Source organism: Mesorhizobium sp. AR02, assembly GCF_024746835.1.
GTDB lineage: Bacteria > Pseudomonadota > Alphaproteobacteria > Rhizobiales > Rhizobiaceae > Mesorhizobium.
Genome location: NZ_CP080533.1, coordinates 108,204 through 163,598, shown reverse-complemented (window position 1 = coordinate 163,598; position 55,395 = coordinate 108,204). Strand labels below are relative to the sequence as shown.

Below are 55,395 nucleotides of genomic sequence, written 5' to 3'. Positions count from 1 at the left end.
GATGGGAGGGAGAGTTCAACATCCCGCCCATTCACTCGGAGCGCGATCAAAGCATCCACTCCAGCCTCCGCAAAACTCGGGATGCCGGAAGATCGGTATGCTTCACTCGTTCGTGTCGGCGTCCTCTCCGAGGAGGCGCAGCGTGTGGAGAAGTGCCATGCGCTCGGCCGGGTTGAGGTGCTTCATTGTCAGCTCGGTGATCTCCAGCGCATGCGGCACCGTGCGCTCCAGCAATTGCAGGCCGGCCGCGGTGATGGAGACAATCACCTTGCGCGCATCTGCGGGATCCTTCGAAAACGCGATCAGGCCGCGATCCTTCAACCTGTCGACGATTCCGCGGATCGTGCCCTGGTCGACACTTGTTGCCTTCACGAGTTCGCTCTGCGACTGGGGTCCGCTCTCCTTCAACGCGCAGAGCGTTGAGAATTGAACTGCCGTTAGTTGCGGGTCGCCGGCATTCGCCTGGAAGATGGCGAGATGGCGCTGATAGGCGCGCCGGAGCAGGTAGCCGACCTGGTCCGAGAAGACATAGCGATCCGCGCCTTCCATGCGATCCTCTTCGTCCGACTGGCGCCCCGACATCTTGCGTCCCAACGCGGAACATTGACGCCCGAGGCATGCATAAAACGTTGGCATCGCGCAAGGCAAGATAGCGTCCCTGGCTTTCGGGCCTGCATTTCTGACGCCAGACCAGCGGCTGCGATTGATATCCCCAGAAGGCGGTCTGAGACCGGCCCTTTCTCGCCCTTGGCGGTGTGGCGCAACGCGCATTCGAACACATGAAGGGGTTCACCAAAAAGAGTGTATACTCTATAATATCTGTTTTCCATGCCATGTCAAAGCTTAGCTTGCCTCGCCCCGAAATTAGCCAATTTGTGCGAAATATGGCCAACTCGTGTACGCTAACTGGTGATTTGCCAGCATGGTTATGGCCATTGACATTTAGAGTGTGTACTCTATAAAAAGACCAACTGGCTGTCGAAACCCATCGGGAGGTCATCAGGTCCATGCCAATAAAGACGCAGATCGCGGTCATAGGTGCCGGGCTTGGAGGGGCTGCGGCGGCGGCACTTCTTCAGCAGGCCGGCCTTCGTGTCGACGTTTTCGAACAGGCGCCAGCCTTTGCGCGCATCGGTGCGGGCATCCACATGGGCCCGAACGTCATGAAGGTGTTCCGCCAACTCGGGATGGAAGACGCTGTCGTCGCCATGGGCTCCAAGCCCGATTTCTGGTTCAGCCGTGACGGGCGCTCTGGCGACTATCTTTCCCGGATCCGGCTCGGCGCGTTCGCCGAGAAGGAATATGGCGCTCCTTATGTGACCGTCCATCGCGGTGATCTGGCCGCGCTTCAAGTCTCGCTGCTGCGGCCGGAAAACCTGCACTTCGGCAAGCGGCTGGACGCGGTGACGGACAATGGCGCCGGCGTCGAGCTCAGCTTCGCCGACGGCACTCGAGTCACGGCCGACATCGTTATCGGCGCCGACGGCATCAATTCGAAGGTCCGTGAAGCTCTGCTCGGCGAGGAGAAGCCGAACTACAGCGGCTGGGTCGCCCACCGGGCGGTGATTTCGTCCGATAAGCTGAGCCGCTACGGCCTCGACTTCGAAGATTGCGTGAAATGGTGGTTCGAGGACCGCCACATGATGGTCTACCACACCACCGCGGACCGCAGCGAATACTACTACGTCACCGGCGTTCCCCATCCGGCCTGGGACTTCGATGGAGCGTTCGTGCCGTCCAGTCGCGAAGAAATGCGGCAAGCTTTCGCCGGCTGCCATCCGGTGGTGGACTCGCTGATCGACGCGAGCGACGAGGTTACCAAATGGCCGCTGCTAAACCGCAAACCACTGCCGGTCTGGAGCGAGGGGCGGATGGTGTTGCTCGGCGATGCCTGCCATCCGATGAAGCCGCATATGGCGCAGGGTGCGGCCATGGCGATCGAGGACGCGGCCATGCTGGCGCGATGTCTCGGCGAGACCGGGACCGGCAACTACGCATCGGCCTTCGCCCTCTACGAGGCAAACCGCAGGGATCGCGCCTCGCGCGTGCAGGCGGTTTCCAACGCCAACACCTGGCTGCGCAGCCAGGAAGACCCGGCCTGGGTGTTCGGCTACGACGTCTATGAGACGCCGCTGCAGAGCAGCGAGGCGGCGCAGTGAGCGCGGCAACGGTCACAGGCGCAAATGTCGCAGCCAACGGCATCCGCCAGCACTACCTGCATTATCTCGGCGCGGGAGCGCCGTTGGTGCTGGTGCCGGGCATCACCAGCCCGGCAGTGACCTGGGGCTTTGTCGCCGAAAGGGTTGCTCGTGAATTCGATGTTTACGTCCTCGATGTGCGCGGCCGCGGCTTGTCGCAATCCGGCCCGGACCTCGACTACCGCCTCGACAGCATGGCCGACGACCTCTCGGGCTTCATCGCAGCGCTTGGTCTTTCCGGCGTGACGGTGCTCGGCCATTCGATGGGCGCGCGCATCGCGGTCCGCGCGGCGACGCGCAACCCGGCCGGTATGGCACGGCTGCTGCTGGTCGACCCGCCCGTCTCGGGTCCGGGCCGGCGCCCCTACCCTTCGAAGCTTGCCTGGTATGTGGATTCGATACGACAGGCGGAAAGGGGCATGGACGCCGATGCGATGCGCACCTTCTGCCCGACCTGGAGCCGTGAGCAACTCGCGCTGCGGGCAGAATGGCTGCACACCTGCTTTGAGCCCGCCATCGTGACGGCCTTCGAAGGCTTTCATACCGACGACATCCATCGCGATCTGCCCGGCCTTCCGGTCCCCGCCGGCCTGATGGTGGCGACGCGCGGCGGCGTCATCGAACCTGCCGACGAGGCGGAAATCCATTCCCTCAACCCAGGCATCAGCATAGAGCGCGTGCCCGATGCCGGACACATGATCCCCTGGGACAATCTCGAAGGGTTTCTGGCCGCGGCTGACCGGCTGCTCGGAACCGCTCTGGCAGCGAGGAAAGCAGCATGACCACGAAACCGTTCCGGATCGGCCAGATCGTGCCGAGTTCCAATACGACCATGGAAACCGAGATTCCAGCGATGCTTTTGGCGCGCCAAGGCATACGGCCCGAGCGTTTCACCTTCCATTCGAGCCGCATGCGCATGAAGACGGTGAGCAAAGACGAGTTGGCTGCCATGGACGGTGAGTCGGACCGCTGCGCCGCCGAACTTTCGGATGCCCGCGTCGATGTGCTCGGCTACGCCTGTCTGGTCGCCATCATGGCGATGGGGCTCGGCTACCATCGCGAGTCGGAGGCGCGGCTGCGCGCCCGAACACAGGAGAATGGGACTGACATTCCCGTCGTCACCAGCGCCGGCGCCCTGATCGATGGGCTCAAGGTGCTGCAGGCCAAGCGCATTGCCGTCGTGGCGCCCTATATGCGGCCGCTGACTGAACTCGTGGTCAACTACATCCGCGAGGAGGGTTTCGAAGTCGTCGACTGGCGCGCGCTTGAGATCCCCGACAACCTCGACGTGGCGCGCCACGATCCGGAAAACCTGCCCTGCATCGTTGCCGGCATGAACCTCGAAGGCGTCGACGTGGTCGTACTGTCAGCCTGCGTGCAGATGCCGTCGCTGCCGGTCATCGCTAAGGTCGAAGCTCTTACCGGAAAACCCGTGCTGACGGCGGCGGTCGCAACCACCTACGGCCTGCTGAAGTCGCTCGGACTTGAGCCAATTGTCCCCGGCGCTGGCGCGCTGCTTTCCGGCGCGTACTGAGGGAGGCCGCCATGACGCAACCGGCAATTCCCATAGAGGCCGAAACGCAGGCGGCGGCCGACAACTACAGCGGCGTCTGGGGCCACCGCATCGGCTTCGGGCGCAGGCCGGCGCTGCTGGTGATCGACTTCATGAAGGCCTATACGACACCCGGCGCACCACTGTTCGCGCAGGGCGTGGTGGAGGCCGTCGCGCGCACGCCCGAGCTGCTGGCAGCGGCGCGCCAGGCCGGCGTGCCGGTGATCCATACCAACATCCTCTACCGGGCGCCGAACTGCGCCGATGGCGGGATCTGGGTGAAGAAGGCGCCGGTGATGGCCGCGTTGGTCCCCGGTAGTCCGCTGGCCGAATTCTGCGACGGCGTCGAACCGTTGCCTGGCGAACTGGTCATCACCAAGCAGTATGCCAGCGCCTTCTTCGGCACCAGCCTGGCGTCGATGCTGCACGCCGATGGCATCGACACGGTCATACTCGCCGGCTGCTCGACCAGCGGCTGCATCCGGGCAAGCGCCGTGGACGCGGTCCAGCACGGCTTCCGAACCATCGTGGTCAGGGATTGCGTTGGCGACCGGCACGCCGGGCCGCATGAAGCCAACCTATTCGACATCGATGCCAAATATGGCGACGTCGTCGGCCTGGAGGAGGCGCTGGAAGAAATCGGGCGCGCCGGCCGGCGAAGGGCGACCGAGCAGAATGCATGACCGAACCTCATAACCTGGGCCGCGACGCCGCCCGCATTGCAAAGGAGATCGCTGGATGGACCGCAACGTTCTGACTGAAATCTGCCTGCACCAGCTCACGCTCAGCGGCGTGCATGAAGGGGAAAAGGTCATCGTGCTGTCGCAAGGCAGCGAGCGCCTTGACTATGCTGACGCCTTTCTCGCGGCCGGCCAGCGCCTAGGTGCACGCATGTACCATATGCGCCTGCCCGCGCCGCTGCCGGGCAATGGCGCCTGGGCGGTCGGCGAGACCGGCCTGGCGGCCAATCCTGAGGCGGTCGAAGCGCTGAAGCAGGCCGACATGGTCGTCGACCTCATCTTCCTTTTGTTCAGCCCGGAGCAGATGGCGATCCAGGCGGCGGGCGCGCGCGTTTTGACGGCGGTCGAACCTGCGCCGCTGCTCGCCCGGCTGCTGCCGACCAAGGAATTGCGCGAGCGCGTGGAGGTCGGCGAGGCGCTTCTGTCGAAGGCGAAGACCATGCGCATCACCTCCCGCCATGGCACCGACGTGGTCTACAAGCTCGGCGTCTATCCGACGGTTGGCGAATACGGCTACACCGACCAGCCCGGGCGCTGGGACCACTGGCCAGCGGCCTTCGTCTTCACCGGCGGCGCCGACGACGGCGTCGACGGCAAGATCGTGCTCGCCCCTGGTGACGTGCTTTTGCCATTCAACACCTATGTCCGCGAGCCTGTCATCTACACGATCGAAAAGGGCTTCGTTCAGGACATCCGCGGCGGCCTCGAGGCGGAACTGATCAAATCCTACATGGGCGAGTTCAAGGACCCGCGCGGCATGGGCATGAGCCATGTCGGCTGGGGGCTAGACCACCGCGCGCAGTGGCACGGCCTGACGCAGTTTCCGGGCGGCATGGGTATGGAGCTGCGCTCCTTCTATGGCAACGTGATGTTCTCGACGGGCCCGAACAACGAACTCGGCGGTCCCAACGACACCGCCTGCCACCTCGACATTCCGATGCGTGGCTGCAGTCTTTTCCTGGATGACGAGCCGATCGTCGTAGATGGAGACATCGTCATCAAGGAAATGCAGCACCGCCAATAGAGGTGACTGCCGGCACCCGATCAGCCTCAAGGCCTGAGGCTGATCTATGTGCGATATGGAGCATGACTCGTGGTCTGACGGAAGCGGACCGGACGCTTCGAGCAAGGGCGTTCAAATGCGAACTCTCAGTTCGACGCGAGCTTCGTGGTGAGTGACAAATCCAGACTCCATCGCTGCTTCAGAACCGAGTAGAACGCTCTGCCGGCTGAGGCGACTTCAAGCCCTGGCAAGAGCATTCAGGGTTAGCTGGAAATCGTGCCACGGTCTCCAGCGCCACCCTCGAGGCGGTCATGGAGAGGCTCGGCAATACGTCCTCCTGCAGCAATTGCTGGCGATTGCGGTCCATATAGTCGTTGAAACCTGCCGTCACGAACGCAAGAGGCACAAAACACGCGCCGATCTCGCGCGACAGGGTCGCCTCAGGGGCGATCGAATGATTGAGCACATCCGCTCCCATGCTTCGAAACGCCAAGGCTTCGGCCGGAGTGGTCAGTCGCGGCCCGTAACAGTGGGCAGCCACCAACTGCTGTTCGATGCCATGCACGCGGAATTCGGCTGGCCAGTGACGGCGGGCCGTTTCGACCAGAACCGCCGCACATCTTGGACATACGATCTGCTTGCCCGAGCAGTCGAAGCTCTGGCGGCCGGGAAGCAGTGAAAACGGGGTCTGCGTCAGTTCGATGATATCGGCGTTCACCACCATGTCGCCGGGCTTGATCGCCTTGTTGACGGCGCCAATGGTCGAGCAGGAGAGGACTTGCCTTACACCCGCGTTCATCAAGACCCAGAACGCCCGGCGATGGCAGGAATGGTCGATATGGTCGCGCGGATTGCCGTGCGAATACATGCACAAGGCGCGTTTCGGTTTGCCTTCGGCGGTGATTGATGCATCGAACTCAAGCAGCTTCCAGTTGTCGCTGCGGCCGAAAGGCGTCTCAAAGCTCATGTCTCGCCGCAAGGTGCGCACGCCATCGACTTCGACATCCTCCGGAAAGGCGAGCCCCCAATTTGCGGACCCGGTAATGATCGCCAATCCCACCTGGGGTATGCCTGTTGAGTGATCCGCCAGATCGTCGGCTAGATGATGATTGATAGGCATGTTTTCCAGTCTCGATCAGGGTTTTTGGCGAAGGGTCACGATCAGGACAGCGGCCACGACGATGGCGGTCCACACGGTCGAGATCGCCGCAATGGTCGGATCGATCTGATCGCGCAGCGACAGGAACATGAGCTTCGGCAGGGTGCTGTTTTGGCCACTTGCGATGAAGATCGAAATGACAGACTCGTCGAGCGAAGTCAGGAAGGCCATCAATGTGGCCGTCAACAAACTGATCCAAAGTTGCGGAACGATTATGCCGCCAATGGCTCGCGCCCAGTTTGCACCGAGGCTACGCGCCGCCTGGACCTGGTTCCAGTCAAAGCGGGCGAGAGCGGGCAACAACACAATGCACGCCACCGGAATGGCCAGCACCACATGCCCGACCAGCACGCCGAACAGCGTTCCAACCAGACGTTGCGCCGCCAGAACAAAGAACAGACCGATCGCCAGCAGTATGCCCGGCACAATGGACGGGGTGAGCAGAACGCCCTGAATGGCTACGGCGGCCTTTCCGCCGAGCCTGTTCATCGAGATGCAGGCCAACAGCCCCAGGGGTACCGCGATCAGCGCTGTCAGTGTCCCGAGGATCAGGCTCACCCTGAGCGCGGCCATCCACGTCGCCGAACCAAAGAAATTCTCGTACCAGCGAAACGAGTATGCGCGCGGCGGAAACTCGAGAAGATTGGAGGCCGAAAACGAGAGTGGCACGACCACCAGCGTCGGCAGCATCAAGAACGCCAAGACGAGCGCGGAAAAGCTCCACAGGAGGATGCGGGCCAACCTGTTGTCCGGATAAGCTTCAAGCATGGGGTGTGCCGACCTTGTTGCGCATCAACAGTCGCCTTGCCGTCAGGAACATCACGCCGATCAGGCACATAAGAACGAGAAGCAGAATGCCCAGAACGCTCGCCGAGCCCCAATCCTGAAAGGTCGACAGCGTGCGCTCGATCCGGGTGGAAAGAGGATTTACCTTGCCGCCGCCAAGCACCGCCGGCGTGATGAAAAAACCTATGGTGTAGATGAAGACGATGAGCGAACCCGAGAAGATGCCGCCGGCCGAAAGGGGCAGAACCACAGTGCGGATCACCTGTCCGAGGGTGGCCCCCATGCTCGCCGAAGCACGAACGAGATTTGCGTCGATATCGCGCATGGCGGCATAAACAGGCAGCAAGAACAGCGGCAGCATATAGTGAGCCATGCCGATGAGCGTTCCGGTGAAATTGTAGACAAGCGGCAATGGCTCCGCCGTGAGGCCTGAACCCGTCAACGCCGCGTTGATCAAGCCATCGCGGCGCAGGAGCACCAGCCAGCCATACGTACGCACCAGGATAGAGGTCCACAATGGCAGCATGACGAAGGCCATCAGCACGTTGGCCACCCTTGGTGTGGCGCTGGCCAGAGCAAGCGCCAGGGGGATACCAAGAAGAATGCAGATCGCCAGTGTGCCAAACGAAAGCTCAAGGGTTGTGAGGAGTGCCGACCATGTCAGTCCACTCGAAAGCACCTTCTCGTAATTGCCGACGGTATACTCGCCCCCCGTGGTCAGGAAGGATTGGCGGATGATCCAGACGATGGGCAGTATCGCCGCCAGCCCAACGATGAACAGCGCCGGCAGCGAAAGCGAGAGGAAGAACCGGCGCTCACGCCGCGCGTCCGCCGCGAGCCCGGGATCCATGGTAACGGTCACGGTCACGCTCCCGCTCCCGGTAGCGCATGTACCTTCTCCGCTGGCGCATACGCGGTCACCCGCTGGCCGGTGACAAGTTCGGCGCAGCCGGCGGCCAGCGTTGCCGGAATACTGGCAAGAACCTCTTGACCACCGTCAAGCGCCAGAGTGAGAAGCCAGTTTTCGCCGCGAAATGCCTTGGCGCGCAACGTTCCCTCGAGCGCCACGCCGTCTTGCCCGACCAGCTTCGCATCCAGATGGAAGCTTTCCGCGCGGATCACCAGGGTCTCGCGTGACGCGTCAGCGCCGCCGATTTTGCGCACTGCACCCGGCGCCATGATGTTGGCCTCGCCCATGAATTCCGCGACGAAGCGCGTCGATGGACGATCGTAAATTCGCTGCGGCGGGTCGATTTGCTCGATGCGGCCGGAATTCATCACCGCGACCCGGTCGGACATGGTCAACGCTTCGCGCTGGTCGTGCGTTACATAAATCGTGGTGACCCCCAGATCATCGTGAAGCCGCCGGATCTCATGCTGCATGGTCTCGCGCAGATTCTTGTCGAGCGCCGACAGCGGCTCGTCCATCAACATCACGCGCGGTTCGAAGACAATGGCCCGCGCCAGCGCCACCCTCTGGCGCTGGCCACCGGACAGGGCGGCAATGTTGCGCTCAGACAGACCTTCCAGTTTCACGCGAGCCAAGGCGCCGAGGGCCCGCTGACGGGCTTCGGCTTTCGGTGTCTTGCGCAGCGCCAACGGATACTCGACATTGGCCAGGACGTTCATATGGGGAAACAGCGCATAGTTCTGGAACACTATGCCGATGTCGCGCTTGTTGGGGGCCAGGCGGGTGATGTCCCGATCCCCCAGCAGGAGTTTACCTCGATCGGGCCGGACAAAACCAGCCAGGGCCATGAGCATCGTGGTCTTGCCCGATCCGGAAGGCCCCAAAAGGGTGAGGAACTCGCCAGCGCGAATGTCGAGCGAGACATCGTCCAGCGCGACGAAGGACCCGTAGGCCTTGCGCACGCTGTCGATGGTGATCGGGAACGACTTCATCACAGACTCCAGCGAGACCGAATTCACTTTTCGGGATCATGCTCCAGGCTGACGAATCGGGCCTTAGCGGTTCATCATTTCATCGAAGGCCTTTTGAGCGACCTCGCCGTTCTTGAGCCACCAGTCGGCATTCGAGTACACCGACGTGCCAGCGTTTTCAGGCGCGGTCGCCAGGGTCTTCAGGCGGTCTTTCGGGATGAGGCCCCCCTCATACGCGGCGGGGTTGACCGGGCCGTATGCAATGAAATCGGTCAGCTTCGCCACGCGCGCGGGCTGAGTCATGGCGGCGATGAGCTTCATGGCCGCTTCCTTGTTCGGCGCTCCCTTCGGCACCCCAAGGCAGTCCGTGCCGACGACGGAACCCTTGAACGTGTAGTCGGCCGCGCCGCCATCTGCTTTCACCGTCTGCGCTCGTCCGTTCCATGTGACGACCAGATCAGCCTCGCCGTCCTTCAGCAATTGCGCGGATTGGGCTCCCGAGGTCCACCAGACCGAGACATTCGGCTTGATCGCTTCGAGCCGCTTGATGGCGCGCTCCAGGCCGTCCGGCGTGCTGAGCGTGGGATAGACGTCCGCCGGCGCCACGCCATCGGAGAGCAGCGCGATTTCGATCAAGTCCTGCGCATTGGCGCGCAGCGCTCGCCGGCCCGGGAATTTGGCGGCGTCCCAGAATTCCGCCCAGGTCTTCGGCGGGTTTTCGCCATAGGTCTTGGTGCTCCATGACATCACGGTGCCATAGGAGTCGAATGGATAGCAGTAGTCGGACTTTGCGCCGGCCGGCACGGATTTGGGATCGATGATCTTGTAGTCGAGCGGCTCCAGCAGCGACTGCGCGGCAGCCTGCGCGCCTTCCGGCGAGCCGAGGTGGATGATGTCCGTGGTGACCGCACCTGCGGTAACCTGCATCTTCAGAGCGGCCAGGCCGTCGCTCTGTGTCTCCTCGCGGACCTCATAACCCAGCTCTTTTGCAGCGGGTGCCCACATAGCCTCCTTAATGGCGTTGCCATAGTCCCCGCCTGCCGTCGTGATGGTGACTGTTTGGGCAGAGGCGGGCATTGCAGCCGAGACTGCGATTGCCGTCAGAAAAACGCGTGGTAGCCAGGACATGTGTTCTCCTCTCAGGGTCGTGCGATGTTATTTATGTCGATCTTTTTTGCAATCGTAACGTTACGATTGCCTCGAAAGAGTTAAGAGTCAAGTGGTATTCGAGCAGGTTTTGGTTTGCCGTGAGTCCGGATTTGACCGCTGGGTCGAATCCGGTAACGTTACGATGCCAAGCAAATCAGCCGGCGTTTTCGCAAACAAAGTCGGGCGACATGGCCAATCTGAAACAGATCGCGGCGGAACTTTCCCTTTCGGTGACCACCGTGTCGCGCGCACTGAAAGATGGCCCGGAAGTGCATCCCTTGACCATCGCGCGCGTCAAGGAGGTGGCGGCGCGGGTCGGCTATGTACCGGATCATCACGGCCGCGCGCTCAGAACCGGACGGACCCTGACGCTGACGGCAGTGCTCCCGATGGAGACAATCGAACACCTGTCCGATCTGGCAAAGCTTCCTCTGATCGAAGGCATGACGCTGGCGGCGCGGCAAGCGGGTTATAGTCTGTCGATCTATTCCACCACGCCCGACGACGATCCCGTCGCAAGTGTAGAGCAACTGCTCCAGGCGCGCAGTGCAGACGGCCTGATCATCACGCGCATGGTCTCGGGCGATCCTCGCGTCAAGCTGCTGCTCGATCGAGGCATACCGTTCGTCGCGTTTGGAAGAACCGATCTGGACATCGCCTATCCCTATGTCGACATCGACAATGAGCAGATCGCCTACGATGCCACCCGGCGGCTTCTAGACAAAGGATGCCGACGCGTTGCCCTGCAACTCCTCGTGCCGAAGGATCAGGCGAGCGCCATGCGCCTTTCAGGCTATGGAAAGGCCATGGCCGAAGCAGGCATTCCAGTCGACCAATCGCTGATCGGCCACGGCACATTCACGATGGAATCCAGCGCGGACTGGTTCGATCGCCTGCTGGGGTCGTCAGATCCGCCAACTGGCTTGGCGTGCGCCAACGAACTGGGCCTTCTCGGGGCATTGCACGTTCTTGGCAAAAGAGGTCTTGTGCCGGGGAGCGACGTCCACATTGTCAGTCGTGACAGCACGCGGCTGGCACGCTTTCTGCCGGCGAGAATTGACGTTCATTCCGTCGACATGACCGGGGTCGGACGTATGCTCGTCGAAGTGCTCGAGAGGCGGATCACAAATCCGGTCGGACCGGTGGAGAAAATCTTGTTCAAAGGTCAATTCGACCCTGGGGAATAGTCAGACCGGAAGAGGTCGAACTTGAGACAGGACGCGTCAAGGGCAAGGTCGCCATCAAGGTCAAATAGTAACCTCCAGCGTAGGGCTCGTGCTGACGTTCACAACAAGGGAGGGCACGCGCGCCAGAAATTCGATGCCTCTTCAAATTTTTCCTCAAACCGGATCCAATGTCCCTATTTGTCTCATAAGCAAACGCAATTCGGGCGGAGGCGCGACCCAGAAAGTTCGAAAAGCTTCCAGGAACCCCAGGCAAACTGGACGCCGCAGCGGACAATGAGGCTCACGGATATCCCAGCGAACATCCGCATTGGAGCGGTCAATATCGTCGGCAGAAGAGCGTCCGAGAAGGGCTGTCGGTGGCTCCGTCGTGGGAACGAAAAAAGAAGAGAAGCAGAACTTTCGTGTGCGATTTTTGCACACAACATCTCGTAACTAACTGATTATATTTAGGTATCTGCCCCATCCATCATAGGCGCCGCAGCAATTCTTCGCTCTATCTTATTCATTTCATTATCTTTTTTCAGCCTCAGTCCGTCCAATGCCCCGTTGGAAAGACTGAACAATTTGGAAAGAAGCGCGCAGCCGAACGCAACCGGATTTACGATTTTGCCGACGCAAACGGAAGGCTATTTAGCATATCACGCCGCTCACTGCACACATGGTGCACACGAAAGCTTCCGTCGTCGTCACTGACCAGATCATCGACCAGACGACCATCAGGAACTGCGCGCCCTCGCCCAACAAGGCTTCAATGTCCAGGTCGCCCGCCCGCCTGTGGGATATCGCCGAAACGTTAACCGGTGAGCAAAAAGCATGACGCAGTGGTTCGTTCATACAGTCCAAGCCTTGGCGGCTCTACCAGCTATAGCTAGGCAGCGACACCACCTAAATAGGCGCTGATGACCGCTTCATTGCTTGCAAGATCACTGCCTGGCCCCTCAAGGACAACGCGCCCGGCCTTGAGAACATAGCCGTAGTCGGCGAATTTCAAGGCGACTTTGCTGTTTTGCTCCACGAGCAGGATGGTCACGCCTTCGCGGTTGAGGCGCTGGACGATGTTCATGACTTCCTTGATCAGTTGCGGCGCCAGGCCCATTGACGGTTCATCGAGCAGGAGCACTTTGGGCGCGGCCATGAGGGCTCTGCCGATCGCGAGCATCTGCTGCTCTCCTCCAGAGAGGTTCCTTGCATCGCCATTCTTTCGGCGCGCCAGGATGGGAAAGAGTTCAAAAACGTGATCCAGCCGCCGCCGGCGCTCGGCGTCGTCGGCAAGCGTAAACGAGCCCAGGTCAAGGTTCTCCTTGATCGTCATGTCGCCGAAAATACGCCTACCCTCCGGAACGTGGACAAGCCCGCGATGCGGCAAGCGATGGGCCGGGACCTTGGTTACGTCCTCGCCCAGGAAGCGGACATTTCCAGAGGACGCCGCAATGAGGCCGGACAGCGTGCGCAGCACCGTGCTTTTGCCGGCGCCGTTCGCGCCAAGCAGGGCGACGATCTGGCCGCGTTTGACCGAAAGGCTGACGCCATGAAGCGCTTCGATGGCGCCATAGCGGGCAACGATACGGTCCGCGCTGAGAACGATCTCGGAGTCCATCAATCCTCCGTGCCGAGATAGGCTTCGATGACCCTGGGGTCCGCGCGGACGGCCTCCGGCGCACCATCGGCGATCTTCTGACCGTAGTCGAACACGACGATCTTTTCCGACACTTGCATGACCAGCCCCATATCGTGTTCGATCAGCAGGACGGTGACGCCGGTTTCATCGCGAATGCGGCGGATCAGGTGGACAAGGTCCAGCTTCTCGCGCTCGTTCAGGCCGGCTGCGGGCTCGTCGAGAAGGATAAGCTCGGGTGTCGACGCCAACGCCCTCGCGAGTTCGAGCCGCCGTTGATCGCCGTAGGAAAGGCCGCCGGCATGGCGATGCGCATGCTCGGCAATGCCGACGAAATCAAGCCAGCGCATGCCGACCGCGCGGATCGCCTCTTCCTCGCGCCGCTGCGACGGCAAGTGCAGCATGGCCGACACGATGCCATGACGGCTGCGGCAATGCTGGCCGGACATGGCGTTTTCCAGAACGGTCATCTCCTTGAACAGCCGGATGTTCTGAAACGTGCGGGCAAGCCCGAGCGCGGTGATGCGATGCGGCGGCAAACCGGTAATTGGCCGGCCGCCCAGGCTGATCGAGCCGCCCTTCGGCTTGTAGAAGCCGGTCAGGCAATTGAAGAGCGACGTCTTGCCGGCGCCATTGGGTCCGATGAGGCTGTTGATGGCGCCTTTCTCCACCGAGAACGAAATGTCGTGAAGGACCTTCAGTCCCCCAAAACTGAGGCGCAGATCGCGGACTTCGAGCAAGGCCATGGTCAAACCCGCTTGTCCGGCCAGAGCCCGTTCGGCCTGAAGAGCATGATCGCCAGCAGCGCAACCGCGGTCACCAGGGGGCGATAGGTACCCGCGCCGCGCAGCACCTCTGGAAGCAGGGCCACGAGAATGGCGCCCAGGACGACGCCAGGAATGCGGCCCATGCCACCCAGGACGACGCCGAGCAGGATGAGAAGCGATTGGTTGAAGGTGAAACTCTCCGGTGAGATGGCCGTCATCTTGGCGGCGTAGAGGCACCCCGCCACCGAGGCAATCACCGCCCCCATCATATAGGCCTGCAGCTTGGCGGTGACACGGTTGATGCCGATGCCGGCGGCGGCGTCCTCGTCATAGCGAACGTAGAACCAGGCTCGTCCCATCCGCGACCGCTCGACGCTCAGGCAGACGAAGGCGGTGAGCAGCGCCAGCACCAGGAACGCATAGTAGAAGTGCTGCACCTGCATCAGCTTGAAGCCGAAAATCTCCGGTCGCTCAATGCCAATGAGACCGCTGGCGCCACCGGTGATGTCGAGGTTGCGGGCGATGATGCGTACGATCTCGCCGAAGCCCAGCGTCACGATCGCCAGATAATCGCTGCGCAGCCTCAAGGTCGGAGCCCCGATCATGATGCCAGCCACGCAGGCCGCCGCCATCGCGACCGGGATGGTGAGCCAGAAGTTGAACCCGAATTCTGCGGTCAGGATCCCTGACGTGTAGGCGCCGACCGCGAAGAAGGCGGCGTAGCCGAGGTCGAGCAGGCCGGCATAGCCGACGACGATGTTGAGGCCGAGGCACAGAACGACATAGAGCAGCGCCGTGGTCGCCACCTCCGTCACATAGGCGTTGGCGAACTGCGGCAACACCAGCGCGACGGCTAGTGCCGCCAGGCCGGGCAGCACGACGGACCAGCGCATCAGTCGCGGTTGCCCGGCGGCCGGCACGCTTCTCACTTCGTCGATCATCACACCCGCTCCACGACAGAGCGGCCAAGAAGGCCGGTCGGCTTGAACACCAGGAACAGGATCAGGGTCCCGAACACGAAGACGTCACGCCACTCCGATCCGACGAAGGGCAAGGACGAACCGAAAGCCTCGAGCAGGCCGAGCAGCAAGCCGCCGAGCATGGCACCGGGCACGCTGCCGATCCCGCCTATGACAGCGGCGGTGAAGGCCTTGAGCCCCATGATGAAGCCCATGAAGAAATGGACACTGCCATAATAGGCGCCGGCCATGACCCCGCCGCCGGCGGCGAGTGCCGAGCCCATGAAAAAGGTCAAGGCGATCACCCGGTCGACATCGATGCCCATCAGGCGGCTTGCCCCCATGTCGATGGACACGGCGCGCATCGCCTTGCCGTACATGGTGCGTGACACAAAGGCCTGCATGCCGGCCATAAGAGCGATGGAGGCAGCCACCAGCACCATCTGCGTGTAGGTGATGTGAACTGTGGAAATGTCGACACCGGCAAAACCGAGGTCGGTGTTGAAGGCGTAGTGGCGTCCGCCCGTCAGGGCAAGTGCGGTGCCGTTCAGCACCATCGAGGCACCGAGGGCCGTGATCAGAATGGAGAGGCGCGGCGCATTGCGCATCGGCCGATAGGCGAAGCGCTCGATGACGACACCGAGCAAGCCGACAACCAACATCGACACCAGCAGCGCGCAGACCACGCCCAGCCAGCCGTTGCCGACCCAGATGCCGACGAAGGAAAACACGATGAGGCCGACGAAGGCGCCATTCATGTAGATGTCGCCATGGGCGAAATTCAGCAGCTTGATGACGCCGAAGACCATGCTGTAGCCAAGCGCGATCAGGGCATAGAACGAGCCGACGATAAGGCCGTTCACCAGTTGCTGAATAAGCAGGTCGAGCGTCATGGGTGCTCCGGGTGCGGAATTGAGAACGTCTTGCCGGGGCGCAACGTCAGTGCGCGCCAGACAATCGGCAGCGATGCCGAGGCCGGCACAAGGCCTGCCTCGACATCAACTCTGTTTGCCCCCTATTCGACAGCCACCCACTTGCCGCCCTTGGCGACCACTGGGCGGAAGTTTGACGTCTGCAGCGTGTTCTTGTCGGTGAACTTGATTTCACCGGCAAGTCCCTTGAAGTCGCTAGCCTTGAGCGCCTCGATGATTGCCTTTTGGTCCGTCGACTTGGCCCGTGTGACAGCATCGACGATCAGGTCGCCCACGTCATGGGACAGCGCCGCATAGGCGCCGGCGTCGCGGCCATAGGTTTCCTTGTACTTGGCCTTGAAGTCGGCGGCGCCAGACAGGAGGTCCACGGTGGGCGGGGACAACAGGTACACGCCCTCACCGGCCGAGCCGGCGATCTCCAGATATTCCGGCGAATTGTTGCCGTCGCCGAGTACGATGCCGCCCTGGAATCCAGCCTGTCGAAGCTGCTTGGTGAGCAGGGCGCCACCGGCATGGTAGGCGGTCCAGAAGACTGCGTCCGCGCCGCTCGATTTGATCTTGGTGACGACCGCCGAATAGTCCTGCTCACCGGCAGTGGTCGTCTCCTTGGTGGCAATCTCGCCGCCGGCACCCTTGAAGGCTTCGGCTGTCAGCTTGGCCAGGTCAGACGAATAGGCATCGCCTTCGTCTATGACCGCGATCTTCTTGTAGCCGTTCTTCTTGAAGAGCTCGACAGCCGTCGTCGCCTGCATGTCGCCGGTTGAATTGGCGAGGAAGGCATTGCCCTGATTGGCGGCAACCAGCTTGGTCGAGTTCGCTCCGATGATGACGAACGGAATGCCGGCGTCGCCATAGATCTTCAATGTCGGCAACACGGCGCCCGAGCAGTAGCCGCCGACGATGGCGGTCACGCCCTCCGAGACAAGCTTGCTGCCTGCGGTCACCGCCTGCTGCGGATCGCAGGCGTCGTCGGCGGTCGTGGTGATGATCTTGTCGCCGTTGACGCCGCCTTTGGCGTTGACGGCATTGATCGCCATCTTCACGGCGTTCTCCATATCCTGCCCCTCACTGGCCAGTTGGCCAGTCATGGGAGCCACGATGCCGATCTTGACGTCGGCAGCCGCGGCCATCGTGGTCATAGCCAGCCCGGCAAGGGCGGTGGCGCAAGCTAGCCTCTTGGCAAGCCTCTTGAAGGAAACAACCATTATTCTCTCCATTTTCCCCTGTTGGTGCATCCAGGCGGCGTGCCCGAAATGCATTGTTTCGCCCCTCTGTTAGCTGCGGAGCGGTTATGTTGAGCAAGATCGCCAGCCGGCCATGCGATTTCTCACCGGCAGGCTCCTGATCCGCCGATCAGTGACTGCCGCTGGAAGCCCGGGCATAGGCTCCCTGATAGCGGTTCTCCTGGATGCTCTGCATGATCTCGGCCTCGCGGGCTTCCTGCGCCCGGACGGCGGCCAGCAAGGCCGCGGCGCCGTCCATTGGAAATGCCACGACGCCATCTTCGTCGCCGACGACGATGTCGCCAGGACCGACAACCATGCCGCCTATGCAGACGGGAACATTTATGGCTCCTGGACCATCCTTGTAAGGTCCGAGATGGATGGCCGACCGCGCGAAGCATGGGAACGAATTGCGGCCGATGGCACCAGCATCGCGAATGGCGCCGTCGATGACAATGCCTGCGGCGCCGCGCGACGCCGCGACGCTTGTCATGATCTCGCCGACCAGCGCGCGCCCCTCATAGCCACCGCCGTCGACGACAATGACGTCGCCGGGCTGCAACAGATCGAGCGCACGATGGATGAACTGGTTGTCGCCGGGGCGGGTCCTGACCGTCAGCGCCCTCCCCGCCATGACGCCGCTCACCCGATGAAACGGCCGCAACCCGACAGCGCCGGGGACACGAGCGAGATTGTCGCTGATCAACGGCGTCGCAAGAGCGCGGAACGCGTCGATCAGTTCGCTTTCCTGTGATCCATCCGCCATCGCTTGCACTCCTCGTCGTCAGCACTTTTTATGAATATAGTATCCAATCACACTTAATTCGGTGGAGTCAACTGGCCTTGCGGTGGCCGGCAGAAAAAAGCCAAAACGGCTTAAGGTGGCGCAAGACCAGCCAGAATGACCCAACCGCTCCACCCGTCCGGGCTTGCAATGACGTCGAAGTTCAAGATAGATTGGATAACATATCCATAAATGTCATGATTGTGAAAAGGGATTGGGTTGTGAAGCACGCAGGAAAAGTCGTGATCGTCACCGGGGCGGCACGAGGCCTGGGCCTTGCCTGCGCCGAGCGCTTTCATGCCGATGGCGCCAAGGTGGTGCTTGTCGACGTCCAGGCCGATCGCGGACGCGAGCATGCCGAACGTCTTGGCGAGCGTGCCGCCTGGCTATCGGCGGACCTCTCCGAATGCACCCAGGAAATGGCAGCCGATGTTGTGGCCAAGGCCACGGAGCGATTCGGCGGTGTCGACGTCCTCATCAACAATGCCGGCATCATCCATCTGGACGATTTCGTCGACTTCCCCGAGGAAGCCTTCGACCTGGTTCAGCGCGTCAATCTCAAGGCGCCCTTCCTGCTCGGGCAGGCCGCGGCAAGGGCCATGATCGCGCAGGGAAGCGGCGGCTCGATCATCAACATGTCGTCGATCAATGCCATCCTGGCCATTCCCAATTCCGTCGCCTATGCCGTGTCCAAGGGTGGCATCAAGCAGTTGACGGCGGTGATGGCCGTCGGATTGATTCCGCATAACATTCGCGTCAACGCCATCGGCCCCGGCACCATCCTGACCGACATGGTCAAGAGTTCGGTCATGGCCAGTGAAGCGCAGCGCCAGACCATCCTGTCGCGCACCCCGAGTGGCCGCTGCGGCGAGCCTTCGGAGATCGCCAGCGTCGCTTCTTTCCTGGCCAGCGACGACGCTTCCTATATCGTCGGCCAGACCATCTATCCGGATGGCGGCCGCCTGATCCTTAACTATACGGTGCCGGTGAAGGACTGACCGCCCATGGTTGTCGGTACGCCCCACATCAGTCTTGCGGGATCAGCCGCGCTACTGCTCGACGGCGCGCAGGGGGCTTTCGATGACGCCACCCAGGAGCTGGTCTGGGCGGTAGCCAATGCCGCGCTGAGCCTTGAGGGAGTGCGCGAGGCCGTTCCCGGCATGAACAACCTGCTGGTGGTGTTCGACCCGCTCGCCACGGACGCCCACGGCGTCTGCGATCAGCTGATGTCGCTCTGGGCTAGCACCGATTCCCATGCGGTGACCGGCACGCATCATACCATTCCCGTCAACTATGGCGGCTCGCGCGGCGAGGACCTCGCCGGCTGGGCCGCGCATTGCGGCCTGTCTGTCGACGAGACCGTCAGGCGCCATGCGGCGGCCACCTACTCCGTTGCCGCCATCGGCGCCATGCCGGGCTTTCCCTATCTGTCCGGTCTCGACCCGCTGCTTGCCTGGGCAAGGCGCAGCACGCCTCGCCTGAAGGTCACTGAGGGCGCCGTCATCATCGGCGGTGCGCAGGCGGGTGTCATGCCTATGACTGCGCCGTCTGGATGGCACATAATCGGCCATACCGACGTGAAGCTTTTCAACGCCGAAGCGGAATTGCCCGTGCTGCTCAGGCCCGGAGACAAGATCCGATTCGCAATCGCCGGGATCGAGGCATGATCGAGATCCTCACCACCGGCCTGCCGAACACGGTCCAGGATCTCGGCCGGCCCGGCCATCTTGCGCTGGGGGTCAGCCATGGCGGCGCCATGGACAGGCAAGCGCTGGCAATCGCCAATCTCATGCTGGGCAATGATCCCTCGGCTGCCGGGATCGAGGTCGCGCTTCATCCGTTCCGGCTGCGCGCGCATGTCGACACCGCGGTCGCTATCACCGGCGCGGATTGCGCCGTCAGCGTCGGTAACCGGCCCTGCCCGCCCTGGTGGGCCATGACGATCCGCGCTGGCGAGACCCTTGTCCTCGAAGCACCGCGCATCGGTGCGCGTTGCTATATCGCCTTTGCCGGCGGCCTCGATCTGCCCGTGGTAATGGGTTCGCGCGCGACGGATGTGAAGGGTGGCTTCGGGGGGCTCGGCGGGCGCGGCCTGTCGCGCGGCGACCGGCTTGCGCTCAACCCGGCGCAATGCCGGCTTCCCGCAGGCGGCATCGGCGCAGCGCTGGAAGAGCGACGCGGCGCGGTGGACGGCTTTGCCTCGGCAATCGAGTTGCGGGTTCTGCCGGCCGCCGAGTTCGACGCCTTCACCCCTGAGGCCCAGGCGGCCTTCACCGGAAGCGGATGGAGCATCACCAACGACGCCAACCGGATGGGATATCGCCTTTCCGGAGAGACGCTCTCGCTCGTCTCACCGATGGAATTGCTGTCGCACGGCATCGTACCCGGCACTGTCCAGGTGCCACCGTCCGGCCAGCCGATCATCCAGCTTGCCGATGCCAACACTTGCGGCGGCTATCCGAAGATCGCAACGGTGATCGAAGCCGACCTGTGGCGGCTCGCACAAGCGCCTGTCGGCGCGCGCCTGCGTTTCTCTGCAGTCTCGATCGAAGCGTCGACGGAAGCGCTTCGCACGAACCGGCAGCGACCCCGCGACTTTATCGCCGCCCGGAACCTCATGGTCGGCGAGCAGAGGAGCCCATGAAAATTCGCCCCTTCACCATCGAGATCGCCCAGTCTGAAATCGACGATTTGAACAAGCGCATCTCGAACTGGCGCGAGCCGGACCAGTTGCAGGCAATAGGCTGGGCGCAGGGAACAGAGCACGAGGAACTGCGCCGACTTATGCAGCACTGGCGCACCGGCTTCGACTGGCGCAAGCAGGAAGCCGCCTGGAACGCCCATCCGCACTACCAGACGGATATCGGCGGCCAAACCATCCATTTCATCCATGCGCGCGCCGCTGTTGCGACCGGCAAAACGATCATACTGACCCATGGCTGGCCAGGCAGCGTCTTCGAATTTCATGAGCTGATCCCGCTTCTGACCGACCCGCTCTCGCATGGCGGAAGACAGGAGGACGCCTTCAATGTCGTGATCCCGTCGATTCCCGGCTATGGCTTTTCGAGCCGGCCGGCCAAGCCTGGTCTTAACCTGTTCACCGTCGCCGACCTTTGGGCCGAGTTGATGAGCCGTCTCGGCTACAAACGATATCTCGCGCAGGGCGGCGATCTGGGCGCCAGCGTGTCGACCTGCCTGGCGCACGCGCATCCAGACAGTCTCGCCGGGGTGCATCTGAATTTCATCCCCGGCTCATACTCACCTCCTCACGATGCAGGCCCAGACGGTGACTTGACGTCGGAAGAACGCGCCTTCCTGGAACGGAAAGCCGGATGGGCGGATCTTCATGGCGCCTATGCTCATATTCAAGGCACGCGTCCGCAAACGCTTGCCTACGGGCTGACGGATTCGCCGGTCGGACTGGCAGCCTGGATGATCGAAAAATTCCGCGACTGGAGCGATTGCGATGGCGATCTGGGCAATGCTACTTTTTCGCGCGACGACATGCTCGCCAACATCTCGCTTTACTGGTTCACCCGGACCGTCGCTTCGTCGATGCGGCTCTATTGGGAAACGCGCGCCCGCCCGCTTGCATTCCCGCCCGGCACGGCGATCGACATCCCGCTTGCGGTGGCTTTGTTTCCCAAGGAGCTACCGATGCCGCCAAGGAGCTGGGTCGAGCGTGTCTTCAAGGACATCCGCCGGTGGACAGCGATGCCGCGCGGTGGTCATTTCGCAGCCCTCGAGCAGCCCGCTTTGCTTGCACAGGACCTAAGGGCCTTTGCCGGCGTTCTGGATTTTTAAAGGCAGCGTTTCTTCGCAACCAAACCTGAAGGCAGAAATGACCAACACCGCGATCACCGTCGATGCCCTGCATGAGCGCGTCGATGCAATTTTCCGCAAGGCCGGGCTGAACCCCATCCAGGCCAGCGCCATCACACGGGTCATCGTCGCGGCGGAACGCGACGCCTGCAAGTCGCATGGCATCTACCGGATCGAAGGCGCCCTGCGGACGATCAAGGCCGGGAAGGTAGAACCGGACGCGCTGCCCGAGTTGTTGCCTCAAGACGCTCCCGCCCTCGTCAAAGTGGATGCGAAGCACGGCTTCGCCAACCCGGCCTTCGAACTGGGTCTGCCGGTGCTGGTCGAGCGGGCACGCTCGTGCGGGATTGCCGCTCTCGCGATCAACGATGCGGTGCATTTTTCCGCCCTTTGGGTGGAGGTCGAAAGCTTGACGCAGGCAGGCCTTGCCGGCCTGGCCATGTGCCCGAGCTATGCCACGGTCGCTCCGACTGGTGGCAACGGACCGTTGCTTGGCACCAATCCTTTTGCCTTTGGCTGGCCGCGCGAAGAGCAGCCGCCTTATGTTTTCGACTTCGCGACGTCGGTTGCCGCGCGCGGCGAGATCGAGCTCCATCGCCGGGCCGGCAAGAAGCTGCCGGAAGGCTGGGCGATCGATGTCAACGGCAGGCCGACGACGGATCCGGAAGCTGCCCTGGCAGGCGCCATGCTTTCTTTCGGCGGGCACAAGGGTTCTGCCATCGGGACGATGATCGAGTTGCTCGCCGGCATCATGATCGGCGACCTGACCAGCCCCGAGGCGCTCGATCTACTCGGTACCACGACGCTTTATCCGTCGCATGGAGAGCTGGTCATCGCTTTCTCGCCACAAGCTTTTTCCGCCGGCAGTCCCGGCAATCCGCTGGGTCGTGCCGAAGCCCTGTTCGAGGCGATCGTCGGTCAGGGTGCGCGCCTGCCCTCGCAGCGGCGGTTCCTTGCTCGTGCGGCTTCGGAGAGAGACGGCATCAGTCTCTCCGCCCAGGAAATCGAACAGCTCGACCGTTTTCTCGAGCAAGGGCTGGGCGCCGTTTGAATCGTGAGCCAGCCGGTGGTTCTGGATGCGGCGAAAACGGCGCTGGCATTCAAATCAGTCGGTACCCTCGATGAGGATGAAGTCGGCATCGGCGGCGCCTGCCCGCAGCGCCTTGGCTTCGGCATATTCTGGGCTGTCCCAGAATTCCTTTGCCCTGTCGAAGCTCCCAAACTCGAAAATCACCGTGCGGGCTTTGGGATTTCCTTCCTTGATCAAGGCGGTCTCTGGTTTGACGACGACGCGGGCGCCATATTGTTTTAGCAGATCGCCCGCAACCTTGGCGTAGTTGGAGTAGGCGTCCGAATTGGTGATGGTGACTTGCGCGACAAGATATCCCTTGGCCATCACGACAGCTCCTTGAAAATAGACGAAGTCCGACCTCGTCGCCTGCACAGGCCCCTCGGCGGATAGTGTTTATCAGACGATTGCCGCGAATGCTCTGACGCTGATCCCGTCCTCTTCCAGGCGGGCCCGCACGCGCGCGGCAATTGCGACTGCCGCCGGCGTGTCGCTATGAACGCAGATCGAATCGATTGGTGTCTTGAGCGCCTGCCCGGAAATCGTCTCGATGGCGCCTTGCTTGACCATGCGGACGACCCGTTCCGCCGCCATCTGCGCATCGTGAATGACTGCGCCTTCCAGCTTGCGCGAGACAAGAAAGCCTTCCTCCGTGTAGGCGCGGTCGGCGAAGATTTCGGACCTGACCGTCAGGCCCGCGTCGCGCGCGATCCTGTCCTGGAAGCCGAGCGCAATGGCGAGGCAGATCAGGCCGGGATCGACGGCCTTGACTGCGCGGGTCACGGCTTCGGCGACGCCACGGTCTGTCTGGGTAAGGTTGCCAAGTGCGCCATGCGCCTTCACGTAGCGGATCGGATGGCCGGCATAGGCGGAAAGCGCCTGCGCCGCGCCGATCTGATAGGCGACTAGCCTTTCGATTTCATCCATGGAATGCGGGATGATGCGGCGTCCGAACCCCCACAGATCGGCGAAGCTCGGATGCGCGCCAACAGCGACGCCCTTATCGCGCGCCATCGAGAACGTGGCCGCCATGATCTCGGGGTCACCGGCATGAAAGCCGCAGGCCACATTGGCGGAACTGACGATGTCGAGGATAGCCGCATCGTCGCCGAGTCTGTAGGCTCCGAAACCCTCGCCCATGTCGGAATTGATATCGACCTGTAATCCTTCGGCCGCACCGGCGCTTTCCTCAGTGGTTCGAACCATCGCCTTTGCCTTCACACCAGTTCGTAGAGCGGGGTGCCGTAACCGACGACCGCTCCGTCCTCGATCAGCGCCGCGCCCAGCACGCCGTCTGCCGGCGCGAGCACGGCCTTCAGGCATGGGCCGACCTGCAGGACGCCGACCGTCTCGCCCTTGCGGACCGTCTGGCCAGGTCCGGCAACAGGGTGGCCGGTCGTTGGATGATCGATACGGAACACGCCGACGCCGGGCGCACGCACGCCCTTGAAGACCGTTTCCGCCTTCAGCGCTTCGGCGCCAGCCCTAGGTGTTTCGGCAACCACGGCCTGCATATGCAGGCGCAGCGAAAAGCCGGCCTCGGCCAGCGCGATCTCCCCTATGCCGGCACTTGCGCACCAAGCGGCCAGCCTTTCGATCTCCTCAAGCGTCATCGCCGCCTCGCCCCTCGAGCAGACCGCCTTCAATGAGATGTTCGAGATGATGAATATCGAAGCCTCCGGCGGCGAAGCCGGGCTCCTCCATCAGGATACCGTGCAGCGGTGCATTGGTGGCGATGCCGACTGCCTCCATCTCGCCCAGCGCCCCGCGCATCCGCCGGATCGCCTCGGCCCGCGTCGCGCCATGCGCCAGGAGCTTGGCCACCAGCGAATCGTAATGCGGCGGCACGGTGTAGCCGGAGTAGAGATGCGATTCGACACGGATGCCGGGGCCGCCGGGCGGCGTCCAGCGCTCGACCCGGCCCGGATGCGGCCGAAAGCTGTAGGGATCTTCAGCGTTGATGCGGCATTCGACGGCGTGGCCTTGAATGCGGATGTCTGCCTGGCTGAATGACAACGGTTCGCCGCGAGCGATGCGGATCTGCTCACGCACGATATCGATGCCGGTGACGAGCTCAGTGACGGGATGCTCCACCTGCACGCGGGTGTTCATCTCGATGAAAGAGAAGCGCCCGTCCTCGTAGAGGAATTCGAACGTGCCGGCACCTGTATAGCCGATGGTCAGGCATGCGCGGGCACACAGGTCGCCGATGTCGGCGATCGCCTCGCGGGCGATGCCAGGCGCCGGCGCTTCCTCGATGATCTTCTGGTGACGGCGTTGCATGGAGCAATCCCGCTCGCCGAGCCAGACAGCCCTACCGTGCTTATCCGCCAGGATCTGGATCTCGATATGCCGCGGCTGCTCGAGGAATTTTTCCAGATAGACTTGCGGGTTGCCGAAGGCTCGGTCCGCCTCTTTCACCGCCATGGAAACGGCTTCCATCAGGGCCTGCTCATCGCGCACGATGCGCATGCCGCGCCCGCCCCCACCACCCGCTGCCTTGACGATGACGGGATAGCCGATGGCCTCGGCAATGGCGCGCACCTCTTGCTCGTCCTGCGGCAGCGCACCCTTCGAGCCCGCAACGCACGGAACGCCGGCGGCGATCATCGTGCGCTTAGCGGAGACCTTGTCGCCCATGGTGCGGATCGCCGTCGCGGACGGCCCGACGAAGATGAGGCCGGCGTTTTCGACGGCCTCGGCGAAGGCGGCGTTCTCCGAAAGGAAACCATAGCCCGGATGGATCGCGCCCGCGCCGGTGAGTTGCGCGGCCGCGATGATCTCGGCGATGTTGAGATAGCTCTCCGTCGCGGCAGCCGGTCCGATGCAGATCGCCTTGTCCGCTAGCGTGACATGGCGAAGGCTCGCATCGGCCTCCGAGTGCGCCGCCACCGTTTTCAATCCGAGATCGCGGCAGGCGCGCAGGATGCGCAGCGCGATTTCACCGCGGTTGGCGATAAGGACGGTATCGAACATCGCCTCAGCCCTCGTCTTCCAGCACGAACAGCACGTCGCCGGACTGCACCGCTGCATGGTCGTCGAACGCGATCTGGACGATCCGCCCAGCGCGATCGGATTCCACGACATTGAACGTCTTCATGGCTTCGAGGACGCCGATTTTCTGCCCCTCCGCGACCACATCGCCAATGGCAACCAGCGGCGGTTCGCCTTCGGTGCCGGAGCGGTAGAACACGCCCGTCAGCGGCGCGCGGATAGAATGGCGTGCGATGGGCGGAGATGTCGACGTCTGATCTGGGGAACGTGCGGTTACATCTGGCCCCGGCTGCACCTGCGACGCGGATTGCGCCGACGCCGTATGCCTGGACACACGGACGCGAACGCCGTCGCGCTCGATCTCCAGTTCGGCAACGGGCGAACGCGCGACAAATTCGATCAGCTTCTGGACGAAGTCGAGATCCATCGCCGGCCCTACCGCAGCGCGTCGACAGCCTCGGCGATGCGCCCGATCGCTTTTTCGATCAGGTCCATCGACGTGGCTATGGAAATGCGGAAATGTGGCGACAGGCCGTAGGCCGAGCCCTGCACCACCGCGACCCGCGCCTGATCGAGCAGGTAAAGGGAGAAATCGTTGTCGCTGCCGATAGTAGTGCCGTCCGGGCGGCGACGGCCGATCAGGGCCGAGCAATTGGGATAAAGATAGAAGGCGCCCTCGGGCGTCTGGCAGGTGAGGCCGGGAATGACGCGCAGCAGCTCCAGAGCGCGGTCGCGCCGGGCCTGGAATTCGAGCGCCCGCGGACGAAGAAAGTCCTGAGGACCTTCAAGCGCTGCTATGGTCGCGGCCTGCGAGATGGATGACGGGTTCGACGTGCTTTGGCTCTGCACGGTCGCCATGGCGCGGATCAGATCTTCCGGCCCGCCGGCATAGCCGATCCGCCAGCCCGTCATGGCGTATGCCTTCGACACGCCGTTTACCGTCAGCGTGCGATCCTTCAGCCGTGGCTCGACGCCGGCGATGGTATGGAAGGTTCGCCCGTCGAACAGGATATGCTCGTAGATGTCGTCGGTCAGCACGTGAACATGCGGGTGGTCGAGCAGCACCCCGGCCAGCCCCGCGAGTTCGCCGCGGCTGTAGACGGCGCCGGTAGGATTGGACGGCGTGTTGAGCAGCAGCCATTTGGTGCGCTCTGTAATGGCGGCTCGCAGGGCTTGCGGCGTCAGTTTGAAGCCTTGTGCCTCCGTGCAAGGAACGACCACGGGCTTGCCTTCGCCGAGCAGGACGATGTCGGTGTAGGAAACCCAATGGGGCGCGGGGACAACCACCTCGTCACCGGGGGCCAGTGTTGCCAGCAGGGCGTTGTAGATGATCTGTTTGGCGCCACCCGCGACACTGATTTGCGAAGGCTTGTAGTCGAGGCCGTTCTCGCGCCTGAATTTCCCGGCCACCGCCTTCTTCAGCGCGGCCGTACCGTCCACCGCCGTATAGCGCGTCTCACCCCTGCGCATGGCCTCGTAGGCCGCCTCGACGATGTGCGGCGGCGTCGGAAAGTCCGGCTCGCCCGCACTCAGGCTGACGACGTCGATGCCGGCCGAGCGCATTTCAATGGCCCGCGCGGTGACCGCCATGCTCGGGCTTGGCTTGATGACGTCGAGACGGGGAGCGATGAAGCCCACGGAACAATCCTCAGCATGTATGATATTTGCTACAGATTGGATAATGTATTCTGATTTTCGCGTCAAACCCCTTTTTCTGCGTCGAAGACCGGGTTATGTCTCATTCTGGAGGTGGGTCGATAGAGGAAAGTATCCAATCCTTCGTCGCCACGGATGATATTCGAGATAGGGAACACGATTGGAATGGGCACAAACTATGATGTGGTGATCGTTGGCGGAGGCGTTGTCGGCAGCTCGATCGCCTACTTCCTGTCAGCCAACCCGGATTTCGACGGCAGGATCGCGGTGATCGAGCGGGACCCCTATTACACGGCCTCCTCGTCTTCCTTGTCGACCAGCGCCATCCGCCAGCAGTTCGGCACGGCGCCCAACATCGCCATGTCGAAGTTTAGCATCGACTTCCTGCGCCAGGTGAAGACACGGCTTGCCATTGGTGATGAGCTTGCGGACATCGGGTTGCATGAGCCTGGATATCTCGTGCTGGCGACGCCTGAGCGGGCCGACGCGCAGCGTGCCAAGCACCGCGTTCAGCGCAGCATGGGCGTCGACGCCGAACTGATCGAGCAGGTCGATATGGCGCAACGCTTCCCGTGGCTCAACACGGACGATCTCTCGCTTGGCTCGCTTGGCCTTGGCGGCGAAGGCTGGTTCGACGGCCCCGGCCTGATGCAGGCATTCCGCCGCAAGGCTCGCACGCAGGGCGTGGACTATCTTGCCGCGACAGTGACCGGACTGACCATGGCGTCTTCCCAAAAGGTTGGTGAAGTGCTGCTGGACAATGGCGACCGGCTTGCCGCCGGCACGGTGATCAACGCGGCCGGGCCATGGAGCGCGGGCATTGCCAGGATGGCCGGCGCCGAACTGCCGGTCGTCCCGAGCAAGCGATGTGTCTTCGTCTTCGAAACGCCGGCAAGGATCGAAAACTGCCCCTTCGTCTTCGATACGAGCGGCGTCTGGCTGCGGCCGGAAGGTCAGCTCTTCCTGTGCGGTATTCCGCCGGTGCGCGAGAACGAGCCGGACGATTTTGGCCTGGATGTGGACTACGACCTGTTCGACGAGTTGATCTGGCCGGCGTTGGCCCATCGTGTGCCCGGCTTCGAGCAATTGCGCATGCTGCGCGCCTGGGCGGGACTCTACGAGTACAACACCTTCGACCACAGCGGCATCATCGGCCGGCATCCCGAGGTCTCGAACTTCATCCTGGCCACCGGCTTCAGCGGCCACGGCATGATGCATGCGGCGGCGACCGGGTCGGGCGTCAGCGACCTCATTGCCTACGGAGAATACCGCTCCATCGACCTGTCGGCCTTCCACTATGAACGGATCGCCAGCAACCAGCCTATCGAGGAACATGTCTACTGAAGCGAAACGGGCGACATGGCATCGCAGCGACAACGGTGCTATGCGTCCACTTCTTCAATCAAAACGGCGCCAGTAGAGAAATCAAGGTGGCCGCCCCCAGGCAGATTCATGCTCGTACAGAAGAAAACCATCTCGACCCAGGTCGCCGATGCCATCCGGCAGAAAATCCTGATGGGCGAATACGGGGCCAACCTCCAGCTGCGGCAGGAGCATCTGGCCACCGAGTTCGGAGTCAGCCGAATTCCGGTGCGAGAGGCGCTGCATCAGCTTCACTCGGAAGGCTTCGTCACGCTGGTTTCCCACAAGGGAGCTGTTGTCACGTCGATTTCCCTGGACGAGATTCTCGAGCTCTACGAGTTGCGGGCCCGGATCGAAACATGGTTGCTTGCGCTTGCCATTCCAAGAATGACGGACGCCGACCTGGCGCTTGCCCGGGAACGGGCGGAGCAGCATCAGGAACAGGGCAAGACAGGTGAGTACTCGAACCAGCTGAATTGGAACTTCCACGCCACGCTCTACGCGCCATCCGGCCGCAAGGCGACGATCGAACTGGTGGGGCGCATCTACCAGCAACTGGAACGCTACACGCGCATGATGGTGACGCTCACCGAGATCCAGGCGCAATCCGACCGCGACCACTGGCAGCTCATAGACCTGTGCCAAGCCAAGGATACGCTGCGCGCCGTCGGCCTGTTGGAAATGCATATCATCACCAGCGGCAAATTCCTGGTCGACCGGCTTCACGAATTGCGGGGCAGCTGACCAGTCGCCGCGCTCGTTGACCACACCAATCCGTCGCGCGGCTCATTTGCCGGGCAGATTGGTTGCCCGGGTCAGCAAGATGACACCCGCCTTGTCGGCCGTGTCGTAGTAGGTGAAGCCGGTGCGGTTCTCGCGGCGCCCGCGCATCAGAACGGAAAGCCCGTCGGTTTTCGCCTTGGCTTCGGCTACGTCCGCATCGCGGACTTCAAAGCCGATATGGAATACGCCTTCACCCTTGGTATCGAGATGAATCCGCTGCGGTGAAGGATCGCGGCTCGGCTGGCACAGCTGCAGTTGAACGTTCGGCAGGTTACAAATCCGGTATTGCATGGCCTTGAAACCCTTCGGACTTGGGACCTCAAGTTCTTCATACTCGGCCAGCGGCGGATAGGATTCCCATGGCCCAATGCCGATGGAGTCGTAATAGGCCTGCGCCTTGTCGATATCGTGCACGACGATGCAGAGATGATGCAGCTTGTCGAAGTTACCCATATCCTCTCACTCCTTGATCGGGACCGTATAGTTCAGAACGCGGCGCCCCCCGTCGGGGTAGATCGTCTCGCCGGTGATGTAGGAAGCGTCGTCGCTGGCCAGGAACGCCACGACCGAGGCGATCTCGGCTGCCGTGCCGAGGCGCCCGAGCGGTGTGCGCGAAAGAACCGCCCGTCGCATTTCTTCCGAATCGATGAATGTCCCGTCCAGGACCATGTCCGTGGCGATGGTGCCCGGGCCGACACCGACCACGCGGATGCCGTGGGGAGCGAAGGCAACAGCCGCGGTACTGGTGACCTGGTTCATGCCGCCCTTGGAGATCGCGTAGGTGGCGACGCGTGGATTGGCGAGGCCCGAATTGATCGACGACATGTTGATGATGACACCGCCTCCACCCTGCGCGATCATCTGGCGGGCTGCGGCCTGGGTGCCTATGAACGCGCCCTTCAGATTGACGGCGAGAACCCTGTCGTAGTCCGCCTCTGTGATGTCGAGAAAGTCCTGGACCGGAGCGATGCCGGCATTGTTGACCATGATGTCGACACGGCCGAACTTCGCCAACGCCGCCGCAACCAGCCCATCGACCTGCTCCTTCTTGCTGACATCCGTAACGACCGCCAGTACGCTGTCGGGGGTGCCGATTTCCGCGGCACATTTTCTCAGTTCCGTCGCATCGATGTCGCCGAGCACGAGCTTCGCGCCTTCGGCCAGAAAGCGTTCCGCGCAAGCGCGTCCGATGCCGCGCGCCGCGCCTGTGACAACCGCCACCTTGCCTGCCTGTCTCATGCCCAGTCCTTCGTTCATTGTAAGTCGGCCACCGTCTCAGGAAGCGGCGCGCCGAGCTTGGCCACGGATAAGGATAATTCGCCCACCGAAGCCTACCCTAGCGGATAACGAAGGGATTGACGGTTTTACCGGCCGTATCTATCCACACCGTCTTGGTCTGCAGATAGGAATTGATGGCCTCCTGCCCGCTCTCGCGACCGATGCCGCTCCTCTTGTAACCGCCGAAAGGCGCCATGTAGGAGACGGCACGGTATGAATTGATCCAGACCATCCCCGCTTCCATTGCAGCCGCGCCGCGCAGCGCCCGGCCCATGTCGCTGGTCCATATCCCGGCCGCCAGCCCATAGGGGCTGTCATTGGCAATGGCGAAGGCCTCGTCCTCGTCGTCAAAGGGGATGACGGACAGGATCGGCCCGAACACCTCCTCACGCGCGATCCGCATAGTGTTGTTCACGCCGGTGAAGATGGTCGGCTCGACGAACCAGCCCTCGGCCAGTTCACTGGACGCAGGCTTGCCGCCACCGAGCACGCATAGCGCGCCCTCGCGGCGCGCTATGCCGAGATAGGACAGCACCTTCTCTCGCTGGGCTTGCGTGGTGATCGGCCCCACCTGCGTCTCGGACAGCGCCGGATTGCCCAGTCGGGCGCTGGCCGCCAGCGTTATGACGCCCTCCACGAACCGGTCATGGATCTTGCGGTGCACCAGCAGGCGCGAGCCGGCGATGCAGGTCTGGCCGCTGGCCGCGAAAATGCCTGAAATCGCGCCGTTGACCGCGCTCTCGATATCGGCATCGTCGAAGACGATGTTGGCCGATTTGCCGCCAAGCTCCAGCGTGACGGTCTTGAGCTGTTCGGCAGCCGCTCGATAGACTGCGATCCCGCCGGGCTCACCGCCGGTGAAGGCTATCTTGGCGACGTCGGGGTGGGCAACGAGCGGCACGCCGACATCCAGCGGCATGCCGGTGACGGTGTTGACCACGCCGGGGGGAAAGCCTGCCTGCGCAAACAGTTTCACGAACTCCAGCGTCGAGGCCGAGGCATGTTCTGACGGTTTGATGACGACGGTGTTGCCGGCTGCCAGCAGCGGCGCGAGCTTCCATGTCAGAAGGAGAAGCGGCGAGTTCCAGGGAACGATTGCCGCAATGACACCCAGCGGCTCGTGGCGGGTGAAGGCGAACATGCCAGCCTTGTCGATCGGCAGCACCGAACCTTCGATCTTGTCGGCAAGACCGCCGAAATAGCGGAACCATTCCGGTATATAGCGCAGCTGCGCCGTCATTTCGGTGAGCAGCTTGCCATTGTCGCGCGTCTCGATGGCGGCAATGCGCTCCGCGTTGTCGGCGATCAGGTCGGCCATCCGCACGAGCAGCTTGCCACGCGCAGTGGCGGTGATGCCGGCCCATTCCTTCGACCGGAATGCCGCCTTGGCGGACGACACGGCAGCGTCCACCTGGGCTGCTCCCCCGCGCGGGATCAGCGCCCAGGGCCTGCCGGTGAACGGATCATGGCTCTCGAATGTATCGGCTGTCGATTGCAGCCGACCGCCGACCGTGTTCTGGAAGCTGACCAGCGCCATATCGGTCCTCAACAAGTGGCAAAGCCCAGATGGGCGCGAAAGCGGTTCTTGACCTCGACCGCGTCGCGCGGTGGCAGCGAGCGCGGCAGGTTCTCGGCGGTGATTTTCAGCACGAAAAGGCGTGGACCTTCGGCCGGGCGACGCAGCTCTTCACACAGCGTGTCGACCTCCTCCAGCGAGCGCAACTCGGCGGTTTTCGAAAACCCGCAAGCGGCCGCGACCTTGTCGAAACCGATGCCTTTGCCCGTATGGCTGGACTGCATGCCGGTCTCGCCGAAGTGCTGATTGTCGAGCACGATCAAGTCGAGATTTCTCGGCCGCGCCACCGAGATCGTCGCCAGCGAACCGAACGCCATCAGTTGTTCGCCGTCTCCGGTAATCACAATGACCCTCTTGTCGGGCTGGGCCTGGGCAAGCCCGAGGCCGATCAGCGCCGCACCACCCATCGCGCCCCACAGATAATAGTTGTCGTTGCGGTCACCGGCGGCATGCACGTCGTAGCTCGGCGAGCCGAGACCGGTCACGACCAAGGCGCCGTCGCGGGAGTCAAGGAGCTTCTTCACCGCGAGTCTGCGGTCCATTGTCGGTAACGTCATGTCGTTCACCACTTCTTCTTGCCGAGCAGCCGTTGCCCGATCAGCACTGCGATCTGCTGGTCGGCGTCGAAAGCCATAGCAGCCGCTTGCGCGACCGTTTCCACCAGGTCGTCACCAGTCTCGGCGCGCAGCACCCTGAGGCCGATTGCCTTCAGCGAGGCCTCCGTCGCCTGCCCCATCGGCACCTGCCACGGGTTGAACTCTGCCCACTCGCCTCGCATCGTCACCAGAACGAGCAAGGGAAAGCGCGCATGCACGGGAAGCGAAAGCATATTGATACAGTTGCCAACGCCGGAAGATTGCATGAGCACGACGCTCCGCTTGCCACCGAGCCAAGCGCCTGCAGCAATGGCGATGCCCTCCTCTTCGGTCGTCAAGACATTGGTGACGACCTCAGGATCCGCACCGAAGAGGCGGATCAATGTGGTATGGCCAGCATCGGGCACATAGGACATGTGGCTGATGCCGGCAGCCTTGAGCACGTCGTAGACCTGATCCGGCCACTGCTTTTCAGATGCCGACGCAGCGGCTGGTTCCGAAGGTTTTGCTTGCAGGCTCACCGTCACTTTGTTTCTCCGAGATATTGGACTGCATCACATTACCGCGTTTGACTGATCCAATCTTCGGCCCTTTCTCGTGATCAGATATAATGATATTTGATAGCTCATGGAGTTATCGCAGCTACGCACTCTGATCCACGTCGCCGAACTCGGCAGCCTCAGCAAGGCTGCCGACCGGCTGCACATCGCGCAGCCGGCGCTCAGCCGGCAGGTGCGCATGCTGGAGGAAGAATTGGGCTTTGCCCTTTTCCTGCGCCACGGACGCGGCATGGTGCTGTCCGAGCAGGGCAAGGAGGTTCTGACACACGCCATGCGGGTGATGGCCGAGATCGACGAGATCCGCGCCACAGCCACGCCCGCCAACGCACCGCTGACCGGCGAGGTGGCCATCGGCCTACCACCTACCGTTGCGGACATTATTTCGCTGCCGCTGGCCGCAGCCTTCGGCAGGGCCCATCCCAAGGCGAAACTCAGACTTGTCAGCGCCTACACCGGCTATTTGCTGGACTGGATGCACCGGGGCGAGGTGGATATCGCGGTGCTCTACGACCCGCGCATGGCGCGTTCGTTGCGCTCGCGCCCGCTGCTGCTGGAAAATCTCTTCCTGATCGGACCGCCAGACGCGGGGTTTTCGACCGTGCGCGCCGTGTCGTTCGCCTCGCTCGCCGGCAAGCGCCTGCTGCTGCCCAGCATCAAGCATGGGCTGCGTATTATCGTCGAACGCTGCGCCACTGATGCCGGCATCACGCTGGACGTCGGCATCGAAGCGGATTCGTACTCGGCGTTGAAGGACCTGGTGCGCAACGGACATGGCTGGACGATCCTGCCGCTCGCTCCTATCCATGCCGACGTGACCGCCGGGCTGCTCACCGCCGCGCCGCTGATCGATCCCGTGCCCGTGCGCCGGCTGATCCTTGCATACCCGGCAGACCGACCTGCCTCGCGGCTGGCGCGGTTTGCCGGACAAGCGATAGAGGACATCGCCAAGGACCTTGTTGGGCGGGCGGTCTGGGTTGGGCAGCTGCTCGGCCCCTGACCATAAGCATTTGAATTTCGGTATATCTGATCACGTCTGCCTTGCATTGCTGATAGGACGCGGAGGCGCGATAGTGAGGCCCGCAGCAAGACGAAAGCCGGACAAACCCCATGGAATACTATCAGGACATTCGCGATGCCGTCGCCCGGCTGTGTGCGCGCTTTCCCGGAGAATACTGGCGCGCGCTCGACAGGGACATGGCCTATCCCCGCGAATTCGTCGAAGCGTTGACGGAGGCCGGTTGGCTCTCGATCCTGATCCCGGAGGCGTATGGCGGCTCGGGCCTGCCGCTTTCGGCCGCCGCCGCCGTGCTGGAGGAAATCCAGCGCGCCGGCTGCAACGGCGGCGCCTGCCACGCACAGATGTATACGATGGGTACGCTTCTTCGCCATGGCTCGGAAGCGCAGAAACTGCGATACCTGCCGAAGATCGCCGCGGGAGAATTGCGCCTGCAGGCCTTCGGTGTCACGGAGCCGACCAGCGGTACAGATACTGGCGCGCTCAAGACCACGGCTCGCCTCGACGGCGATCATTTCGTGGTCAAGGGCCAGAAGATCTGGACCAGCCGGGCCGAACACTCGGATCTGATGCTGCTTCTTGCGCGCACCACGCCATTGCAGGACGGTATGAAGAAGACCGACGGCCTCTCCGTCCTCATCGTCGACATGCGCGAAGCCGTTGGCAATGGCCTGACCATCCGGCCAATCCGCACCATGATGAACCACGCGACCACCGAGGTCTTCTTCGACGACCTGCGCGTGCCGGCCGAAAACCTGGTCGGCGAAGAGGGAAAAGGGTTCCGCTACATTCTCTCTGGCATGAACGCCGAGCGGATCCTGATCGCAGCCGAATGCGTCGGCGATGCGAAATGGTTCATCGAAAAGGCAAGCACCTACGCCAGGGAACGGCATGTGTTTGGCCGGGCGATCGGCCAGAACCAGGGCATCCAGTTTCCGATCGCAAGGGCCTACGCCAACATGCGCGCGGCTGAATTGATGGTGCGCGAGGCCGTGAACCTCTACGAGGCCGGCAAGAACCCCGGCGCTGAAGCCAATATGGCCAAGATGCTGGCGGCCGACGCCTCGAACGAAGCTGCGAATGTCTGCATCCAGACGCATGGCGGGTTCGGTTTCGCGGAAGAGTACGATGTGGAGCGCAAGTTCCGCGAGACGCGGCTCTATCAGGTCGCGCCGATCTCGACCAACCTCATCCTGTCATACCTGTCCGAGCACGTGCTTGGACTGCCGCGTTCCTACTAGAGGTAACCGCCGTGAACGTCCTCATCGTCTATGCACACCCGGAAGCAAAATCCTTCAACGGCGCCATGAAGGATCTGGCTGTGGAAACCTTGACCCGCGCAGGCCACGACGTGGTCGTCAGCGACCTCTATGCGATGGGCTTCAATCCTGTCGCAGGGCCGGGCGACATATCGAGCGAGCGCAACGATCCGGACTTCTTCAGCCTGCCGCGCGAACAGACTGCCGCCTACGAGGCCGGCGCACTCTCGGCGGATATCAGCGCCGAGATCGACAAGCTGAAGCGGGCAGACTTCGTGCTGTTCCAGTTCCCGGTCTGGTGGTTCGGAATGCCTGCAATCCTCAAGGGTTGGGCCGACCGTGTCTTCGCGCGCGGTTTCGCGTATCTGCCGGGCCGCAAATACGACACCGGCATGTTCAGGGGAAAGCTCGCCATGGTGGCCGCCACCACGGGCACGTCGGCCGACACCTACGCGCCCGATGGCATCGATGGCGACATCCTCACGGTGCTGTGGCCGATCCACAATGGTCTGCTGCGCTATTCCGGTTTCGGAGTGCTGCCGCCCTTCGTCGCCTATATGCCGGGCCGTGTCGGCGACGATGGCCGCAAGGCCTACCTGGAAGCCTACCGCAAGAGGCTCGAAGACATCGACGACACGCCGCGGCTGTTCTTCCACCCTGCGGGGGACTACGGCAAGAACGAGCGGCTGAAGCCTGGTGTGCTCGCCCGTTCCGGGGTGCAGCGCAATGTCTGATGCCGCTCGCCCGCTGGAAGGCCTGTTTGTCGTTTCCATCGAGCAGGCCGTCGCCGCTCCGCTGTGCACGGTCCGCCTTGCCGATGCCGGCGCGCGCGTAGTGAAGATCGAACGCCCGGAAGGCGAAACCGCGCGCCACTACGATTCCGCAGTGGAAGGCATGTCGGCTTATTTCGTCTGGCTCAACCGCGGCAAGGAAAGCGCGGTGCTCGACCTGAAGACCGAGCACGACCTGGCTTTGCTGCACCGGATGGTGGCGCGCGCGGATGTTCTCGTGCAAAATCTCGCGCCAGGCGCCATCGACAGGCTCGGCCTCTCCGCCGATGCAATAGCGAAAGAGTTTCCTCGGCTCATCGCCATCAACATTGTCGGTTACGGGCAGGACACGCCCTATGCGGCCATGCGCGCCTACGACATGCTGGTGCAGGCGGAAAGCGGCATCTGTGCCGTCACCGGCACACCGGACACGCCGAGTAAGATCGGGGTTTCCGCCGCCGATATCGCCACCGGCATGAATGCCCAGGCAGCGATCCTCGAAGCCTTGTTGGCGCGCGAGAAGACCGGGCGCGGCCGCATTGTCGAGGTTGCCATGTTCGACGCCATGGCCGACTGGATGACCGTGCCGCTGCTGCACTACGAATATGCGGGCCGCGAGACGCAGAGATATGGCCTGGCGCACGCTTCGATCTACCCCTATCGACCTTATGCCTGCCGGGATGGCGCGGTGGTCGTGTCCATTCAGCAGAACAATGAATGGAAGCGCTTCTGCACTGTCGTGCTGCAAAGGCAGGATCTGTTCGCCGACGAACGCTTCGCCACCAATGCCTGGCGGGTGGCTAACCGCACGGCGCTCGACGCCGAGATCGAACCGATCTTCGCGGCAATCGACTGCGAAGAGGCCATAGACCGTCTCAACGAGGCGCAGATCGCCTGGGGCCGGGTGAGCGCAATGCACGACCTGCCGCACCACAAGGCGTTGCGCCGGACAGAGGTGGCGCTGCCGGACGGCAGGCGCATCTCCGTGCCGATGCCGGCAGGCCGGTCGGAGGGATTCGCAACCGTCCCCCGCGTTCCCGCCCTTGGCGCCGATACGGACCGGATCCGGTCCGAATTCGCCGTCTAACGAGGAAACTCATGAGCCCGGACACGAGCACGCTGCAGGGATGGGTTGGACGCACACACGAGGTCGAGGACGTTGTGACCCCGCGCCTGCTGGCCAGCTTTGGCGCCACGCTTGGGGACTACGCAGCGCAAACTGCAGAGGGCGCGGCCGCGCCCGGACTGCACTGGTGCCTGACGCCCGATATTGCCGATAGGCGCGAACTCGGACCTGACGGGCACCCGGCCAAAGGCAGCCTCCTGCCACCGGTGCCGCTTCCGCGCCGCATGTGGGCCGCCAGCGATGTGCGTCTCATGGCTCCGATCCGCTCTAGCGACCGCATCCGCCGCCGCTCGACATTGACCGCCATCGAGGAGAAGCAGGGCCGCACCGGGCCGCTGACCTTCGTCACGGTCCGGCACGACATTGCCAACGACGCTGGTCCGGTGATCGAGGAGGACCAGACCCTTGTCTATCGCCCAACCGAAGCTGCTGCGGCGACCCTTGCGCTGCGAGCAAGTTCGCCTCTGGCCGCATCGCACGAGCGCAGAGTCGACGTCGATCCGGTGCTGCTTTTCCGGTATTCGGCGCTGACCTTCAATGGGCATCGTATCCACTATGACGCGCCCTATGCCACGACGGTCGAGCACTATCCCGGGCTCGTCATCCATGGGCCGCTGCAGGCCACGCTGCTCATGAACTTCGCCACCGCCATTGCCGGCACGTCGCCGCGCCGTTTCTCGTTCCGCGGCGTGCATCCGGCGAGCGGCCCACAGCGCCTGCTTCTGAGCGCAACATCCCCAGGCCAAGACGGCATGGCTCTCGAGGTACGGTCGGCCGACGGCCATGTGACAGTGAAGGCCACGGCGCAATGGTGAGCTTCGTCACGCCTGTCGTGCCGCTTTTCGTACCAGGCTCGCAGCGGGAGCGGTTTGCCAAGGCCGACAGCAGCGGCGCGGACGCGGTCATTCTCGACCTCGAGGATGCCGTCGCCCCTGGCGACAAGGACCGCGCTCGGGAAGCGGTCGTTGCTCATGCAGCCGCGCTGAAATCCGCGGTCGTGGTCCGCATCAATGCCGCCGGCACATTTTGGCACCAGGCGGACATCGATGCCGTGCGGCGCCTCGACGGCGTCTCCGTCATGCTGCCCAAGGCCGAACGTCCGGAAGACATTACTGATATGACCAGGCACATGGCACGCAGCGTTTCCGTCATCGCGCTGGTCGAGAGTGCTGTCGGCCTTGCCAACCTGCCGGATATATTGGCCACCTCTGGCGTCGTTGCCGTCGCTTTCGGCTCGGTCGACTTCTCGCTCGATCTCGGTTGCGCGCACGACCGGTTGACCCTGCTTGCGGCCCGCAACGAAATCGTCTGGCGTTCGCGCGCGGCTGGCCGGGCCGCGCCGATCGACGGCGTGACGACCGACCTGAGCAATCCTGAAATCGTCGAAGATGACGCCCGCCACGCCATGAAGATGGGCTTCGGCGGCAAGATGGCCATCCACCCGAGGCAGATCGAGCCGATTCGCGTTGCTTTTCGCCCGAGCGATAATGAAATCATTTGGGCACGCGACATCGTCGGCGCAGCTTCGTCGGGTGAAGCTGTCCAGGTGAACGGCGAAATGGTGGATCGGCCGGTCATCGAGCGCGCAAGGCGGATCCTGCGCCGGGCCGCCTTGGCCTAGAAGGCTTGCAGAGGAGGAACAGCAGATGAGCCCCGACACCGCCGATTGGCCGACTGCCAGACTTTGCGCCTTCGTTGCCGAACTCGACTTCGAACAGATCCCGCCGCGCATCGTTCATTTCGCACAGGGATTGATGATCGACTGGCTCGGTTCGGCGCTGGCCGGCAAGGGCGCGCACCAGGTCGAGATGATCGAGGGTTTTGCGCGCGCGATGGGACCGGCGGACGGTCCAAGCACCATCATCCCGACGCGGCGGCGCACCAGCCCCTACTTCGCGGCGATGGTCAATGCCGCTTCCTCCCATGTCGTGGAACAGGACGACGTGCACAACGGTTCGGTCTTTCACCCAGCTGCGGTGATATTTCCGGCCGTCCTGGCGGTTGCCGAGGCGGAGAACAAGTCCGGCCGCGATATCCTGACTGCCTGCATAGCCGGTTACGAAGTGGGCATCCGCGTCGGAGAATTCCTCGGGCGCTCGCACTACGAGATATTCCACACCACCGGCACCGCTGGCGCTGTCGCCGCGGCGGCGGCGGTCGGCAAGTTGATCGGACTGGACGAAGCCGGCCTCAACCATGCTCTTGGCTCCGCCGGCACCCAAGCGGCAGGGCTCTGGGAATTCCTGCGTGATGCCGCCGATTCCAAGCAGCTTCATACGGCGCGAGCGGCCGCCAACGGCCTGTTTTCTGCCTATTTGTCACGCAATGGCTTCAAGGGGGCCGCGCAGATCCTCGAAGGGAAAAAAGGCATGGCGGCCGGCATGTCCAGCGACGCCGATCCGGCCCGCCTGACGGACGGGCTCGGCAGCCGTTGGGCAACCGAGGAGACGTCCTTCAAATGGCACGCCGCCTGCCGGCACACGCATCCGGCCGCCGACGCGCTGCAGTCTCTCATGCGCCGCGAAGGGCTCGGTCCGGACGACATCGCTGATGTGGTGACCCATGTCCATCAGGGAGCCATTGATGTCCTGGGCGCGGTGGTCGTTCCGCAAACCATCCACCAAGCGAAGTTCTCCATGGGCACGGTGTTGGGGCTGATCGCCGTCCATGGTGTCGCCGACCTCGACGCGTTCGAGCGCCACGCACTCGCCGATGCGCGTGTCGGGCATTTCCGCTCGAAGGTGCGCATGGAATTCGACGCCGAGGTCGACAGACTTTATCCCAGGCAATGGGTCGGGAAGATCAGCGTCACCACCGCTGACGGCCGCGAACTCCATGCCCGCATCGACGAACCCAAGGGCGATCCCGGCAACACGCTTGCGAGACAAGAATTGGAAGCCAAGGCCATTCGTCTCGCCGAATTTCAAGGCGGCGCCACCGCCGACGAGATGCGCCGCTGCATAGCCCGTGTCTGGAAACTCGACCAGCCCGGAAGCTCGGCGGATTTATTTGCAGAGCCTTAGCGCCGAACGCTCGAGCTTTCTATGCCGCAGATTGCCCACTGCTCAACCGCGGCAACGAAGATTGAATTGGCTGGCCAATGAGCATGAGGAATGGCGGTGGCGCTCTTCCGCCACGCGTCCCAGAGTAGATGGTTCCTGCCTACCGATGCACCGTCGGTGATTCGAGCCTCGGCGGCGGAAGCCTCGATCGTTCAACGACGGGCACGATCGCGATCCATCTTGATGATCGCCAACGCTCACACATTGGCAGTGGCAGCCACCGACGGCTAGTCATGGATACGACGGCGAAGATCGTCGTCGGACTGGCGGACGTCATCGGAAGAAGGTGTCCCAAGAGACCCGTCGGCCACCCAATCGCAGGAACGAAAATGGAAGAGAAGGAGAACTTTCGTGTGCGATTTTTGCACACACCACCTCGTAACTACCTGAATATATTTAGGTATCTGTCCCATCCATCACCGGAATGAATCGATTGGGGTCGGAGGATTCAAACCTATCATTGGACGCCTGACTCCGGCTGCGCGATTCTGTCGGCATGATCGCGCAGAACTATCGCCTCTATATTGAACGCAAGGACGCGGGCCATAACATGGCCCGTTTCTATGCTCTGTCGATCGAAGAGACGTTATTCGGGCAGATTTGCCTTGTCCGGCGTTGGGGTAGGATCGGTACGCGCGGCCGCATTGTCCAGCATTCCTTCGATGACGAGCGTGAAGCTGTCGAGCTGTTTCTTGATCTTCCGAGAGCCAAGAGGACGCGCGGCTATCGTCCCTGGCCTGAAGCGCGACATGCAGAGCGGCCCCGCTTGGTTGACGGGGCCGCTGCGGTGCCGCTCAGTCGCGGGCGGGCCGGGACCAGATGAGCTGGAGACCTTCCTGGCCGTCCACCTCGATCAGCGTCGCGTAGATCGGCGCTGGGAAGCTCGGATCGTCCAGCTTGACCGAGAGGTAGTCGCGCTCGGTTTCCTTGGCGGTCTTCTGCCAGGCGGCGCCCAGTTCAACCGCGCCCGAGTAGAGGCGGAAGTGCGGGCCCTTGTCGGAGGGATTGTCGACCCGCTCGATGCGCGCCTTGACGTTGAGGTTGAGGGTCTTGATCGTGCCGGCAAAGCCGTTGGCGGTGGTGGTGAAGGTGCCGATGGTGGCCATGGGGATATTCCTTTCCTTGTTTCGGGTCGCGCCCTTCGCGGCCTCGATGGCAGTCGACAGACCGGAGACGATCGGACCGCACCCCAAAGGGGCCGAAACTGCATGGAGGGCGGCCGGGAGCGGCTTTCTTGGCTAGCGCGAGGAATGACGGCGCAGCCGGCAGGGGAAGAAAGCCGCGGACGGCCGTTGCGGGAGAACGATCGAGGGGTAGCCGGTTTCCGGTCAGACATGCCTCATCGAGCCGCCGATGGGTTAGCCTGTCGCAAGTGTGGAAGAAACAGGCATTGGCCTTCCGGCAGGCCTTCGACATCCATGGCAGTGCTGACCCGAACTCGTGACCCCCAATCAAGCGACCGCAGAGGCCATTGCAGTTGGAATCAGCCTCCAGGGGGCACACGAGCGGCCACATCGGGAACAGCCAACAGTGCTCGCACCTGATCTGCAGCACCGGCAAGATCTGACGCAACAACATCGCGGTGAAGGACGCGGACTTCTGACTTTCCGACGAACGCCACCCGGTGATTGAGGTGGCCGCGGCTGGAGGCCCGCAGCGTCGGTAAGAATGGCGCAATCGGGAATAAGGCCGATTTCGCCATGCGCCGTCATCAGGCGGCCTCGCTCACTTCCAAGGCCGTCGGCTGGAGACCATGTAGAAATCCCACGGCACGCTGGGCATGTGCTGCAGCGGCGAAGATCGCCCGCTTGTCGTCGCCGAGGACTTTCAGCCAGGAGCCGAGGTAGCTTGCGTGATCGGGCCGGGGCTCAAGTTCCGGTGCAATGCCAAGATCGGCGCAGAGGAAACAGCTACCGAGCTCGGCGATAAGTTCCTCGCGTGCCCGCTCGGTGCGATCTTTGGCGTAGCGGCTGAGGTCACGGTTCACGCGATGCGGCGAGGCGGTCCAATGCGTCGCCTCATGACTCAGCGTCGCCCGCGACCGCGGGGAGTGGGTCAAGCTTGCCTGCGTCGGTGACAGGGATATGCCAGCGACCTCTTCTGCGAAGCCAACGTCGACAGAATCTAACTCGCTCTTGTCATCTCCTTTTCCTCATCCTGCGTTTCGTTAGTCCTTGCAAGTGAAGTTCGCGTTCCATGTCCGCCAGATGTCGAGGTGCGACACTGTCATGACCAGCAGTGACAGAATGCCCGCACGGCCCGGCTGCGTCTTTTAGAAGGGACAAGGGGGTACCGGACCGCCTCCGTAGATATGCCTTCGGGGCCTGGTGAAGAAAATCCCAGAAAACCGCCACGGCAGCGGCGGGGTCGATCTAGCATTTTTTGCCGGATCTGCGGCAGGCGAAACGGGGGGCAGCGCCCGTCGCCAACTTAATGCCGGTCTTCGGGCAATAGTTCTGCTAAATTGGAAGGCGGGCCAGAGTTCGGCCTGGAGCCTCGCCAGCGCCTTCGGCCGGCACCGGTCAACCAGATTGCGGGCAAGTCGATCTTGGTTTGATGACAATTTCCAGATGGCAATAGTGGCCGAGGAACTGCACGCCGCCCTTGGCAAAAGTCCTGGAATAATATCAAGATGGGCAGTTGGAAATCGGCATTTTGGGGAGGAAGTGTCATGCCTAAGGTTTCGGATCTCTTCTTTAAGACGGCTATTGTGTGGCTCATTTTGGGGATCGGCGCCGGCCTCCAAATGGCGATCTCGGGCGACCACGGTGCCTTTCCGGCGCATGCCCACATAAATCTTCTAGGCTGGGTCACAAGCGCAATCTTCGGCGGCTACTACGCCCTTAATCCGGCGAAGGCAGCGCGGAAAATCGCGATGATCCACTACGGCCTCTATAATCTCGGGTTGGTCGTGATGCTGCCGGCGCTCTATTTGATGCTGCAAGGCAATACAGCCCTTGAGCCGATCGTCGCTGTCGGTTCGCTAATCGTGGCTGCAGCCGTGTTGATATTTGCGTTCGTCGTTTTCTCAAGCGCAAGAGCGCGTTTGGCATCTGAACTTTCGCCCGCCCCCCGCTGAATCGACGGACGTCGTTCAACGAAAGGGCGCGCCGCCCGGTGAAGGTAGCGGCTTGCGCAGCGGAGAGGTTTTCGGCCATCCAGCAGGTGGTATATATTGGAGCCCGCGCGTCGAGAGACCGGCGGCGGCGGCCAAAATGCCGGCATTACTCAGTAGGTCATGGTATTGACCCAGCGGCTCAAACGTTTCGGCAGGGGGAAGAGTACCTTTTTCGCTGTCCTCAGTCGCCTTAACGAGCACCATCACACGCAGGGTCTGTCCTCTTGACTCTACGGGCGACGAGGGCCCAGCAGAAAGGCTGTCATCGTTGCACTCACGCACCCCACCGCCAACAACGCAAGGACGCCCGAAGATCTGGCCTTTTGGCTCACCCGAATTGAAACAGCGTTTTCCGAAGCGGAAGCATTTTGAACCAGCCCGCTCAAGTCGGACCTACTGCCATGTCGAACGGAATAGGCGCGGGTCAACTCTGCACCGAGCAGAAAGATTTCTGATGAATAGTAGACCCAGAGCAGTATGACGAGCAGCCCCCCGGCCACACCATATGACGATGCGATAGCACTTGTGCCGATATACCAGCCGATAAGGGACTTCCCTATCGTGAACAATGCGGCGGTCACGACAGCACCGATCCCGACATCCCGCCATTCCAGGGCACGATCCGGCAAGACTTTATAGATAGCCGCAAACATCACGGAAATCAGGGAAAAGGAAATGAAGGTGTTGATCACGCTCAGAACAAGTGCGCCGAACGGCAATTGAGCGCTGATCACGTTGTCCAGCGCCGAGATCGCCGCGCTCGCCACCAGCGATACCAGCAACATAAAGCCGAGGGCGGCGACCAAGCCGAGACTTGCTGCACGCGCGCGCAAGAGACGCGACAGCGAACTTCCCTTCGCTTCAACCTTCCATATTGCATTCAGGGCCTGCTGCATCTCGCCAAAGACCGCAGAGGCGGTCACGAGTAATGTAGCCACGCCAACGATGGCCGCCAGGGTCCCCGACGATTTGCTAGATGCCCCTTCCAGCGCTGTCTGAAGGAGCGCTGCACTTTCTGAGCCCATCAGCCCTGATATCTGAGCAGACAAAGCCAACTGCGCTGCGTCATGACCAAATGCGATGCCTGCTATCGCGACGACGATTATCAGAACCGGGGCGAGCGACGTAGCGGCATAAAAGGCCATTGCCGCGCCATGGCTAAGGGCATTGTCGTTGACAAAGCCAACCACGCTCTGTCGTACCAATTCCCATATGTTTCTAATTGTTGGTCGCACTTCGAATCCGTGAAGGGGTCGCAAACCGTCTACTCTCAATGCAGTGGATCTTCAGATGTTCCGGCCGGCTTGAGGAAGATGACCGCAGCATTGCAATGGAATGCGCTCGCGCCCCGGCAAGGTATTCTCGGCAGTTGGACCGTGAGCTTTTGCGACACCCGACTGAGCGCGCGCCAAACCCGGGCAAATGCCAGCCGACGCAGCCCCAGTGCCCACAAGCTCCGGACCAGCGGTGGCCACCTTCTCCCGGAGAAGCGGACAGCGGAATCACGTCGGGAACCTCGCTGCTTGCACGCTGCCTGGGACCTTCAAAGTTCACGTATGTTCCATCGATTGTGCCGACCGCTGCAACATGCCCGACGGTCGTTTGGTCCTTTTGGTCAACTCAAAGGAAACGCATATACCCACCCCGGACGAAATCCAGACCAAGTTCTGGACCTCTCTGAAGTCGGATATGAAGACGAATGATCGGCCTCGAGAGTTCCAAGTCTTTCTTCGCCCGATGGCGGCTCAGCTCCAGACTGCAGGCAAGGGACCGATCTGGTTTTTTACCGCGACAGACACCGCGCCCGTTCAGGGTTGAGGGACGGCTCCAAAGGCGACCGCGACCTTTCACCTCGTCCAAGGGGCATGATCTGTTCGCCACGGTGCAGGGGAAGCTTCGCCGCGGCGATCGAACGGCTTGGGGATCGCGTTGTGACCGCTTAGGGTTCAACGATAACCCGGGGCGCCCTGCTGCGATTTGGCCCCGAAAGAGGCTGAAATTGACGTCAAATGCTGCTCGAACTGGGATCCAAGGACGATCATAAGCGGATCGGTCCCCCTAAGCGTCGTTCCGTTACCTAATGCGAACCTCGAAGGACTTGTCCGCTACGTCCGAGTCAGAACTTTGGGCGGCGATCAGGCACGCAGGGGTCGGGCGATGCGTAGACTTTGTCGTTGGTGGACTTCACCTAAGATGCAGGCTTGCCCCTCTCTGTCTGCTATCGCCTGAGCCCAAAAAAGCTCAATACAGCAAGGATAACGACGACGAGTCCGACGATGTAGATAATGCTGTGCATGCGTCCGTCTCCTCATGATTTGCAGGCCACTGGCCTCGAGGGATTTGGCGTCGAACAAATTTCGGGACCCCTCGCGCTGTAATGAACACTTAGGACGCCCTAATGTTCCGCCAGCATCCTTGGCCGGGAATGATCGGTACGATAGTGGCGACTTGCACGACCCCATCGATGAGTTCCAACCCTTGTTCATGATCCGCGCTTCACACACGATCGAAGATTACTTATGCGACTAGCCCCTGGCATCTCGCTCTTCCGGTAAAAGCCCGCGCCCCTGGCGGAAGCGCGGGCCGATCTAGGTTTTTTGGACCAAATCTTCGGTGGACGATGCGAGGGAGCATCGTCCACCGATGGGACAAACCCTTAGAGGTCTCTAATGTTCCGACGAGCTTTGATCCAAGGTAGGCTTACAGGCGCGGTTACCGCGCTGCTTCTTTTGCGCCACGAAGGACGAGCCGATCGGGAACATGTGTAGGCGCATTTGCACTTCGCGTCTCGCCGCTTTGTTCAGACCGCACGGCATTGTTGGCGGGAGAAGCGGCTCACCGACAGTTCTTCACCGAACTGGAACAAAAGCATGAGGGCGATGTTTACCCGGCGAAGGGCATCTTAGTTTTGGAGAATTCGAAATGAAAGTCATGATCTTGGGCGCGCTGGCGCTGTGTTTGGCGGTGCCTACGGTGGCTTCGGCTGATGAGGCGGTCGTCATCACCAGCCATCGACATCACCGTCATCATTGGAACAACGATAACGTGGTCATCAATGAGGACGGCCACCGTCTGCATCACCGCCGCCATGGTCAGATCGCATTCTACGATCACGGTCGCCGGCACCATCGGGATGAGAACGTTGTGGTGACAACTTCCGTATCGCACCGCCATCATCGCCATCACCAGGTCGTCATCGAAAACGGCGGCTACTGACCTAGCATCCCAATGTATCCGGCTCCCCAGGCTCGAACGGGGAGCCGGAAAAGGACGCCAGCTTTGCGACCTGCGGGCCAAAGACATCGATGGATGAAGACTGCGGTGACGGCATCAATATGGGCTTTGCAGCCACATTATGATCGCGACCCTCCACCGTCAAACTGCGATAAATGACGACACGTATCGCCCCGCCAGGCCAGAGTTGCTGACACAGCAAAATGATGGGCACCTCAAGCGCTCAGACGCTTCGTAGAAAAGTCGAGCAAGCGCTCGCCTCTGGTAGTATCGAACGCTTTAGGGCCCGGCTGACGCGCAGTCAGCAAAGCTCGACGCCCAAGGTCGCCGCCAGTGCTAGGATAGTGATTGTCGCTTGGAATCTTACCGTTACTTTGTTGGTTTGTGATGATGCTAGGGGGAAGGTGGCGCCGGATCCGACCAGCATGGCGCCCGCTGGTTTCCATTTCGGTTTGGCGCTATGGTTACTTCTGCTCCGATGACCAAGGGAAATTTACATAATGGTCGCGACTGTCATAGCAGATGTTCCCGTACATCTTCAGGTAGGCATCCCGGCGAGCAGGCCGCATGTATACCGATGCCGGGTCAACCAGGTCGGCCTCATACTGCGCAAGATTGGCGCTGGTCAGCGCTATGGGAAGGATGTCCATCGCCTGCGGGATGCTTTTGCCTTCGAGCCAGTCGGCTGCAAACTCTCCCATGGCATACCCGAAAACGGGCGAGGATAAAGAGATACTCGCCTTATAAGGGCTGTTTCCTTTCCTGATTTCAGCGACGGCTTCCGCCTCGCCGTCAATTCCGCCGAGGAATTGGTCGGGCCGATCTTTCCCCGCCGCGCGCAACGCTTCCAGCGCACCCAGGACGACCGCGTCCCCGCCGAGCACCACATCGATATCCGGATTGGCTAGAAGGATGGTTTGCATGGTGGCGAACCCACCTGCCTTGCTAACCGGCTTCGGCGCGATATCTGCCACGATCGTCACGCCGGGCATCGCATTCAGGCCGGTGCGCATTGCCTCGAACCGAGGCGCCAGAAACTCCATCGTATCCTGGGTCAGCAGAACGACCTTGGCCTCCCCTCCGAGCTTGGTTTTGATGTGATCGATCGCCGCGTCGGTCAGCACCTTGCCAGTTCGATATTGCGGGGCATTGAGCAGCAATGTTGCCGGCGGAGGCACGATGGTGCCGACAAACGCACCCGACCAGATTGCCTGCTGAAGGGCAGGATTAAAAGCCGCCGGATCCGGAGATGTGGCAACCATGGCGCCAACCTTTGCCGCCACCAACGACTGAACCTGGGTTATCGCCTTTCCCACATCATTTTCCACCAGAACTCTTCGATATTCCAAGCCCCGATTTTTTGCGGCCATGGTCAGGCCATGGTCGACCCCTTGCAAGAAGTCACGGTCGTTCTCCTGCACATAGGCCAGCACTTTGGTGAGACCAGCCGGGGCGTTGCATGAGGGCGCATGTGGATCGAAGGCGGGGAATACTGTCCGCTGCGTAATGCCAGGAGCGCCGGCCTGGGCGCCCACAGCAGTGACTGCGTCTAGCATCGGGATCAAAAGCAGGGCTACCGACAGCCCGACCGGCCATCGGAAGGCGGTCATGGTGCGACCGAACGGCATCGTAATTCCTCCCCAGTGCTGCCCTCCGCAGTCGTCGCCTAAAACGCTCTCGGTTCGCCGCAGTCAGTTTTTCATCTTGTAACGGCGCGGTCTACTATGCGGCGGTAGAGCGCCGTGGTTTCGTCGAAAACACCAAATGAGCGGCGGTTCCCGGCTGAAGCGTTTGATACTCGATCTGGGCGCCCAGGCTGATGCACATGGCATGGATGATCCTGCTGCCAACGCCGGTTCCTTTGGCGGGAGTGCCTTCAGCCTTTCCAATCCCATCGTCTTCAACCACCAGTTCCGCTTGCTCGCCTGTAAGCTTGCTGAGCCGGACGCGAATTTCTCCTACGCCATCCGGATAGGCGTATTTGAAGGCATTGGTGACCAGTTCGGTGAGCACCACGCCGAGATTGATGCTGGTATCCGTTTCAAGCTCGATCGGCTCGATGTGGTAAGACAGGCTGACACCGTGAACCTGGCTGCGCATTGACGTACGCAGGTGATCGAGCAGGCCAGTCAGATATTCGTCCAAGTCAACCGAGCGAACGTCGGACGAGCCGTAGAGCCGCCTGTGCACGAGCGAAATCGCAAATATGCGATCCTGCGTTTCGGCGAGCGCATCTTTTGCGGCGTGATCTCCGACGGCCTTTGACTGCAAGTTCACTAATGACGAAACAAGCGCCAAGCTGTTGGCAACCCTGTGATTGACCTCGGACAAAAGCACTTCGGCCCGATCGCGCGCCTTTGCCAGGTCCTCGGTGCGAGTGGCGACCCGTTGCTCCAGCTCGCTGTTGAGCGCGTTGACCTCGTCGCGGGTATCGCGAAGTTCTCTTGTGTAGCGAGCGGCACCATAGGCTGCTCCGGCAACCACGGCGACTATAACAAATCCGCCGATCGCCGACACGAGCCTGAGCCATCCGCTATTGGCACGTTGTTCGGCAACCCCTGACGTCAGCCGGTCATCCGCTCGTCCAATAATCCCCGAAAAGTATACATTGGCTTCGTCGGTCAGAGCCTTGCCTCTGTTGGTGCGGAATATCGCCAGTATCTCGGCGTCGCGCTGATCTCGCTTGAGAGCTATCGTCTGATCCAGCTCGTCAAACTTGGTGGTTATGATCGCGGACAGCCGTTGCAGCGTGGATTCTGAATTGGGATAGGATGTCAGCAAGGTTTGCAAAGCCTGCAGATGACGCTGCGCCTGAGCCTTGGCGGTTTGGTAGGGACCCAGGTAAATCTCGTTCCCGGTGATGACGAAGCCGCGCTCACTCGCCTCGGCCGTCTGCATTGCATTTCTCAACTCGACGGCCGCGACCCGCGTGTCGCGCGCCTCATTCGCATCGTCGAAGTAGAACTGCGCCCTCTGACCCAGCCAAAAGTTGGTGGCGACGATAGCCATAAGCGCCGCAAACCCAATCAGCAGGGACGCGGATGTGAACCGAACAAGGCTGCGGCTGGAAACTACCATACCGGCATCTCTGCCCGATTTTAGTGCAGCGCGCCATCGTGTAGTGAGAGCTAATATGCCTCCTGCCCGGCTGCACCCGGAGGGAAGCGAGGCTGTAATGGTCGGCAAGGATTTTCGACCGCAACCGCGTCTTCGGTCCGCCCTCGACTTCGGCAAAGGAGCGGAACCCCTTGGACGTCGCGTCGCGTGGGCCTTCGTTCCAAAAATTGGACTGGTAGTTGGCGCGTCCGACCGGGTTGCGCACCGCCATGTGCCCATCCTGCTGGACGTTGTGTGCGCGCCTCGATCGTGATCTCGACGGCGTGCGGCGCCTGGCAAGGCTATGGGTCGCCGGCTCACACCACTCGGCCTCCCTCGCATGGCCTTCGACCAAGCTCGGCAAGCATACACGCAAAACTCCGCCGACTGGGGGTCCGCGGAGCCTTGAATGCTGCTTGCAGCGTTCGGTGCCTGCGAGGGACACAGGCCTTTGAGAACTTCTCCACCGGCGCAATGTTCCCGACCCACAACGAAAAAGCGCGCCAGGCGTTTACGCGGGTCACAGCCCACGCCGGCATGAAGCACACAGGAGGCTGCCAGCGTACGCAAATCGGCGACTTCGGTCGGCGCATCAAGGGAAAACGGCGTATAAACCGCAGTCCTGCGCGCGTCCGCAACAGCGGACGATTGTCGCGCGCAGGACGAAGGAAATTCGCCCCCGCCGCGGGCGGTGACCGGGATAGCCGTAGGAGCAGTATGAAGTTCACCTTTCGCTTTTCGATCCTGACCGCGAGTGCGTCCAGCGCCTCGTGCTGGCCGCGTCCGGGCCGAAACCATACGAGAACCCGAGGAAGTCTTTCTCGTAGATCGCGTTCAGCACCGCGACCGTCGCTCTTTGGACTATTTTATCCTCAAGGGCGGCGATGGCGAGCGGGCGTTGGCGTCCGTCCGGCTTTGGTATGTACTGCCGCCGTGCGGGGCTTGCCCGGTATGCACCTCTGTGAAGCCTATCGCGCAGATTATCGATCAGGTGATCAAGGTCCGCTTCGTAGGCTCGCCATGTCAGCCCGTCAACGCCGGGGGCTGCATCACGCCGTAGAGCGTAGAATGCCGTCCTCAACGTTTCGAGATTGAGATGGTGAAAGAGGCTGGTGAACCTCTCCTGCTTCCTAAGTCTTGCCACTTGCCGTATGCGTTCCAGCGCATGTGACACGCTTTCCCGGTCCTGTGCCCGGCGCGTGGTTTGCTGATCCGCATTTCCCTTGGTCGCTGCCCTTGGCTCCCCCGACTCCGCAGCCGGTTCCCCGGCCTTGTTCGTCAGCTTCATAGCTACTATGGCAACGTCTGACTTCTCACGATCGTTCATCATCGGCTCATGCTTTCGCTTTCCCGATACGGACCAAGGAAGGTGATACCGCCTTGGTCAATCGTGAGATCTCCCGGTTCCCGAACAAGGAATTTCCACACATGCCAGGTTCTGCGACCACGCCGAGTTGGTCGGGCACTCGCAATAGCGCGCCCTACCATGTTGCCTTCCGGAGCATCCACGCCGTCGGCACTCGAGATTAGGTCCCTTACGCGGCTCAATGGCTGGCCTGTGCTTGCTCCTAGCGACGCTTCACCAACGACCTCGCGGGCGTCGGCGCACGGCTCGGAGCCAATGCGGATTGCTACTCCTTCATTGAAATGGACTTTCACCATTCTATTCCTTGCCGGGTTTTTCCGGCGCTCGGACGCGGGACCGACTGTCCCCGTCCGCGGTGGTCCACATGTCGTGGCCGGGATTCCAGGTCGCACAGAGTGACCCCTAGTTCCGCGATCGCACCATTTCGTCCACTTTAGCTTGTCTAAATTGTCGTGTGGCCGCGACCCTTGTCCCTCCAAAGCCAGCGCGGGCTTTCAGGCGATTGTCTTCACCGGCAACCGCGCTGGCCGCAAAGCCTCCTGCGAAGGCCACTTCCAGCATCAAGCGGGCGCTAACCTGCCCTGCGAGCCAGAGCCTGTCGCTTGGTCCGTACGGCGACCTTCAAGACGGTCTCATCTGTCATTCCCGCCTGGAAATGCCTTACCAACTCATGGGCTATGGCGCGAGCGTTCTCGGACCCGGGAGCGTGGCCGCCCTCGCAGCAAAGGACGTCGAATACCCTTTTGAGGATACTCAGATCCGACGGATAGATCGCCTGGTCGTAGGCATGGACAGGTCGGTCAAGCATCGAGCGCCTCCAAGGAAGATGGGTTTGATCGGACGGCGCAGCATGCCTCCAACCCGCCTAGGCGTCATTTGAAAATGTTCCAACAATTTGATGTGTCCTCACCTGAGCCTGCCGAACCTTGGAACACAGCCCGGTCCCGGACATTGCTTGGTGACAGGAGGTGTCCATGCCGAAGTTCAGATTTGAGACCGCCGAATTTGACCAGACCACTATATCGGAGGAAGAGTTGGCGGGCCCGGAGCTCGCAAGCCCGCGAGCAATCGAAAAGGCTCACGCGGCACTCGTCGCCGGCGCCCTCACTGGTCTCGATCAATCCGGATCGGTGATAAGGGTCTACGACGAGGCCGGCTATCTGGTCGCGACTGTCAACTTTTCCGACGTCGTTCGCGAAAAAACGGAAAACCGGCCGGTAGGCAGCCTGCCAACCGAAGAACCAGGCGTCCTCCGCTCGGGCTAATAGCCGTTCGACGCCCTATCGCTACTCAGGTCACGTTCGAACTGAAGATCGATTTTCCAACGAGTGTTCTATGCCCATTGTCACGGGTATTGCCTTCGCTTTGCTGATTTTGTTCGTCGTCCTGCTTATCACGCACGCCGCGCGAGATCTCCAAAGCTCGCCGATGTTCTATCGCCTAAGGCGCCGCCTGCGTCATTAGCGGCCGAGGAAACCTTAATCCAAAGGCTGGCGAGCCTCGCGAAAGGGCCTCGAGCAGGAGCCTATTGACTCCAATGTTCTTATTTTGTTCACTGTCGGCGTTGTTGGCTACAGGAGGCGAGCCATGGAACTTCGCTTGAACATAGAGGGCGCCACGCCCGAAGACACGCGGTGTCGCCGCAGCTGAAGATGTCTTCGCTCATGCCGGCGTCACGGCTTTGCAAGGCGCTTAAGGCCTTTTCGCTTTGGAAGGCTGGGATATCAAGGGATTTCCGGAAGACGACAGGCCAACCGAAGACGAGGATCAAGCCGCGACGATCTGGCTTGAGGCGGACGAGGCCGCGACGAAGGCTTGTTGTGCTGGATGGCCGGAGGAAAGAGTTCCGCGCCATCAGATCCTGGAACTGATCAACGTTCCCCGGACCAGATTGCAGGGTGAGGCGATCCCAGAAACCTGGCCGGCACGCAAGCAGCTCTATCCCGACGTCGTGCAGCGGCTGGAGGTCACGACCGGGCCGGACCGTCAGATTGATTTCGATATCGCGGGTCGGAACAAGAACTGTTCCCAGCGACACGCTAGGTCGAAGGGAGCATGAACGTCATGCGGCGTGGCGTAACCAGCCGGAAGTCTGAGCGACCGGAAGCCTTCAGGCATCTGATGTTCTGCATCCCCGGTGTAGATGCCGGATCCGATCGAGCTCAACGACGCCGTGATTTTGCCAGGGGCTCGCTGCGATACAGCGGTTTGCCTCAGGCGGCGGCTAGCGCCGCGGCCTTCGGGCTTTCCGACGCCTGGCAAGCGGTTCAGCCATCATCCACAGCACCATGCTGCGGTCCCCGGAGAGGTTGCGGCTGTTTCGACGGGGCGCCAAGCTATGCCGCAAGGCGGTCGGCGTTGGCAAAAGGCTTCCGGCCTCGGTCGCAAGGCTGCAGAAGCGCGAGCCACCGTTACAAAAAAGGCGCTTGGCCAGCAAACAAACCGCGTCTTGCAGCGCGGCTTTTTCCCAGAGGTTGGAACAGTAGCGTTCGGATTAGGGTTTCTCGACGGTCTCGTCCACAGCCTTGGCGGTGGATTTGACATCCTTGCCGACCCCACGGACCGTATTGGCGCAAGCCGAAAGAGCCAGAGCGCAAGCAAGAACGATGATCGGCACAACGCGTAATAATTTCATGAACGGTGTCTCCCTTTTAACAGATAGATTACTGCAACGAAAATCAGTTTAAGCGGGTTCCATGGGAATCGCGAAACCAACAATATTCCAGCGTCGTGATGCACGATCGCGGCAAGGGATCGCCTGGTAAACACTCCCCGTATCTTCCTCGATCTCATGGCTGCTTATGTTGACTGCCTCGCATCGGCAAATAGCTTCTGCGTCAGTTCGATGTCCGCCCCGACGGTGTCGCGCACACTGTTGGAAAGCCATTGATGCAAGAAGTTGGTGTCACGTATCCTCATGCTACCGCTATCTGCTGTTTTTTAGCACCCGCGCTTCCCGAAGGATCGACGAGCGATCCGTGCCGACCACCGAAACAATGTGGCGGATTTGCTCCTCGGTCACTCCGCACTCGCGGGCGAGCGCGCGCACGCTTTCAGGCGTTAGCTCAGGTCGTCTCGTATCCTCTGCCATAGCGCAAATCCTTGTTCCATCATAAGCCTCTGACCGGCATCAAGTTCCTTACCGCTCTCAATTTCAGTGAGGCGGCTTAGGTCGGCGCACCTGGACGACGAACCTCACGGCTCCTGCAACACGCCTGCGAACACCTTGTGAGTTATCCGACCTGTCGGAATCTTGCAGCGAGGCGTGCCGGATCTCCTCACCACGCAAGTGCCTTTAAGACCCTTGAAGCGGAACCTACTGGCTGGACGACCGTTTTTCTTTCATACGAAACAAAGGGAGTACGGATCATGGATTGGAACCGCGTCGAAGGAAATTGGAAGCAGGTCAAAGGCAAGGTGAAGGAGCAGTGGGGCAAACTTACTGATGACGACCTTGACCGTATCGCTGGCAAGCGGGAGCAACTCGAAGGCAAGATTCAAGAGCGCTACGGGATCGAGAAAGACTGCGCACGCCGGGATATAGACGACTGGTATGCCCGGCAGAAGTGGTAGGATCGCTGTGGGGCAGTTTTAAAGTAAGGGCGCTGCTACCCGGCAGCGCCCTTTTCGCAACGTCGATGCCACGGAGAAGAGTGTGCCTGTCCTGACCCCTGAGCAATCACGCGCGGCAAGAGCCCTGTTAGACTGGCCGCAAGCA

56 protein-coding genes and 2 pseudogenes (2 of these 58 running past the window's edge) are annotated in these 55,395 nt (G+C 61.8%); 27 read left to right on the top strand and 31 right to left on the bottom strand.

The annotated features are described in order from the left end of the window. Both DBIPINDM_RS42220 and DBIPINDM_RS42215 read right to left on the bottom strand, forming a co-directional pair. Positions 1-59 carry the start of a (2Fe-2S)-binding protein gene (locus DBIPINDM_RS42220; RefSeq protein ID WP_378919088.1) on the bottom strand. The gene continues 442 nt to the left of window position 1, outside the view, so only the first 59 of its 501 coding nucleotides appear in the window; its start codon is at positions 57-59; its stop codon lies beyond the left edge, outside the window. A 43-nt stretch (positions 60-102) separates the two neighbouring features. Then, positions 103-549, bottom strand: a complete 447-nt coding sequence (locus DBIPINDM_RS42215) for a MarR family winged helix-turn-helix transcriptional regulator (protein ID WP_258589859.1) — start codon at positions 547-549, stop codon at positions 103-105. Between the two features lie 458 nt (positions 550-1,007). Between DBIPINDM_RS42215 and DBIPINDM_RS42210 the strand changes: the two genes are divergently transcribed. From DBIPINDM_RS42210 to DBIPINDM_RS42190, 5 genes are read left to right on the top strand one after another with little or no spacing between them, the layout of a single operon-like run. Beyond that, the gene (locus tag DBIPINDM_RS42210; RefSeq protein ID WP_258589858.1) at positions 1,008-2,159 is read left to right on the top strand and encodes an FAD-dependent monooxygenase; all 1,152 of its coding nucleotides are present in this window, start codon (positions 1,008-1,010) and stop codon (positions 2,157-2,159) included. Continuing rightward, positions 2,156-2,980, top strand: coding sequence for an alpha/beta fold hydrolase (locus tag DBIPINDM_RS42205; RefSeq protein WP_258589857.1), 825 nt, complete (start codon positions 2,156-2,158; stop codon positions 2,978-2,980). The genes DBIPINDM_RS42210 and DBIPINDM_RS42205 overlap by 4 nt, the downstream gene beginning before the upstream one ends. Then, the gene (locus tag DBIPINDM_RS42200) at positions 2,977-3,732 is read left to right on the top strand and encodes an Asp/Glu racemase (RefSeq protein WP_318036973.1); all 756 of its coding nucleotides are present in this window, start codon (positions 2,977-2,979) and stop codon (positions 3,730-3,732) included. The genes DBIPINDM_RS42205 and DBIPINDM_RS42200 overlap by 4 nt, the downstream gene beginning before the upstream one ends. An 11-nt stretch (positions 3,733-3,743) precedes the next feature. Next, positions 3,744-4,433, top strand: coding sequence for an N-carbamoylsarcosine amidohydrolase (locus tag DBIPINDM_RS42195; protein WP_258589856.1), 690 nt, complete (start codon positions 3,744-3,746; stop codon positions 4,431-4,433). Between the two features lie 55 nt (positions 4,434-4,488). After that, a complete protein-coding gene (locus DBIPINDM_RS42190; protein ID WP_258589855.1) occupies positions 4,489-5,514 on the top strand; it encodes a leucyl aminopeptidase in 1,026 nt (341 codons plus the stop codon). Between the two features lie 178 nt (positions 5,515-5,692). Here DBIPINDM_RS42190 and DBIPINDM_RS42185 read toward each other — a convergent pair whose 3' ends face one another. The 5 genes from DBIPINDM_RS42185 to DBIPINDM_RS42165 all read right to left on the bottom strand — a co-directional run bounded on the left by DBIPINDM_RS42185 (position 5,693) and on the right by DBIPINDM_RS42165 (position 10,447). Next, positions 5,693-6,613 (bottom strand): 5'-methylthioadenosine phosphorylase, encoded by a 921-nt coding sequence (locus DBIPINDM_RS42185; RefSeq protein ID WP_318036972.1) that lies wholly within the window; start codon positions 6,611-6,613, stop codon positions 5,693-5,695. Positions 6,614-6,628: 15 nt separating this feature from the next. Beyond that, the gene (locus DBIPINDM_RS42180; RefSeq protein WP_258589853.1) at positions 6,629-7,420 is read right to left on the bottom strand and encodes an ABC transporter permease; all 792 of its coding nucleotides are present in this window, start codon (positions 7,418-7,420) and stop codon (positions 6,629-6,631) included. Continuing rightward, on the bottom strand, positions 7,413-8,300 hold the full coding sequence (locus DBIPINDM_RS42175; RefSeq protein WP_318036975.1) for an ABC transporter permease: 888 nt from the start codon (positions 8,298-8,300) through the stop codon (positions 7,413-7,415). Before DBIPINDM_RS42175 ends, DBIPINDM_RS42180 begins: the two co-directional genes overlap by 8 nt. Positions 8,301-8,302: 2 nt before the next feature. Further along, positions 8,303-9,340 (bottom strand): ABC transporter ATP-binding protein, encoded by a 1,038-nt coding sequence (locus DBIPINDM_RS42170; protein WP_258589879.1) that lies wholly within the window; start codon positions 9,338-9,340, stop codon positions 8,303-8,305. A gap of 63 nt (positions 9,341-9,403) precedes the next feature. Further along, positions 9,404-10,447, bottom strand: coding sequence for an ABC transporter substrate-binding protein (locus DBIPINDM_RS42165; RefSeq protein ID WP_258589851.1), 1,044 nt, complete (start codon positions 10,445-10,447; stop codon positions 9,404-9,406). Between the two features lie 209 nt (positions 10,448-10,656). Here DBIPINDM_RS42165 and DBIPINDM_RS42160 point away from each other — a divergent pair, with 209 nt between their 5' ends. Then, positions 10,657-11,655 (top strand): LacI family DNA-binding transcriptional regulator, encoded by a 999-nt coding sequence (locus tag DBIPINDM_RS42160; RefSeq protein WP_258589850.1) that lies wholly within the window; start codon positions 10,657-10,659, stop codon positions 11,653-11,655. Positions 11,656-12,523: 868 nt separating this feature from the next. Here DBIPINDM_RS42160 and DBIPINDM_RS42155 read toward each other — a convergent pair. From DBIPINDM_RS42155 to DBIPINDM_RS42130, 6 genes are all read right to left on the bottom strand, one after another. Then, positions 12,524-13,252 (bottom strand): ABC transporter ATP-binding protein, encoded by a 729-nt coding sequence (locus DBIPINDM_RS42155; RefSeq protein ID WP_258589849.1) that lies wholly within the window; start codon positions 13,250-13,252, stop codon positions 12,524-12,526. Beyond that, the gene (locus tag DBIPINDM_RS42150) at positions 13,252-14,016 is read right to left on the bottom strand and encodes an ABC transporter ATP-binding protein (protein ID WP_258589848.1); all 765 of its coding nucleotides are present in this window, start codon (positions 14,014-14,016) and stop codon (positions 13,252-13,254) included. The genes DBIPINDM_RS42155 and DBIPINDM_RS42150 overlap by 1 nt, the downstream gene beginning before the upstream one ends. Positions 14,017-14,018: 2 nt before the next feature. Beyond that, the gene (locus tag DBIPINDM_RS42145) at positions 14,019-14,981 is read right to left on the bottom strand and encodes a branched-chain amino acid ABC transporter permease (protein ID WP_258589847.1); all 963 of its coding nucleotides are present in this window, start codon (positions 14,979-14,981) and stop codon (positions 14,019-14,021) included. Further along, positions 14,978-15,889 carry a branched-chain amino acid ABC transporter permease gene (locus DBIPINDM_RS42140; RefSeq protein ID WP_109660147.1) on the bottom strand — a complete coding sequence of 304 codons (912 nt, stop codon included), beginning with the start codon at positions 15,887-15,889 and terminating at the stop codon, positions 14,978-14,980. The genes DBIPINDM_RS42145 and DBIPINDM_RS42140 overlap by 4 nt, the downstream gene beginning before the upstream one ends. Before the next feature lie 122 nt (positions 15,890-16,011). After that, positions 16,012-17,133: a branched-chain amino acid ABC transporter substrate-binding protein gene (locus DBIPINDM_RS42135; protein WP_258589846.1), complete on the bottom strand. Its 1,122-nt coding sequence runs from the start codon at positions 17,131-17,133 to the stop codon at positions 16,012-16,014. A 148-nt stretch (positions 17,134-17,281) separates the two neighbouring features. Beyond that, a complete protein-coding gene (locus DBIPINDM_RS42130; protein WP_258589845.1) occupies positions 17,282-17,917 on the bottom strand; it encodes an RraA family protein in 636 nt (211 codons plus the stop codon). A gap of 239 nt (positions 17,918-18,156) precedes the next feature. Here DBIPINDM_RS42130 and DBIPINDM_RS42125 point away from each other — a divergent pair, with 239 nt between their 5' ends. Genes DBIPINDM_RS42125 through DBIPINDM_RS42105 form a run of 5 tightly spaced genes read left to right on the top strand, consistent with a single transcriptional unit; the run spans position 18,157 to position 22,808 of the window. Next, positions 18,157-18,933 carry an SDR family NAD(P)-dependent oxidoreductase gene (locus DBIPINDM_RS42125; RefSeq protein ID WP_258589844.1) on the top strand — a complete coding sequence of 259 codons (777 nt, stop codon included), beginning with the start codon at positions 18,157-18,159 and terminating at the stop codon, positions 18,931-18,933. Between the two features lie 6 nt (positions 18,934-18,939). After that, positions 18,940-19,602 carry a 5-oxoprolinase subunit PxpB gene (gene pxpB / locus DBIPINDM_RS42120; RefSeq protein ID WP_258589843.1) on the top strand — a complete coding sequence of 221 codons (663 nt, stop codon included), beginning with the start codon at positions 18,940-18,942 and terminating at the stop codon, positions 19,600-19,602. Continuing rightward, positions 19,599-20,579 (top strand): biotin-dependent carboxyltransferase family protein, encoded by a 981-nt coding sequence (locus tag DBIPINDM_RS42115; protein WP_258589842.1) that lies wholly within the window; start codon positions 19,599-19,601, stop codon positions 20,577-20,579. The genes pxpB and DBIPINDM_RS42115 overlap by 4 nt, the downstream gene beginning before the upstream one ends. Next, positions 20,576-21,739, top strand: coding sequence for an epoxide hydrolase family protein (locus tag DBIPINDM_RS42110; RefSeq protein ID WP_258589841.1), 1,164 nt, complete (start codon positions 20,576-20,578; stop codon positions 21,737-21,739). The genes DBIPINDM_RS42115 and DBIPINDM_RS42110 overlap by 4 nt, the downstream gene beginning before the upstream one ends. A gap of 37 nt (positions 21,740-21,776) precedes the next feature. Further along, the gene (locus tag DBIPINDM_RS42105) at positions 21,777-22,808 is read left to right on the top strand and encodes an Ldh family oxidoreductase (protein ID WP_258589878.1); all 1,032 of its coding nucleotides are present in this window, start codon (positions 21,777-21,779) and stop codon (positions 22,806-22,808) included. Positions 22,809-22,862: 54 nt separating this feature from the next. Here the strand turns inward: DBIPINDM_RS42105 and DBIPINDM_RS42100 are convergent, their stop codons facing one another. The 6 genes from DBIPINDM_RS42100 to DBIPINDM_RS42075 all read right to left on the bottom strand — a co-directional run bounded on the left by DBIPINDM_RS42100 (position 22,863) and on the right by DBIPINDM_RS42075 (position 27,458). After that, positions 22,863-23,153, bottom strand: coding sequence for a DUF1330 domain-containing protein (locus DBIPINDM_RS42100; protein WP_258589840.1), 291 nt, complete (start codon positions 23,151-23,153; stop codon positions 22,863-22,865). Between the two features lie 72 nt (positions 23,154-23,225). Continuing rightward, positions 23,226-24,032, bottom strand: a complete 807-nt coding sequence (locus DBIPINDM_RS42095) for a LamB/YcsF family protein (RefSeq protein ID WP_183459514.1) — start codon at positions 24,030-24,032, stop codon at positions 23,226-23,228. Positions 24,033-24,043: 11 nt separating this feature from the next. Then, complete coding sequence (locus DBIPINDM_RS42090; protein WP_258589839.1) at positions 24,044-24,439, bottom strand: biotin attachment protein; 396 nt, start codon at positions 24,437-24,439, stop codon at positions 24,044-24,046. Next, positions 24,429-25,802, bottom strand: a complete 1,374-nt coding sequence (accC, locus tag DBIPINDM_RS42085) for an acetyl-CoA carboxylase biotin carboxylase subunit (protein WP_258589838.1) — start codon at positions 25,800-25,802, stop codon at positions 24,429-24,431. The genes DBIPINDM_RS42090 and accC overlap by 11 nt, the downstream gene beginning before the upstream one ends. Positions 25,803-25,806: 4 nt before the next feature. Further along, positions 25,807-26,247 (bottom strand): acetyl-CoA carboxylase biotin carboxyl carrier protein, encoded by a 441-nt coding sequence (locus DBIPINDM_RS42080; protein WP_258589837.1) that lies wholly within the window; start codon positions 26,245-26,247, stop codon positions 25,807-25,809. Between the two features lie 8 nt (positions 26,248-26,255). Next, complete coding sequence (locus DBIPINDM_RS42075; RefSeq protein WP_258589836.1) at positions 26,256-27,458, bottom strand: pyridoxal phosphate-dependent aminotransferase; 1,203 nt, start codon at positions 27,456-27,458, stop codon at positions 26,256-26,258. Between the two features lie 183 nt (positions 27,459-27,641). Between DBIPINDM_RS42075 and DBIPINDM_RS42070 the strand changes: the two genes are divergently transcribed. Together DBIPINDM_RS42070 and DBIPINDM_RS42065 are read left to right on the top strand one after the other, a co-directional pair. Further along, entirely contained in the window at positions 27,642-28,820 is a 1,179-nt protein-coding gene (locus tag DBIPINDM_RS42070) for an NAD(P)/FAD-dependent oxidoreductase (protein ID WP_258589835.1), read from the top strand. Between the two features lie 15 nt (positions 28,821-28,835). Continuing rightward, complete coding sequence (locus tag DBIPINDM_RS42065; protein WP_258589834.1) at positions 28,836-29,582, top strand: GntR family transcriptional regulator; 747 nt, start codon at positions 28,836-28,838, stop codon at positions 29,580-29,582. 42 nt (positions 29,583-29,624) lie between these two features. Here the strand turns inward: DBIPINDM_RS42065 and DBIPINDM_RS42060 are convergent, their stop codons facing one another. The 5 genes from DBIPINDM_RS42060 to DBIPINDM_RS42040 all read right to left on the bottom strand — a co-directional run bounded on the left by DBIPINDM_RS42060 (position 29,625) and on the right by DBIPINDM_RS42040 (position 33,598). After that, complete coding sequence (locus DBIPINDM_RS42060; RefSeq protein WP_258589833.1) at positions 29,625-30,074, bottom strand: VOC family protein; 450 nt, start codon at positions 30,072-30,074, stop codon at positions 29,625-29,627. Between the two features lie 6 nt (positions 30,075-30,080). Continuing rightward, the gene (locus tag DBIPINDM_RS42055) at positions 30,081-30,860 is read right to left on the bottom strand and encodes an SDR family NAD(P)-dependent oxidoreductase (protein ID WP_258589877.1); all 780 of its coding nucleotides are present in this window, start codon (positions 30,858-30,860) and stop codon (positions 30,081-30,083) included. 97 nt (positions 30,861-30,957) lie between these two features. Then, complete coding sequence (locus tag DBIPINDM_RS42050; RefSeq protein WP_258589832.1) at positions 30,958-32,436, bottom strand: aldehyde dehydrogenase; 1,479 nt, start codon at positions 32,434-32,436, stop codon at positions 30,958-30,960. An 8-nt stretch (positions 32,437-32,444) separates the two neighbouring features. Then, entirely contained in the window at positions 32,445-33,032 is a 588-nt protein-coding gene (locus DBIPINDM_RS42045) for a thiamine pyrophosphate-dependent enzyme (protein ID WP_258589876.1), read from the bottom strand. Between the two features lie 5 nt (positions 33,033-33,037). Next, the gene (locus DBIPINDM_RS42040) at positions 33,038-33,598 is read right to left on the bottom strand and encodes a thiamine pyrophosphate-binding protein (RefSeq protein WP_416361824.1); all 561 of its coding nucleotides are present in this window, start codon (positions 33,596-33,598) and stop codon (positions 33,038-33,040) included. Between the two features lie 100 nt (positions 33,599-33,698). Here DBIPINDM_RS42040 and DBIPINDM_RS42035 point away from each other — a divergent pair, with 100 nt between their 5' ends. The 8 genes from DBIPINDM_RS42035 to DBIPINDM_RS42000 all read left to right on the top strand — a co-directional run bounded on the left by DBIPINDM_RS42035 (position 33,699) and on the right by DBIPINDM_RS42000 (position 41,686). Next, a complete protein-coding gene (locus tag DBIPINDM_RS42035; protein WP_258589831.1) occupies positions 33,699-34,628 on the top strand; it encodes a LysR substrate-binding domain-containing protein in 930 nt (309 codons plus the stop codon). A 110-nt stretch (positions 34,629-34,738) separates the two neighbouring features. Continuing rightward, the gene (locus DBIPINDM_RS42030; protein ID WP_258589830.1) at positions 34,739-35,887 is read left to right on the top strand and encodes an acyl-CoA dehydrogenase family protein; all 1,149 of its coding nucleotides are present in this window, start codon (positions 34,739-34,741) and stop codon (positions 35,885-35,887) included. An 11-nt stretch (positions 35,888-35,898) separates the two neighbouring features. Further along, complete coding sequence (locus tag DBIPINDM_RS42025; protein ID WP_258589829.1) at positions 35,899-36,639, top strand: NAD(P)H-dependent oxidoreductase; 741 nt, start codon at positions 35,899-35,901, stop codon at positions 36,637-36,639. After that, the gene (locus DBIPINDM_RS42020; protein ID WP_258589828.1) at positions 36,632-37,762 is read left to right on the top strand and encodes a CaiB/BaiF CoA transferase family protein; all 1,131 of its coding nucleotides are present in this window, start codon (positions 36,632-36,634) and stop codon (positions 37,760-37,762) included. The genes DBIPINDM_RS42025 and DBIPINDM_RS42020 overlap by 8 nt, the downstream gene beginning before the upstream one ends. Before the next feature lie 11 nt (positions 37,763-37,773). Beyond that, a complete protein-coding gene (locus DBIPINDM_RS42015) occupies positions 37,774-38,616 on the top strand; it encodes an FAS1-like dehydratase domain-containing protein (RefSeq protein ID WP_258589827.1) in 843 nt (280 codons plus the stop codon). Continuing rightward, entirely contained in the window at positions 38,610-39,422 is an 813-nt protein-coding gene (locus DBIPINDM_RS42010; RefSeq protein WP_258589826.1) for an HpcH/HpaI aldolase/citrate lyase family protein, read from the top strand. Before DBIPINDM_RS42015 ends, DBIPINDM_RS42010 begins: the two co-directional genes overlap by 7 nt. A gap of 25 nt (positions 39,423-39,447) precedes the next feature. After that, complete coding sequence (locus tag DBIPINDM_RS42005; protein WP_258589825.1) at positions 39,448-40,824, top strand: MmgE/PrpD family protein; 1,377 nt, start codon at positions 39,448-39,450, stop codon at positions 40,822-40,824. A 535-nt stretch (positions 40,825-41,359) separates the two neighbouring features. Next, entirely contained in the window at positions 41,360-41,686 is a 327-nt protein-coding gene (locus tag DBIPINDM_RS42000; RefSeq protein ID WP_318036971.1) for a WGR domain-containing protein, read from the top strand. Here the strand turns inward: DBIPINDM_RS42000 and DBIPINDM_RS41995 are convergent. Together DBIPINDM_RS41995 and DBIPINDM_RS41990 are read right to left on the bottom strand one after the other, a co-directional pair. After that, positions 41,658-41,969 carry a DUF736 domain-containing protein gene (locus DBIPINDM_RS41995; RefSeq protein ID WP_258589824.1) on the bottom strand — a complete coding sequence of 104 codons (312 nt, stop codon included), beginning with the start codon at positions 41,967-41,969 and terminating at the stop codon, positions 41,658-41,660. The genes DBIPINDM_RS42000 and DBIPINDM_RS41995 overlap by 29 nt on opposite strands. Positions 41,970-42,574: 605 nt before the next feature. Beyond that, positions 42,575-42,898 (bottom strand): annotated as a pseudogene (locus DBIPINDM_RS41990) (zincin-like metallopeptidase domain-containing protein); the annotation flags it as partial. 636 nt (positions 42,899-43,534) lie between these two features. Between DBIPINDM_RS41990 and DBIPINDM_RS41985 the strand changes: the two are divergent. Next, the gene (locus DBIPINDM_RS41985) at positions 43,535-43,942 is read left to right on the top strand and encodes a hypothetical protein (RefSeq protein WP_258589823.1); all 408 of its coding nucleotides are present in this window, start codon (positions 43,535-43,537) and stop codon (positions 43,940-43,942) included. Positions 43,943-44,211: 269 nt separating this feature from the next. On the opposite strand, the gene DBIPINDM_RS41980 is transcribed toward DBIPINDM_RS41985, so the two are convergent. Continuing rightward, complete coding sequence (locus DBIPINDM_RS41980; protein WP_258589822.1) at positions 44,212-45,171, bottom strand: YihY/virulence factor BrkB family protein; 960 nt, start codon at positions 45,169-45,171, stop codon at positions 44,212-44,214. Positions 45,172-46,903: 1,732 nt separating this feature from the next. On the opposite strand from DBIPINDM_RS41980, the gene DBIPINDM_RS41975 reads away from it, so the two are divergent. Then, positions 46,904-47,197, top strand: a complete 294-nt coding sequence (locus DBIPINDM_RS41975) for a hypothetical protein (RefSeq protein ID WP_258589821.1) — start codon at positions 46,904-46,906, stop codon at positions 47,195-47,197. A 482-nt stretch (positions 47,198-47,679) separates the two neighbouring features. Here the strand turns inward: DBIPINDM_RS41975 and DBIPINDM_RS41970 are convergent, their stop codons facing one another. The 3 genes and pseudogenes from DBIPINDM_RS41970 to DBIPINDM_RS41955 form a co-directional block, all read right to left on the bottom strand. Next, the gene (locus DBIPINDM_RS41970) at positions 47,680-48,771 is read right to left on the bottom strand and encodes a sugar ABC transporter substrate-binding protein (protein WP_416361831.1); all 1,092 of its coding nucleotides are present in this window, start codon (positions 48,769-48,771) and stop codon (positions 47,680-47,682) included. Between the two features lie 166 nt (positions 48,772-48,937). Then, positions 48,938-50,224: a sensor histidine kinase gene (locus DBIPINDM_RS41965; protein ID WP_258589819.1), complete on the bottom strand. Its 1,287-nt coding sequence runs from the start codon at positions 50,222-50,224 to the stop codon at positions 48,938-48,940. Positions 50,225-51,024: 800 nt separating this feature from the next. After that, positions 51,025-51,641 (bottom strand): annotated as a pseudogene (locus DBIPINDM_RS41955) (group II intron reverse transcriptase/maturase); the annotation flags it as partial. Between the two features lie 1,010 nt (positions 51,642-52,651). Here DBIPINDM_RS41955 and DBIPINDM_RS41950 point away from each other — a divergent pair. Together DBIPINDM_RS41950 and DBIPINDM_RS41945 are read left to right on the top strand one after the other, a co-directional pair. After that, on the top strand, positions 52,652-52,942 hold the full coding sequence (locus DBIPINDM_RS41950) for a hypothetical protein (protein ID WP_258589818.1): 291 nt from the start codon (positions 52,652-52,654) through the stop codon (positions 52,940-52,942). A 443-nt stretch (positions 52,943-53,385) separates the two neighbouring features. Continuing rightward, entirely contained in the window at positions 53,386-53,736 is a 351-nt protein-coding gene (locus tag DBIPINDM_RS41945; protein WP_258589817.1) for a hypothetical protein, read from the top strand. Positions 53,737-54,171: 435 nt separating this feature from the next. Here the strand turns inward: DBIPINDM_RS41945 and DBIPINDM_RS41940 are convergent, their stop codons facing one another. After that, complete coding sequence (locus DBIPINDM_RS41940) at positions 54,172-54,312, bottom strand: EncA/B family entericidin (RefSeq protein ID WP_258589816.1); 141 nt, start codon at positions 54,310-54,312, stop codon at positions 54,172-54,174. A gap of 734 nt (positions 54,313-55,046) precedes the next feature. Between DBIPINDM_RS41940 and DBIPINDM_RS41930 the strand changes: the two genes are divergently transcribed. Together DBIPINDM_RS41930 and DBIPINDM_RS41925 are read left to right on the top strand one after the other, a co-directional pair. Beyond that, a complete protein-coding gene (locus DBIPINDM_RS41930; protein WP_258589815.1) occupies positions 55,047-55,250 on the top strand; it encodes a CsbD family protein in 204 nt (67 codons plus the stop codon). A gap of 82 nt (positions 55,251-55,332) precedes the next feature. After that, positions 55,333-55,395, top strand: partial view of a helix-turn-helix transcriptional regulator gene (locus tag DBIPINDM_RS41925; protein ID WP_318036970.1) — the beginning only. The gene runs 243 nt beyond the window's last position; the window shows 63 of its 306 coding nt (coding positions 1-63); the start codon lies at positions 55,333-55,335; its stop codon lies off the right edge, out of view.

Excerpts from the sequence above, each read along its gene's own strand:
- DBIPINDM_RS42030 (WP_258589830.1), top strand. The coding sequence starts at position 34,739 with ATGGAATACTATCAGGACATTCGCGATGCCGTCGCCCGGCTGTGTGCG.
- DBIPINDM_RS42005 (WP_258589825.1), top strand. The coding sequence starts at position 39,448 with ATGAGCCCCGACACCGCCGATTGGCCGACTGCCAGACTTTGCGCCTTC.
- DBIPINDM_RS42050 (WP_258589832.1), bottom strand. The coding sequence starts at position 32,436 with ATGGCGCTGGTCAGCTTCCAGAACACGGTCGGCGGTCGGCTGCAATCG.
- DBIPINDM_RS41995 (WP_258589824.1), bottom strand. The coding sequence starts at position 41,969 with ATGGCCACCATCGGCACCTTCACCACCACCGCCAACGGCTTTGCCGGC.
- DBIPINDM_RS42150 (WP_258589848.1), bottom strand. The coding sequence starts at position 14,016 with ATGGCCTTGCTCGAAGTCCGCGATCTGCGCCTCAGTTTTGGGGGACTG.
- DBIPINDM_RS41950 (WP_258589818.1), top strand. The coding sequence starts at position 52,652 with ATGCCGAAGTTCAGATTTGAGACCGCCGAATTTGACCAGACCACTATA.
- DBIPINDM_RS41965 (WP_258589819.1), bottom strand. The coding sequence starts at position 50,224 with ATGGCTATCGTCGCCACCAACTTTTGGCTGGGTCAGAGGGCGCAGTTC.
- DBIPINDM_RS42065 (WP_258589834.1), top strand. The coding sequence starts at position 28,836 with ATGGCATCGCAGCGACAACGGTGCTATGCGTCCACTTCTTCAATCAAA.
- DBIPINDM_RS42080 (WP_258589837.1), bottom strand. The coding sequence starts at position 26,247 with ATGGATCTCGACTTCGTCCAGAAGCTGATCGAATTTGTCGCGCGTTCG.
- DBIPINDM_RS41975 (WP_258589821.1), top strand. The coding sequence starts at position 46,904 with ATGAAAGTCATGATCTTGGGCGCGCTGGCGCTGTGTTTGGCGGTGCCT.
- DBIPINDM_RS42000 (WP_318036971.1), top strand. The coding sequence starts at position 41,360 with ATGATCGCGCAGAACTATCGCCTCTATATTGAACGCAAGGACGCGGGC.
- DBIPINDM_RS41930 (WP_258589815.1), top strand. The coding sequence starts at position 55,047 with ATGGATTGGAACCGCGTCGAAGGAAATTGGAAGCAGGTCAAAGGCAAG.
- DBIPINDM_RS42130 (WP_258589845.1), bottom strand. The coding sequence starts at position 17,917 with ATGGCGGATGGATCACAGGAAAGCGAACTGATCGACGCGTTCCGCGCT.
- pxpB (WP_258589843.1), top strand. The coding sequence starts at position 18,940 with ATGGTTGTCGGTACGCCCCACATCAGTCTTGCGGGATCAGCCGCGCTA.
- DBIPINDM_RS42190 (WP_258589855.1), top strand. The coding sequence starts at position 4,489 with ATGGACCGCAACGTTCTGACTGAAATCTGCCTGCACCAGCTCACGCTC.
- DBIPINDM_RS42015 (WP_258589827.1), top strand. The coding sequence starts at position 37,774 with ATGAGCCCGGACACGAGCACGCTGCAGGGATGGGTTGGACGCACACAC.
- DBIPINDM_RS42165 (WP_258589851.1), bottom strand. The coding sequence starts at position 10,447 with ATGTCCTGGCTACCACGCGTTTTTCTGACGGCAATCGCAGTCTCGGCT.
- DBIPINDM_RS42155 (WP_258589849.1), bottom strand. The coding sequence starts at position 13,252 with ATGGACTCCGAGATCGTTCTCAGCGCGGACCGTATCGTTGCCCGCTAT.
- DBIPINDM_RS42020 (WP_258589828.1), top strand. The coding sequence starts at position 36,632 with ATGTCTGATGCCGCTCGCCCGCTGGAAGGCCTGTTTGTCGTTTCCATC.
- accC (WP_258589838.1), bottom strand. The coding sequence starts at position 25,802 with ATGTTCGATACCGTCCTTATCGCCAACCGCGGTGAAATCGCGCTGCGC.
- DBIPINDM_RS42180 (WP_258589853.1), bottom strand. The coding sequence starts at position 7,420 with ATGCTTGAAGCTTATCCGGACAACAGGTTGGCCCGCATCCTCCTGTGG.
- DBIPINDM_RS42160 (WP_258589850.1), top strand. The coding sequence starts at position 10,657 with ATGGCCAATCTGAAACAGATCGCGGCGGAACTTTCCCTTTCGGTGACC.
- DBIPINDM_RS42060 (WP_258589833.1), bottom strand. The coding sequence starts at position 30,074 with ATGGGTAACTTCGACAAGCTGCATCATCTCTGCATCGTCGTGCACGAT.
- DBIPINDM_RS42195 (WP_258589856.1), top strand. The coding sequence starts at position 3,744 with ATGACGCAACCGGCAATTCCCATAGAGGCCGAAACGCAGGCGGCGGCC.
- DBIPINDM_RS42095 (WP_183459514.1), bottom strand. The coding sequence starts at position 24,032 with ATGGTTCGAACCACTGAGGAAAGCGCCGGTGCGGCCGAAGGATTACAG.
- DBIPINDM_RS42140 (WP_109660147.1), bottom strand. The coding sequence starts at position 15,889 with ATGACGCTCGACCTGCTTATTCAGCAACTGGTGAACGGCCTTATCGTC.
- DBIPINDM_RS42110 (WP_258589841.1), top strand. The coding sequence starts at position 20,576 with ATGAAAATTCGCCCCTTCACCATCGAGATCGCCCAGTCTGAAATCGAC.
- DBIPINDM_RS42010 (WP_258589826.1), top strand. The coding sequence starts at position 38,610 with ATGGTGAGCTTCGTCACGCCTGTCGTGCCGCTTTTCGTACCAGGCTCG.
- DBIPINDM_RS42105 (WP_258589878.1), top strand. The coding sequence starts at position 21,777 with ATGACCAACACCGCGATCACCGTCGATGCCCTGCATGAGCGCGTCGAT.
- DBIPINDM_RS42055 (WP_258589877.1), bottom strand. The coding sequence starts at position 30,860 with ATGAGACAGGCAGGCAAGGTGGCGGTTGTCACAGGCGCGGCGCGCGGC.
- DBIPINDM_RS42200 (WP_318036973.1), top strand. The coding sequence starts at position 2,977 with ATGACCACGAAACCGTTCCGGATCGGCCAGATCGTGCCGAGTTCCAAT.
- DBIPINDM_RS42045 (WP_258589876.1), bottom strand. The coding sequence starts at position 33,032 with ATGACGTTACCGACAATGGACCGCAGACTCGCGGTGAAGAAGCTCCTT.
- DBIPINDM_RS42170 (WP_258589879.1), bottom strand. The coding sequence starts at position 9,340 with ATGAAGTCGTTCCCGATCACCATCGACAGCGTGCGCAAGGCCTACGGG.
- DBIPINDM_RS42115 (WP_258589842.1), top strand. The coding sequence starts at position 19,599 with ATGATCGAGATCCTCACCACCGGCCTGCCGAACACGGTCCAGGATCTC.
- DBIPINDM_RS42070 (WP_258589835.1), top strand. The coding sequence starts at position 27,642 with ATGGGCACAAACTATGATGTGGTGATCGTTGGCGGAGGCGTTGTCGGC.
- DBIPINDM_RS41985 (WP_258589823.1), top strand. The coding sequence starts at position 43,535 with ATGCCTAAGGTTTCGGATCTCTTCTTTAAGACGGCTATTGTGTGGCTC.
- DBIPINDM_RS42100 (WP_258589840.1), bottom strand. The coding sequence starts at position 23,153 with ATGGCCAAGGGATATCTTGTCGCGCAAGTCACCATCACCAATTCGGAC.
- DBIPINDM_RS42135 (WP_258589846.1), bottom strand. The coding sequence starts at position 17,133 with ATGGTTGTTTCCTTCAAGAGGCTTGCCAAGAGGCTAGCTTGCGCCACC.
- DBIPINDM_RS42185 (WP_318036972.1), bottom strand. The coding sequence starts at position 6,613 with ATGCCTATCAATCATCATCTAGCCGACGATCTGGCGGATCACTCAACA.
- DBIPINDM_RS42090 (WP_258589839.1), bottom strand. The coding sequence starts at position 24,439 with ATGACGCTTGAGGAGATCGAAAGGCTGGCCGCTTGGTGCGCAAGTGCC.
- DBIPINDM_RS41940 (WP_258589816.1), bottom strand. The coding sequence starts at position 54,312 with ATGAAATTATTACGCGTTGTGCCGATCATCGTTCTTGCTTGCGCTCTG.
- DBIPINDM_RS42035 (WP_258589831.1), top strand. The coding sequence starts at position 33,699 with ATGGAGTTATCGCAGCTACGCACTCTGATCCACGTCGCCGAACTCGGC.
- DBIPINDM_RS41970 (WP_416361831.1), bottom strand. The coding sequence starts at position 48,771 with ATGCTAGACGCAGTCACTGCTGTGGGCGCCCAGGCCGGCGCTCCTGGC.
- DBIPINDM_RS42210 (WP_258589858.1), top strand. The coding sequence starts at position 1,008 with ATGCCAATAAAGACGCAGATCGCGGTCATAGGTGCCGGGCTTGGAGGG.
- DBIPINDM_RS42215 (WP_258589859.1), bottom strand. The coding sequence starts at position 549 with ATGGAAGGCGCGGATCGCTATGTCTTCTCGGACCAGGTCGGCTACCTG.